Origin of the sequence: Nostoc sp. UHCC 0252, from assembly GCF_034931145.1 — a bacterium.
Taxonomy (GTDB): Bacteria; Cyanobacteriota; Cyanobacteriia; order Cyanobacteriales; family Nostocaceae; genus Nostoc.
Map to the genome: position 1 here is coordinate 19,075 of NZ_JAYGHE010000039.1, position 56,056 is coordinate 75,130.

The 56,056-nt window shown below is 41.0% G+C and carries 15 protein-coding genes and 2 pseudogenes; 14 read left to right on the plus strand and 3 right to left on the minus strand.

From position 1 onward, the window contains the following. The first annotated feature begins 271 nt into the window (after positions 1–271). Positions 272–5,692, plus strand: a complete 5,421-nt coding sequence (locus VB732_RS20740; protein ID WP_323232793.1) for an AAA family ATPase — start codon at positions 272–274, stop codon at positions 5,690–5,692. A 196-nt stretch (positions 5,693–5,888) separates the two neighbouring features. Here VB732_RS20740 and VB732_RS20745 read toward each other — a convergent pair whose 3' ends face one another. After that, a complete protein-coding gene (locus tag VB732_RS20745) occupies positions 5,889–6,344 on the minus strand; it encodes a DUF1392 domain-containing protein (protein WP_323232794.1) in 456 nt (151 codons plus the stop codon). A gap of 115 nt (positions 6,345–6,459) precedes the next feature. On the opposite strand from VB732_RS20745, the pseudogene VB732_RS36005 reads away from it, so the two are divergent. Beyond that, positions 6,460–6,720, plus strand: a pseudogene (locus tag VB732_RS36005) (phosphoketolase); the annotation flags it as partial. A gap of 347 nt (positions 6,721–7,067) precedes the next feature. Here the strand turns inward: VB732_RS36005 and VB732_RS20755 are convergent. After that, positions 7,068–8,483, minus strand: a complete 1,416-nt coding sequence (locus VB732_RS20755) for an AAA-like domain-containing protein (protein WP_323232796.1) — start codon at positions 8,481–8,483, stop codon at positions 7,068–7,070. Positions 8,484–8,809: 326 nt separating this feature from the next. Further along, positions 8,810–9,967, minus strand: coding sequence for an AAA-like domain-containing protein (locus VB732_RS20760; protein ID WP_323232797.1), 1,158 nt, complete (start codon positions 9,965–9,967; stop codon positions 8,810–8,812). A 1,539-nt stretch (positions 9,968–11,506) separates the two neighbouring features. On the opposite strand from VB732_RS20760, the gene VB732_RS20765 reads away from it, so the two are divergent. The 12 genes and pseudogenes from VB732_RS20765 to VB732_RS20820 form a co-directional block, all read left to right on the plus strand. Then, complete coding sequence (locus VB732_RS20765) at positions 11,507–24,535, plus strand: non-ribosomal peptide synthetase (RefSeq protein WP_323232798.1); 13,029 nt, start codon at positions 11,507–11,509, stop codon at positions 24,533–24,535. Continuing rightward, entirely contained in the window at positions 24,532–28,281 is a 3,750-nt protein-coding gene (locus VB732_RS20770; RefSeq protein ID WP_323232799.1) for a type I polyketide synthase, read from the plus strand. Before VB732_RS20765 ends, VB732_RS20770 begins: the two co-directional genes overlap by 4 nt. A 65-nt stretch (positions 28,282–28,346) precedes the next feature. After that, a complete protein-coding gene (locus tag VB732_RS20775; protein ID WP_416235761.1) occupies positions 28,347–39,590 on the plus strand; it encodes an amino acid adenylation domain-containing protein in 11,244 nt (3,747 codons plus the stop codon). Further along, positions 39,587–46,912, plus strand: a pseudogene (locus VB732_RS20780) (amino acid adenylation domain-containing protein); the annotation flags it as partial. The gene VB732_RS20775 and the pseudogene VB732_RS20780, both read left to right, overlap by 4 nt. Positions 46,913–47,117: 205 nt before the next feature. After that, complete coding sequence (locus tag VB732_RS20785; RefSeq protein WP_323232800.1) at positions 47,118–47,915, plus strand: hypothetical protein; 798 nt, start codon at positions 47,118–47,120, stop codon at positions 47,913–47,915. A gap of 48 nt (positions 47,916–47,963) precedes the next feature. Continuing rightward, a complete protein-coding gene (locus tag VB732_RS20790; RefSeq protein ID WP_323232801.1) occupies positions 47,964–49,070 on the plus strand; it encodes a zinc-binding dehydrogenase in 1,107 nt (368 codons plus the stop codon). A gap of 30 nt (positions 49,071–49,100) precedes the next feature. Then, entirely contained in the window at positions 49,101–49,922 is an 822-nt protein-coding gene (proC, locus tag VB732_RS20795; protein ID WP_323232802.1) for a pyrroline-5-carboxylate reductase, read from the plus strand. 102 nt (positions 49,923–50,024) lie between these two features. Next, entirely contained in the window at positions 50,025–52,016 is a 1,992-nt protein-coding gene (locus VB732_RS20800; protein WP_323232803.1) for an ABC transporter ATP-binding protein/permease, read from the plus strand. Positions 52,017–52,658: 642 nt separating this feature from the next. Next, on the plus strand, positions 52,659–52,802 hold the full coding sequence (locus VB732_RS20805) for a microviridin/marinostatin family tricyclic proteinase inhibitor (RefSeq protein ID WP_323232804.1): 144 nt from the start codon (positions 52,659–52,661) through the stop codon (positions 52,800–52,802). A 291-nt stretch (positions 52,803–53,093) separates the two neighbouring features. Then, positions 53,094–54,083, plus strand: a complete 990-nt coding sequence (locus tag VB732_RS20810; protein WP_323232805.1) for an MvdC family ATP-grasp ribosomal peptide maturase — start codon at positions 53,094–53,096, stop codon at positions 54,081–54,083. A 45-nt stretch (positions 54,084–54,128) separates the two neighbouring features. Next, positions 54,129–55,106: an MvdD family ATP-grasp ribosomal peptide maturase gene (locus VB732_RS20815; RefSeq protein ID WP_323232806.1), complete on the plus strand. Its 978-nt coding sequence runs from the start codon at positions 54,129–54,131 to the stop codon at positions 55,104–55,106. 132 nt (positions 55,107–55,238) lie between these two features. Further along, the coding region (locus tag VB732_RS20820) for a LamG domain-containing protein (RefSeq protein WP_323232807.1) at positions 55,239–56,056 on the plus strand (818 nt) is incomplete at its 3' end.

A 56,056-nucleotide genomic window follows, 5' to 3' on the forward strand; every position in this document is an offset into this window, starting at 1 on the left:
GTTAAGTTGACACGTATGGGCACTGCCGTGCCTCTACCCTCACAATATAATCTTCATCTGCATGGGAACCGCTATATATTCGTTATTGTGTAAGTTGTCTCTGTCTACATTGAATATATTGAAAATTTGTCTCCACTGCGGGACTTTATAAAAAACGAAAGTTTGGAATTATAAATCTAGAGTGAAGCCATAGTAATTTTTAGCAATTACTATTAAATTGTCGTTACTAATTTGGGAACAATAAACTTAGAAGTCAAGAGGATTTAACAATATGTTCACCACTAATGTAAATATTCCCAGATATCACCTCCTTGAAGAAATTTACAATGGTTCGAGAACTATAGTTTATCGAGGTTATCGAGAAAGTGACTTATTACCTGTAGCGATCAAACTACTGAAAAATCCATATCCCAACTTCAATGAACTAGTGCAGTTTCGCAATCAGTACACCATTGCTAAAAATCTCAACTCACCACTGACCGTCCAAACCTACAGCCTGGAAGCGTATCAAAATGGCTATGTGTTGGTGATGGAAGATTTTGGCGGCATATCTCTAAAAGATTATTTTGCTCGTAACCAGACGCGAGATATTGGGACTTTACAAGAGTTTTTACAAATTGCGATCGCACTGTGTAATTCCTTAGAGATCCTCTATAGTCAGCGCATCATTCATAAAGATATCAAACCGAGCAATATTTTAATTAACCCCCATTCCAAACAAGTTAAATTAATCGACTTCAGTATCGCCTCTTTATTACCAAGGGAAACGCAAACTCTCATCAGCCCCAATGTATTAGAAGGGACACTAGCTTATATTTCTCCAGAACAGACTGGGAGAATGAATCGGGGGATTGACTACCGAACTGATTTTTATTCACTCGGTGTAACCTTCTATGAGTTACTTACAGGTGAGTTACCTTTTCAATCAAATGACCCAATGGAGTTGGTACATTCCCACATTGCTAAAACAGCCCCTTCAATACATCAAATTAATTTCCGAATTCCGCCTGTAATTTCGGAGATAGTGAGCAAGCTAATGGCAAAAAATGCCGAAGACCGCTATCAGAGTATATTAGGCTTAAAGTATGATTTAGAAACAAGTTTTGCTCAACTTAAAACAACAGGTAAAATTGAAAGCTTCCCAATAGCACAAAGGGATATGTGCGATAGATTTATTATCCCTGATAAACTCTATGGGCGAGAATTAGAAGTACAAACCCTACTGAGAGCATTTGAAAATGTCAGCTTGGGTGCTACAGAAATAACACTAGTAACTGGATTGTCAGGGATTGGCAAAACTGCGCTTGTCAATGAAGTTCATAAACCTATTGTTCGTCAACGCGGTTATTTTATCAAAGGCAAGTTCGATCAATTTAATCGGAATATTCCTTTCTCAGCATTTGTCCAAGCCTTCCGTAACTTTATGGAGCAATTATTAGCAGAAAGTGTTATCCAAATACAAGAATGGAAAAATAAAATTGTTCAAGCATTAGGTGAAGATGGACAAGTAATTATTGAAGTTATTCCTGAATTAGAAAGAATTATTGGTAAACAGCCAGATGCACCAGAATTATCAGGTAACGCAGCCCAAAATCGATTTAATTTATTATTTAAAAGATTTCTCCAAGTTTTTACAACTAAAGATCATCCCTTAGTAATATTTTTAGATGACTTGCAGTGGGTAGATTCGGCTTCATTGAAACTCATGCAATTATTAATGAAGGAAACGAATCAGGGATATTTATTGTTAATCGGTGCGTACCGGGAAAATGAAGTATTTCCCGCACATCCCTTGATGGTGATGTTGGATGAAATTCATAAAGCAGGTGTAACCGTCAATAGCCTTACCCTGGAACCGCTCAAGCAATTACAATTGAATCAGCTTGTAGCTGATACGTTAAATTGTTCAGAAAATGTTGCATTATCACTTTCACAATTAGTTTATCGTAAATCTCAAGGTAATCCATTCTTTGCTACTCAGATTCTCAAATCATTATATCAAGACAAACTGATTGAATTTAATTTTGTAGAGGGATGCTGGCAATGTGACATTTCCCAAATAAATCAGCAAACACTAGCGGATGATATTATTGAGTTTATGGTCTTTCAATTACGAAGACTACCAAAATCAACTCAACAACAACTGAGGCTAGCTGCTTGTATTGGAAATCAGTTCGATTTAAAAACATTAGCAATTGTTTCCAAACAATCAGAAGTAGAAACCGCAGATTGTTTGTGGAAGGCTTTGCAAGAAGGATTGATTTTACCGCAAAGTGAGGTTTATAAATTTTTTGTTGATTCCGAAAATCAAGCAGCTACTCAAGAACATTCTGAGATGGTTGTATATAAATTTTTACACGATCGCGTCCAGCAAGCTGCTTATTCACTCATTCCAGAAGCACAAAAGCAGTCAACACACTTGCAAATTGGGCGATTGTTATTGCAGAATACACTTCCAGACCAGCAAGAGTCAAGAATTTTTGCGATCGCTAACCAATTCAATTACGGATTGGAGTTATTAGAGGAACCTACAGAACGAGAACATCTATCCCGATTAAATCTGATGGCTGGCTGTAAAGCCAAAAACTCTACTGCTTATGCGACAGCAGTCGAGTATTTAAAAGTTGCAATGCTTTTGTTACCGATAAATGCTTGGGAAAGCAGCTACGATTTGACCCTTGCTATTTATGAATCTGCGGCTGAAGCAGAATATCTCAATATAAACTTTGATTCATCAAAATCGTTAGTCGATATTATCCTCAAAAACGCTCAATCTCCATTAGAAAAAGTTCGTACTTATGAGATTCAAATCCAATCTTATACGGCGCAAAATAAATTTATTGAAGCAATAGCCACAGGTAGAGAAGCACTCCAATTGCTAGATTTAACCTTACCTGAAGATGGTAACACTCAACTGATTTTCGATGAACACCATCAGTTGCAACAAATGTTGGTTCATCAATCGATTGCAGCATTGGCAGATATGCCAGAAATAACCGATCCTAAAAGATTAGTTGCACTCCGCATTTTGTCGGGTTTGTTTGCCCCGGTTTATATAGCCAAACCCATGTTGTTGCCGCTCAAGATTTTTGCAATGATTAAAATTTGTATCCAATCTGGCAATTCACCACAGGCCGCTGTTGCTTACAGCCTCTATGGATTATTTTTGTGCAGTATTGGTGCAATTGAGGATGGGTATAGCTTTGGGAAACTGGCAGTCCAACTTTTAGACAAATTTCCAACTAAAGAACTTAAAAGTAGAGTTTATTTAACATTCAGCCTGTTTATTAAACACTGGAAAGATTCAATCAAATCCACCTTAAATTTATTTTTGGATGGATTGCAAAGTGGATTAGAAACTGGAAATTTGGAATATGTTGGCTATTGCGCCAATTGTTACTGTCAATTTCTATTTTGGAGCGGAGAAAACCTAGAAATTGCTGTAATGGAGGCAGATAAATATTGTGAACTAATGCAGCGAATTAAACAAGAGGTATCTCTAGTTTGGGGAAATATCTGGCGGCAGACGGTTCTAAATTTACAAGGTGAAGCGGCTAATCCCTGCTGTTTAATTGGTAAGCATTTTCATGAAGTAGAAATGTTACCAACTTTGATTGCAACTAATAATATCAACGGCATTTGTTATGTTTATTTGGCAAAAACACTACTAGCTTATCTTTTTGGTGAATATGAGTGTGCTTGGGAATATTCTCAAAAATTTGAGCAGTATGAGCAGGGAGCAGCAGGCTTATTAATTGTTCCTTTGCGGAATTTCTATCAATCTTTGAGTTTATTAGCTCTTTGTCATCAGGTAAGTGAAGCACAGCAACAGCTTTATCTCCAAAAAGTAGCTGAAAATCAAGCAAAGATGCAGGAATGGGCAACTCATGCGCCAGTCAATTATCAGCATAAGTACAATTTAATTTTGGCTGAACAAGCTAGGGTAATTGGCGATCGCGTACAAGCCGCAGATTATTATGAAATAGCGATTCAAGAAGCGATCGCCAATGACTATCTTCAGGAAACAGCGATCGCTAACGAACTTGCTGCCAAATTTTACCTCGAATGGGGTAAAGAAAAAGCCGCAGAAGGATATCTGCAACAGGCATACTATTGCTATGCTCGTTGGGGAGCAAAAGCCAAAACTGATGACTTGGAAAAATGCTATCCCAAATTACTCAAACCAATTTTGCTACAACAAGGATTCAACTTCAATTCCTTAGAAACTATAGGGAGCATTGTTCCTACATCTACTTGTACTAGCAGTAGTACTAATATTTCTGACACTCTGGATTTGACCTGCATTCTCAAAGCCGCTCAAACTATCTCCAGTTGTATCGAATTAGACGCACTTATCAGCAACCTCACCCGGATTATCTTAGAAAATTCTGGTGCGAAAACATCTATATTAATTCTTCCTCAAGAAGATACTTGGCAAGTGCGGGCAATTACTTATATCGATCGACAGTCAAATTCTCAGGCTGAGGTCAAAACCATTTTTGACTCACAACAAATAGATACTTGTCAAAAAATTCCCAAAAAATTGATTAATTACGTTAAGAATACTCAAGAAACCATCATCATAGATAATTGCAAAACAAATATTCCTGGTGTAATTGGGGAATATATGCTTTTACATCAACCTCAAAGTGTATTATGTACACCCATTATTAACCAAGGTCATTTGGTGGGGATTCTCTACCTTGAAAATAAACTGAGTCAAGGGGTATTTACTAGTGACCGTCTACAGGTGATTAGTTTATTATCCTCTCAAGCAGCAATTGCCTTAGAAAATGCCCAACTTTATCAGCAAGCTGGGCAAGCTTTACAAGATTTGCAACAAGCTCAACTACAAATTGTGCAGAGTGAAAAGATGTCTGCATTGGGTAACTTAGTTGCTGGAGTGGCTCATGAAATGAATAATCCTCTCGGTTTTATTGCTGCCAGCCTCAAGCAAGCTAAACCCACCTTTGCTGATATTTTTGAACATTTAAAACTGTATCAAGAAAAGTTTTCTGTCCCAAGTAATGAAATCATAGACCATGCTAAAGAAATTGACTTGGATTATAGCTTAGAAGACTTCCCCAAGATAATTGATTCGATGATTATGGCCTGTAACAGGCTAGAAAATATTAGCACGAGTCTCAGAACTTTTTCTCGTGCTGATAGAGATTACAAAGTTCCATTTAATATTCACGAAGGGATTGATAGTACAATTCTAATTTTAAAACATCGTCTCAAAGCTAATGAGAATCGCCCAGTAATTGAGGTAGTGAATAACTACGCCAAATTGCCGCAAATTGAATGCTTTCCAGGTCAATTAAATCAAGTTTTTATGAACATAATGGCGAATTCAATTGATGCTTTGGATGAATCAAATACAGGGCTAACTTTTGAGGAAATTCAAGCTAATCCTAACCAAATTACAATTACTACTGCCTTGAAATATCAAGAGATTGAGGTGAAAATTGCTGATAATGGGGTAGGGATGAGCGAGTCAGTCAAACAAAAAATATTTGACCACTTGTTTACTACTAAAGGTGTTGGTAAAGGGACGGGATTAGGATTAGCGATCGCTCAGTCTATTGTTGTAGAAAAACATGGTGGAACTCTGAATGTGAATTCTACCCCAGGAGAGGGAACAGAATTTGTGATTACCCTACCAATTATGGCTCATAAAAAAGCTAATTAAGCTATTTCATAGTGGTGACATTACAACATCATCCCGCGATCGCCAAATTGCTACAGTAACTCACAAGAGAGCATAAATACATATCGATGTAAATAAAAAACTTTTTATTTGCTTGGTATAAAACTAAACAACAAAGCGCTTTGAGCGATCGCTTGGGAGCAACTAACTTTGCTGCTGTTATGCTCCCATGACAATGCTATACCCACGCTTTTACTAAATCAATATCAGCAAGCCAGATGAGTCGGCTTTGATTCGATGCCCTTTCTCCCACAACCGGAGGACACCACTCCACACCGTAAAGCCAATTGTTTTTGAGGCTAAAAATCCCTTGAATAATCCGACGTGTCGGTTGTTCACTAAAATCAACTTCAACTATGTCCCCTAATTGAAAAGCCTGAGTAGGAGCAGTACTATTTTTGAATACATTTGTTCGATGAAATTCTTTAGAAGGTAAGTAAAGCATTTCACCAAGGCAAAGAATTGCATAAATCCACTCCTGCCCTTCCCAATGAACACCACAACAGTAGCCTGGTAAATCGGAGTTTGAGAGGAAAACTTTTTCTAGCATCTGAACTGCTAAAGGAGGCATGGCTTGACCCCACGGAGGAGAAATATGCCAGCAGGATTCCAAAAGTTTAATCTGGTTAATCATAATGCTTTACAGCTCTATTTTTAAATAATAGACTTGCTTACACTCGTGCAATCCGGAATTTAATTTAAATTCTTCTGTTCTTCTGTTTTTTTGCTTGCACCCAGTTTTAACTTTGGATAATCCTGATTTGATTGCTGCCTGCGTGGTGGGTGATGGCGAAGCGGAAACTGGCCTCGCAGCAACAGCTTGGCACTCTAACAAGTTTTTCAATCCAGTGCATGATGGTGGGGTTTTGCCAATTCTGCACTTGAATGGCTATAAAATTGCCAATCCTACCATATTGGCACGCATACCTCCTCACAAACTGGAGAGCTTATTCGTTGGTTACGGTTACAAGCCTTATTTTGTAGAGGGGGATGATCGTGAAACCATGCACTTAATATTTCCAATTACTTCATTATTGGATGATGATATGGCACGTCGAGGAATCAAAGATAAACGTATTTTTTGGGCTGTCGCTCTTGTACCGTTGTTTGGGCCATTAGTATATTTATGTTTGCGTCCATCATTGCCAAAAACTTCTGCACAGATTCTTCGAGCGCACTGGAATATACTCGACTCAGGCGATCGCTAATCTGCTGCATTTTCAACAATCCACATTAAATCAATGCAACCTACAATATCAATCCCCCAACACTGGGGCTACCCTCGCCTTGCTTTGGAACAGCGTACAAAAGACGGCATCATTCTGGAATTTTATTTTGCTTGTGTATGTTGTTTAACTCATCTTATTGTGGATAGCTGTTTTGCAAAATAAGACTGGTAGAGTCCGTAACGGGGTAAGACGCGATCGCCCTCAAAGCGAATTAATCCCAAACCTTCAAGCTTGTAAGTGTCAATAGAATTAAGAGAAATACCTTGCTTTGCTGCGATAATTTCAGCATAAGTCTTTGCCAGTCTAGGATTTTCTTGCAGTTTGATCAACTGTCGCCATAAATGATCGCGGTAGATGCCACCATTGGCGATCGCATCCTCTATTATTTCCTCCAGGGTCATTTCTTGAGACTTAAGATAATACAAACTAATCTGGATTAGTGCTGGATGCCCTCCTACTAGTGACATTAGTTGAGCAAAATCTTTAGCTTTAAATGAATCTAAACTATAACGCCTAGCTAAATTCTCTACTTGTGGTTGAGTAAAATCGTTCAGACGAATAGGTAGACCAATATTAAAAGGAGAGAGGTTAATATCCATAGAGATATAGTCTTCGGTTGAGTAAACCATTACTAACCTCAGCTTTTGCCAATTGGGATTGTGTCGTGCTTCCTCACACCACGACCGCAACAATGCGAAAAACTCTTGACAAATGTGAGGATATTCAAAAAAACGGTCAACTTCATTCAACACTAAAACCACTGGGCTTTGACATTGTTCGAGCAAATAGTTTTCTAAATAGAAGCCACTACTCAAGTTGTAACCAATTTCTTCATTCCACTTTTCTTTGAGTTTGGGGTCAATACCTAACCCTGTTGCAATTTTCCAGCAAAGACGACGCAACAGTTTATTTAAATCAGTTAAACACTCATTATCGAATTGGTAGCAATTCAGATTCACAGTCTGATATCCAAGTTTCTGTGCAAAGGCACAAAGCCGCAACACAAGGGAGCTTTTACCCATCTGTTTGGGAGACTTAATCCGAATCACGCAGCCACTAGTAGTTACTTCTCGATAAACCTTTCTCTCTAGTGGAGGACGTTCAATATAAAAGTGAGAATCTAAAGGTACGGGGCCATCCGGGTATGACCAAAGATTTTCTATCTGTTTAGTTTGTATGTGATGTTTTTCGACAAGTGAGATTAATTCAGAACGTTGAGATAAATCTTTTTCTATATTTGCAATAGACAATAACTCAGATGTTTCAGCCTCATTTACTTTGTTGACTATGGTATAGTCTTCGCTATGTAATTCTAGATTAAAAGCGCTAAAGCAGAGTTTTAGAGTTTTTTGATCTACACTTTCATTTAAAGACCATAATTTACTCAAAGTTCTACTAGAAACATGAATGCGCGAGCTTATATCTTCTAAACTCAAGTGCTTGCCTTTATTTTCTACTATCTCCACAGAAAGAATTGCTGATTGTAACCGTTTAATCCCTGTGGATGTTAGTACAACTCCTCGTGCGCGTTTAGTTTTATACATTTTTGTCCTAAGTAGCTGTTATGAATGAGTGTCACAAGCAACATTTCTTTTTACATACTGAAACTATAATTTAATGTGGCAATTTTTGATACACTCTTATTTCATTTTTTCTTAAAATCCATACGAACTCTAATCAACTAAGTTACATTATATTAGCTTGACAGTAAACACTGACATCAATTACCTATTTCTCCTACTTTTCCCACTTTTCCGACTTTTCCACTTGGTATTTTGATGGTTGCCTTGCAAAAACTCTCTGGCAAAATGAATAACTTGTATTTACCTGAATTTGTACAAAATAGATGTATTTTAATTACTAGATCCTATCAAGAAAAAGGAAGGTTTTCTAACTGTCTTGATATCCATTGAGGAGTGAAAACACTCTGGTAAATTGGATTTTTGACTCTCAGATAGCCGTTATAATTTTCCACCAAACCAGATAGGAACAGTTCTGTCTGTTCTCCACTATTATTAGCTGGTATCAAGTTATCTATCGGGTTCCTATTTCTTAGTTCCTCTACTTGTAACACCTGTTGATAAATGTTTAATAACTTTCCTGCTTTGTGTTGGTCAAAAAGTAAGCGATCCCTTATGGTACGTAGATGTTCCGGTTCATCTTGGAATTCCCAATGTTGAATAATGCGCGATCGCACCAATTGTTCTACCCAATATCCTTCAGTACCCTTCGGTATAGTCATCGTTGCCTTATAACTTTCTAACGCAACTTGCACAACTAACTGACAAAGCTTTTGGGTGAGAAACGGCTGTCCTTTTGTCCAATTAATAATATACGCTAATATTGCTTCTGGATGGCTGATTACTTCTTCTATACCTTCAAGTAGGGGCATAGCTTCATGTAATTGAAAGTCACATAACTTAATTGCTTGACCAATGTTAAAGGGGGTTCGATGTCGATCAGCAATTAATTTGGATGGACTGGCTACACCAAACAAAGCAAAACCCAAGCGTTGAAAATTTGGGTTGTGTGCATATTGCTCATAACAGTAACGAATCCAGATAAAAAAATCGTTGATCGGAAAATTTAAACTTAGTAAGTTATTAATGTTGTCGATAAAGATAAAAATGCGATTATTTTGAACTTCTCTCAGTAACACCTGTTCAACAAATTGATATAGTCGTTCTACAGGCTCAAGTTCTGATTGTTGCTCCCACCAACTTTCAAAGTTGATTCGTTCTCTCAGATTTAGCTTGTGAAACAAGCTGAAAATAATACCCTTATACCACTGTATAGGTGTAATTTGATTAGTACCTAATAGGAATGAATTCAAATAAACACATATATAATTTTCTTCTTCCAAGCGATGAATAGTCCGGTGTAGTAGAGATGATTTCCCTGTTTGGTGGGAGTTGAAGACGTAACAAAAATTTCCTGTTTTTAATCCAGTATAAAGTTGTTCGTCTGCTTGACGGACAATATATGTAGAGTCATCATACTTCAGGCTATCACCGACCTGATATCTCATAGTCAAGTCAATTACTATAAATAGCGATACTTGTAATTTTATAAATGCAAACAAGAATGCAACTCAACATAGTTCATAATTTTCCACAACAGACATGTAATGGAAAATGACAGCTAAATTATTTTATGAAAAAAGCAAATTTTTGGAGAAAAATTATATATTTTTAGATAAATAAAGATCAATCGCCCAAGAGATAGTGCCAAAGTTAATCACTATATCATTTGCAGACTTATCTTCTCTTAGCTAAAAATAAAAATCAAGGAAAGTTAAGACATTTAAGTAAATTCTTGAGATATAGGAATCCAGTTTGATTTATGAAAACATACGTAGGGTGTGTTAGCGACAGCGTAACGCGCCAAACCCTCTATAATGGGGCGTTACGAACTCCGTTCTAACACACCCTACAATACCTAATTTTTTTCAAAAATAAAATATGATTCCTATAGTTAAGACAGGAATACTGCTCAGTTAAGGAAAAAAGTAGGCTCAAACCCTTGAAATATCCTTATCTATAATGCCCAAAGAGCTTAAGCGAGCAGCATTAGTTAGGCCAGTTAATAAAAAAAACAAGCAAGTGTTTTTAAAAATAAAGTCCAAAGTGATTTTACTGCCAGTGCTGATTATGGGCGGTGGGGAGCATCCCACTTTTTTGTATGTCATTGCGAGCGAAACAAAGTGAAGCAAAGCAATCGCAAAATCTCCAACTAAGAACTAGTCCATGCGATTGCTTGTCTGCGACACGCTCTTGCGTTCGTCGTTCCTCCTCTCTAGGAGACGCACTCACGTTCGCAATGACATTTATTCTCTGAGTGCAAAAAAAAACTAGGATGTACCCTGGGTGGTGTGCTAGTCGAAAAATAAAGCGTTTAGGCATTGATGTCCTTACTTTTGAACAATATCCTGTGGCTTAATTCACATAAGGCGTATATTTTATATATCTATGTGCTTAACTTTCTTAAATTTCCTAAATTTCCTAAATTTCTTAACTGGTTTCTTAAATATTTTCTTAAATGTCTTAACTGGTCTTGCATCTTATTTAAAAAACTGGGATTATCTATATGAATATATCTACTGGATTATTAAAAATAAACAGGTAGCAAAACCAAATCTGCTCAAGTTATACTCAAATAAATTAAAAATTTACTTATTGCAAAGGAGCAAAAAATCAAATCGAAAAATGAACTTGTATCTATTTATCGAATAGAATTCAGGAGTCAGAATTCAGCAATGTTTTCTGTGCGAGTGGCGGATAGCTAAGGTTTAGCCTATTCTGACTTTTGAATTCTTCTTCAATAGTTAACCTCAACTCATTGTGAGAATAATTATAATATTTAGCTAATTTAAATCTTATAAGAACAAAAGGTATATTATATTATTACAAAAGCTAGATATTAGCCTATAAAAACAGTTCTAATACTTAGAATATAATGGTGACAAAAAGAGTAAGTTCATCTAAACAATTTTTTTAGTAGCAAACACTCTATTTGTGTATTATTCGTATTTTTATAACTAAGATTTTCATGATTTTAAGGAGTTTTAATGGATAAAACTATAAAAACAAGTTCTCCACTCTCTTCTGGCCAAGAAGCAATGTGGTTTATCTACCAAATTGCTCCAGAGAGCGTTGCTTATAATATATTTATTACTGTAAAAATTAATTCTTATTTAAATATCGTTGCTGTCAATCGTGCATGGGAAAAAATTATTGACCGCCATCCTATTCTCAGGACTACATATACCAGTTTTGAAGGCAAACCCGTTCAGCAAGTTAATCAAGAATATAAATGTAATGTTGAGGTAATAAATGCCAGCAATTGGAGTGAAGATTACTTAAAAGAAAAAATATTTGCTATAACCGACAGCCCTTTTAACTTAGAAAAAGATTCAGTTTTGAGAGTTAATTTATTTACTCGTTCAGCAGAAGAACATATTCTCCTGTTAACAATGCACCACATTGCAGGTGATATGTGGTCTTTTGATTTACTGCTGAGTGAATTTCAAACTTTGTATGCCAAGGAAATTGAGCAAGTTAGTCAAGAGCAGAACCAAACCGCTCCAGATTCTTTGACTGAAAATAAATCTTATCTAGACTTTGTTCGCTGGCAGTCAGAAATGCTATCTGGTTCTAGAGGAGAAAAACTGTGGCAATACTGGCAAGAAAAATTAGCTGGCGAATTGCCAATTTTGAATTTACTCGCAGATAAACCCCGTCCCCCGGTAAAGACTTCTCAAGGCGCAACACATATTTTAAAGCTAGATGAACAGTTAATTCAAAAACTCAACCATCTATCTTTAGTCTCTAGAACAAGCCTTTATCAGATTCTGCTAGCAGCATTTTACGTGCAACTTTACCGCTACACCAATCAAACAGACATTCTCATAGGAAGCCCGATGAGAGGTAGGTGGGGTAAAGAGTTTAAAGAGATTGTCGGCTACTTCGTTAACCTGAACGTTTTACGAGTTTCTGTTCAGGAAAATGCCACGTTCAAAGAATTTCTTGCTCAAGTCAGCAAGACAGTTAGAGAAGCCCAAAAGCATCAAGATTACCCTTTTTCTTTGTTAGCAGAACAACTCCAACCACAACGAGATCCCAGTCGTTCTCCTTTATGTCAGGTTAGTTTTACTTGGCAAGCACACCGTTGGTGTGAATCAACAGGAAATTATTTGCACAGTGGAGAACAACTGCTTGAGATAAAACCATACTTGCTGGGACATCAACGCGGTGCAGACTTCGATCTGAATTTAATGGTGATGGAAGCTCAGGGAGTATTGCAACTCTGCTGGCAATACAATACTGACTTGTTTGAGGCTAGTACAATCACGCGTATTGCAGGGCATTTTGTTACCTTGCTTGAAGGAATTGTAGCTAATCCTCAAGAGCAGATTTGGCAATTACCTCTGCTGACAGAAATTGAACAACAGCAGTTATTAGTTGAGTGGAATGATACAGGTGTAGATTATCTCCAAGATAAATGTATCCATCAGTTATTTGAGGAGCAAGTAGATAGCACACCCGATGCTATAGCAGTTGTGTTTGAAAATCAACAACTGACTTACCAGCAGTTGAATTGTCGCGCTAACCAATTAGCCCATTACTTGCAATCTCTGGGTGTGGGTGAAAATGTGCTGGTGGGTTTGTGTGTAGAACGTTCCTTAGAGATGGTGGTGGGATTATTGGGGATTCTCAAGGCGGGTGGGGCTTATGTGCCACTTGACCCTGAGTATCCTGCTGAACGCTTAAGCTTCATGCTCACAGACACTCAAGTAAAAGTGCTGTTGACTCAAGAGAAATTAGTAGAATCTTTTCCTCAACATCAAGCCCGTGTCGTTTGCTTAGATACCGACTGGCACACCATTAGCCAAGCGAATCAGGATAATCTCAACAGCACAGTCAGTGCAGAAAACCTCTCTTATGTGATTTACACATCCGGTTCTACAGGCACACCCAAGGGAGTCGCCGTTACTCATCAGGCTGTCAATCGACTGGTGTTAAACACCAACTATATACAGTTAACAGCTGATGAATGCGTTGCTCAAGCGGCAAATATTGCTTTTGATGCAGCCACCTTTGAGATTTGGGGAGCATTGCTGCACGGAGCCAAGCTAGTCATTATCACTAAATCTGTATTGCTGATCCCGGAAGAATTTGCTGTCCATATCCGCGAACATCAAATCAGTGTTTTATTTTTAACCACAGCTTTATTTAATCAGTTAGCCAGTGTTGTCCCGCAAGCATTTGGTTCTCTACGATATCTATTATTTGGTGGTGAAGCGGTTGATCCCAAATGGGTGCTTGAAGTACTAGATAAAGGCGCTCCCCAGCATTTGCTCCATGTCTATGGGCCAACAGAAAATACCACATTTTCTTCTTGGTATTTGGTAGAAGACTTAGCAGCGACAGCCACAACTATTCCCATTGGTCGGGCGATCGCTAATACGCAAATCTACATCCTTGACCAAAACTTACAGCCTGTACCAGTAAGTGTACCAGGAGAACTGTACCTTGGTGGAGCAGGATTAGCACAGGGCTACTTCAACCGCCCTGAATTGACAAAAGAGAAATTCATCCCCAATCCGTTTGATAATTCCAAATTATATAAAACAGGGGATTTGGCACGCTATTTAGCAGATGGCAACATAGAATACTTAGGGCGCATTGACAATCAAGTAAAAATACGTGGTTTCCGCATCGAGTTGAGCGAAATCGAAGTAGTCCTGAGCCAACATGGTGATGTGCAAGTATCTTGTGTCATTGTCCGGGAAGATACCCCTGGTGATAAACGTTTAGTCGCCTACGTGTTAGCACATCAGGACTGTAAACCCACAATCAGCGAACTGCGGCAATTCCTCAAAGCAAGACTCCCAGATTACATGGTGCCAAATATAGTTATTTTGGAGTCACTGCCGCTTACTCCCAACGGCAAAGTAGACCGCCGTGCCTTACCCATACCGGATTTACATAGTGAACAACAAGATAAATTTGTTGCACCTCGTAATCCAATGGAAGAAATGCTGGCACTCCTTTGGACACAAGTGCTGAGAGTAGAGCTTTTAGGCATTCATGACAACTTCTTTGAACTTGGTGGACACTCGCTACTCGCAACACAATTAGTTTCACGCATCCGCAACGTTTTTAAAGTGGAACTACCATTGCGTGAGTTATTTGCAAGAGCGACAGTAGCGGAATTAGCACAATCAATTAGGCAGTTGCAGCAACAAGACTTAGAACTATCTGAACGACCTATCTTACCAAAGGTGAGGGATGCAGAATTACCACTGTCTTATGCTCAACAGCGTCTGTGGTTTTTAGATCAGTTAGAGCCGAACAGCGCCTTTTACAACATTCCTATGGCTTTGCGTCTAGTGGGAAATTTGAATCAACCAGCTCTAGAACAAAGCTTACAAGAGATTATTCATCGCCACGAAGCCTTACGCACCAACTTTATTACAGTTGATGGAAAACCTTCTCAAATTATTCAAACACAAGAGAATTGGACAGTTTCAGTTGTTGACTTAAAGTATTTATCTACAACCGAGCAAGAAATTACTAGCCAAGAATTAGCACGACAACAAGCTATTGAGCCTTTTGACCTGGCAAACGGAGCATTAATCAGGACGACATTACTAGTGCTGTCGGAGACAGAACACATATTGCTGGTGTGTATGCATCATGTTGTCAGTGATGGCTGGTCAATGGGTGTATTTGTCCAAGAACTAGCAGCGCTGTACGATGCTTATTCTCAAGGTCAGCCGTCACCTTTAGCACCGCTGCCGATTCAGTATATAGATTTTGCTATCTGGCAAAGAGAGTGGTTGCAAGGAAATGTACTGCAAAACCAACTAACTTACTGGCAACAACAACTGGCAAACGCACCAGCCCTATTGTCGCTGCCCACAGACCGACCCAGACCTGCTGTGCAGACTTTTGCTGGTGCATATCAAAAGTTTGCCCTCTCTGCTGAACTCACTGGTAGGTTGATACAACTGAGTCAGCAACAAGGGGTGACTTTGTTCATGACACTGTTAGCAGCGTTTGATACCCTGCTTTACCGCTACACAGGTACAGAAGACATTTTGGTGGGATCTCCCATTGCTAATCGCGATCGCAGTGAGATAGAAGGGTTAATTGGCTTTTTTGTCAATACTTTAGTCATGCGTACTGACTTATCAGGCAACCCCAGTTTTAGCCAATTACTAACTCGTGTCCGCGAAATAGCAATGGAGGCATACTCGCATCAGCATTTGCCTTTTGAAATGCTAGTGGAAGCATTGCAGCCAGAACGGGATCTTAGCCATACACCGCTATTCCAAGTGATGTTTACACTTCAGAATGCGCCCGTATCAACCGTGGAGTTAAATCAGTTAAGTGTCAGTTCAACGTTGATAGAAGGTACAACTGCCAAGTTTGATCTTACCTTGTCAATGGAAAATACTGCTACTGGAGTAGTGGGTGTGTGGGAATATAGCACTGACTTGTTTGATGCCAGCACAATTGAGCGAATGACGGGTCATTTTGTGACATTGCTTGAAAGTATTATTGCTAACCCACAACAGTCCATTTCTCAATTGCCCCTGTTGACAGAAATTGAGCAACAACAGTTATTGGTTGAGTGGAACAATACTCAGGTGGATTATCCTCAAGATAAATTTATCCATCAGTTATTTGAGGAGCAAGTAGCGCGTACACCCGATGCTGTAGCGGTGGTGTTTGTAGACGAGCGCAGCGAGGCTTCTCGAAGAGTAAACCAACAACTGACTTACCAGCAGTTGAATAGTCGCGCAAATGAGTTAGCACATTACTTGCAGTCTTTGGGAGTGGGAGCAGATGTGCTGGTGGGTATTTGTCTGGAGCGATCGCTCTTGATGGTAGTAGGACTGCTAGGGATTCTTAAGGCAGGTGGAGCTTATGTACCACTTGACCCAGACTATCCCCAAGAGCGCCTGAGCTTTATGCTAGAAGATGCTCAAGTGAGAGTGCTGCTGACACAACAGCAACTCAAGGAAAAGTTACCTCAGCATCAAGGAAAAGTTGTATGTTTAGATGCTGACTGGCAATTTATTTCTCAGTCCAGTCAGGAAAATCCAATTACTACCATACAAGATAGTAACTTGGCTTATGTGATTTACACTTCTGGTTCCACTGGCAAGCCCAAAGGAGCAATGAACACTCACTTAGGAATTTGCAATCGCCTGCTATGGATGCAACAAGCTTATCAATTAACAGCACTAGATTGCATTTTACAGAAAACTCCTTTTAGCTTCGACGTTTCAGTTTGGGAGTTCTTCTGGCCATTAATCACTGGAGCGCGTTTAGTTGTGGCTAAACCAGGAGGACATAAAGATAGTGCTTACTTGGTCAACCTAATTTTAGAGCAGCAGGTTACTTATGTGCATTTTGTTCCTTCTATGCTCCAGGTTTTCTTAGAAGAACCAAGTCTCGAAAATTGCCGTAGCTTGAAACGAGTGATCTGTAGTGGTGAAGCTTTACCTGTAGAACTTCAGGAACGCTTTTTTGCTCGGTTGGAGTGTGAATTGCACAATCTTTATGGCCCAACAGAAGCGGCAATAGATGTCACCTACTGGCAATGCTTTCCAAATGGCAATCTTAGGACAGTACCGATTGGTCGTGCGATCGCCAACACACAAATTTACATTTTAGACGAGCATCTGCAACCAGTTCCCGTAGGTGTGGCCGGAGAATTGCATATTGCTGGTTTAGGGTTGGCACGAGGCTACTTGAACCGAAAAGAATTGACAACAGAAAAATTCATTTCCAACCCCTTTGACAATTCAAAATTATATAAAACTGGAGATTTAGCGCGTTATTTACCAGAAGGCACAATTGAATACATCGGAAGAATTGATAACCAAGTAAAAATACGTGGTTTTCGCATCGAATTGGGAGAAATTGAGGTATTACTGAATCAATATGAGGAGGTGCAGGCATCTTGTGTTATTGCCCGCGAAGATACGACGGGGGATAAACGCTTAGTCGCCTATATAGTGCCGCATCAGCACTCTAAACCCACAACCAATGAACTGCGGCAATTCCTGAAAGCAAAGCTACCAGACTACATGGTTCCAAGTGCTTTTGTAATATTGGAATCAATGCCACTCACTTCTAACGGCAAAGTAGACCGTCGCGCTTTACCCGCACCGGATTTATCCAGCGAAATCAAAGATAAATATGTAGCCCCACGTACTCCAATTGAAGAAATACTGGCGCAAACTTGGTCACAAGTACTGCAACTGCCACAGGTAGGCATACATGATAACTTCTTTGAACTTGGGGGACACTCACTATTAGCAACGCAATTAGTTTCACGCATCCGCAACATTTTCAAAGTGGAACTACCATTACGAGAGTTGTTTGCCGCCGCCACACTAGCCGAATTAGCACGAGAAATTGAACAATTACAGCAACAAGACTTACAACTGTCTGCACCACCTATCTTACCAAGGGCGGAGAATGCACAATTAGCACTGTCTTATGCTCAACAGCGTCTGTGGTTTTTAGACCAATTCGAGCCAAACAGTCCCTTCTACAATATGTCCATAGCCTTGCGTTTAGCAGGAACTGTGCAAGTTGCCGTATTAGAACAAAGCTTCCAAGAAATTATTCATCGCCACGAAGCGTTACGTACTAATTTCATTACGGTTGATGGACAGGCAACACAAATCATTCAAACAGAAACGAATTGGACAGTATCAGTTGTTGATTTGAAGCATTTATCTACAACTAAACAAGAAATAGCTTCACAGCAATTAGTGCAACAACAAGCTATTCAACCCTTTGAGTTGGCAACACAAGCATTAGTGAGAGCGACATTAGTAGTGCTATCCGAGACAGAACACATATTATTAATGTGTATACACCACATAGTCTCTGATGGCTGGTCAATCGGTCTATTTGTTCAGGAGTTAGCAGCACTGTACAATGCTTATTCTCAAGGTCAGCCGTCACCATTAGCACCACTGCCGATTCAATATGCGGATTTTGCACTGTGGCAAAGACAGTGGTTGCAAGGAGAAGTACTACAAAGCCAATTGAGTTATTGGCAACAAAAATTGGCTTCGGCTCCAACTTTATTGTCGCTATCCACAGACCGGCCCAGACCGGCTGTGCAAACTTACCAAGGGACACATCAAGAGTTTGCACTTTCTGAAGAACTAACTGGTAAGCTGGCAAAACTCAGCCAAGAGCAAGGGGTGACTCTGTTCATGACGCTGTTGGCAGCGTTTGATACGCTGCTTTACCGCTACACAGGTACAGAAGATATTTTGGTGGGTTCGCCAATTGCTAACCGCGATCGCAGTGAGATAGAAGGGTTAATTGGCTTTTTTGTCAATACTCTAGTCATGCGTACTGATTTATCAGGCAACCCCAGTTTTAGCGAATTACTGGGTCGTGTTCGAGAAATGGCAATGGAGGCGTACTCGCATCAGCATTTGCCTTTTGAAATGCTGGTAGAAGCATTACAGCCAGAACGGGGTCTTAGCCATACACCACTGTTTCAAGTAATGTTTGTCCTCCAGAATGCGCCCACATCTGGATTAGAACTGACTGGGTTAACTGTCAGTTCATTGCCAATAAAAGGTACAACTTCAAGGTTTGATTTAACCTTAATAATGCAAAACTCTCCTACTGGTTTGGTAGGGGTGTGGGAGTACAACACTGATTTGTTTGATGCATCCACCATTGAGCGAATGACTGGTCATTTTGTGACATTGCTTGAAGGTATTATTGCTAACCCAGAGGAGCGAATTTCCCAATTACCACTGCTGACACAACCGGAACAACAAAAGTTACTTGTCGAGTGGAACGATACTCAAGTAGATTATCCACAAGATTTGTGCATCCATCAGTTGTTTGAGGAGCAGGTGGATAGTACACCCGATGCTGTGGCAGTTGTATTTGAAGATCAACAACTGACTTACTATGAATTAAACTACCGCGCTAACCAGTTGGCGCACTACTTGCGGTCTTTGGGTGTAGGATCTGATGCCCTAGTTGGTCTGTGTGTAGAGCGTTCTTTAGAGATGGTCATAGGACTTCTGGGGATTCTCAAAGCGGGTGCTGCTTATGTGCCACTTGACCCAGAATATCCGCCTGAGCGCTTGAGCTTTATTTTAGAAGATGCTCAAGTTTCAGTATTGCTAACCCAGCAGTCACTTCTTGACAGATTGCCCCAGCATCAAGCACAGCTTGTTTGTTTGGATACTGACGCTAAACTGATTTCCCAATCGGGTCAGGACAATCTCATCTCCGACGTACAAGCAACTAACTTAGCTTATATAATTTATACTTCTGGTTCTACAGGTCAACCCAAAGGTATAGCCATGAATCAGCTTGCCCTTAGCAATCTGATCTTGTGGCATCGAGAAAATCTGAAAATTCCTCGTGGAGCAAAAACCCTACAATTTGCTTCGATTAGCTTTGATGTCTCCTTCCAAGAAATATTCACTACCTGGTGTTCTGGAGGCACATTGTTCTTAATTACGGAGGAATTACGCAGAGATACATCAGCTTTGTTAGGTTTTCTCCAACAAAAAGCAATTGAAAGAATGTTTCTCCCCTTTGTTGCCTTACAGCAACTAGCTGAAGTTGCTATTGGTGGTGAATTAGTTAATAGTCATTTGCGGGAAATAATTACTGCTGGGGAACAGTTGCAGATTACTCCCGCTATTTCCCAATGGTTAAGCAAACTAACTGATTGTACATTGCACAATCACTATGGGCCATCAGAGAGCCATTTAGCCACCAGTTTTACTCTGACTAATTCAGTGGAGACTTGGCCGCTACTTCCTCCCGTTGGTCGTCCCATTGCCAACGCGCAAATTTACATCCTGGATCAGTATCTACAGCCTGTACCCGTTGGTGTACCAGGAGAATTGTACATTGCTGGTGTCCTTTTATCGCAAGGCTACTTCAACCGACCAGAGTTAACACTTGAGAAATTCATTCCTAACCCCTTTAAAAGAAGCAGAGGAGCAGCACTTCGGCTACGCTCAGTGACCGATGAGCAGGGGAGCAGAGGGGAAACCTTTAATTCCGATCGCCTTTACAAAACAGGGGACTTAGCACGCTATTTAAGCGATGGCAATATTGAATACCTGGGGCGTATTGACAATCAGGTGAAAATTCGGGGTTTCCGCATCGAGTTGGGAGAAATTGAAGCAGTACTGAGCCAACTTGATGTGCAAGCATCTTGTGCGATCGCCCGCGAAGACATTCCTGGGAACAAACGCCTAGTCGCTTACATTGTGCCTCAAAAAGAGCAGACTTGTACTGAGCGGAGTCGTTGGCGCAGCCTCTCGCAGAGAAGTAAACTCACAGTCAGCTTTGTGCGTAACTTCCTGAAGTTAAAGTTACCAGAATATATGGTGCCAAGTGCGATCGTTATCTTAGAAGCTTTACCGCTTACCCCCAACGGTAAACTAGACCGCCGCGCATTGCCTGCACCTGATTTACATAGCCAATTATTGGACAAATATGTTGCCCCACGTAACCCAATCGAAGAAATTCTGTCGCTAATTTGGGCGCAAGTTCTGAAAGTAGAGCAAGTGGGTATACATGATAACTTTTTTGAACTTGGAGGACACTCATTACTAGCAACGCAACTCATCTCCCGCGTGCGTACTAGCTTGAAAGTAGAACTACCATTGCGTAGCTTATTTGCTGCCCCAACGGTTGCTGAATTGTCCCAAAACATTCAGCGATCGCAGCAACAAGATTTAGAACTAACAGCATCACCCATCGTACCAAGGGCGGAGGATGCAGAATTACCACTGTCTTATGCCCAAACACGGCTATGGTTTTTAGACAAGTTAAACCCAAACAGCGCCTTCTACAACTTCCCCATAGCTTTGCGTCTAGTCGGAACTCTCAATCGAACTGCCTTAGAACAAAGCTTACAAGAAATTGTTCATCGCCACGAAGCGTTACGCACTAACTTTGTCATCGTTGATGGAAAACCTTCTCAAATTATTCAAACACAAATAAATTGCACACTCTCAGTTGTTGACTTAAAACATTTATCTACAACCGAGCAAGAAACAGCTTCACAGCAATTAGCGCAACAACCCTTTGACTTAGCAAATGAAGCATTAGTTAGGGCAACATTAATAGTGCTGTCCCAGACAGAACACGCCTTATTAGTCTGTATGCATCACATAGTTAGCGATGGCTGGTCAATGGGTGTGTTTGTTCAAGAGCTAGCAGCCTTATACAATGCTTATTCTCAAGGTGAGCCGTCACCTTTAACACCACTGCCGATACAGTACGCAGATTTCGCAATTTGGCAGCGAAACTGGTTGCAAGGAGATGTCTTAGAAAGTCAATTGAGTTACTGGCAACAACAACTGGCAAACGCACCAGCTTTGTTGTCACTACCCACTGACCGACCTAGACCATCTATGCAGACTTTCGCAGGAGCATATCAACAGTTTGCGCTCTCACAGCAGCTCACTGACAAACTTACACAACTAAGCCAGCAACAAGGAGTTACCTTGTTTATGACGCTGTTGGCAGCGTTTGATACCTTACTTTACCGCTACACAGGTACAGAAGACATTTTGGTGGGTTCGCCAATTGCTAACCGCGATCGCAGTGAGATAGAAGGGTTAATTGGCTTTTTTCTCAACACTTTAGTCATGCGTACCAATTTGGCAGGCAATCCTAGCTTTAGCGAATTACTAGGTCGTGTTCGTGAAATGGCGATGGATGCATACTCTCATCAGAATTTGCCTTTTGAAATGCTAGTAGAAGCATTGCAGCCAGAACGGGATCTCAGTCACACACCACTGTTTCAGGTGATGTTTGTCCTCCAAAATGCTCCCATATCTCAACAATTGGAGTTGACTGGGTTAACTGTTAGTCCACTGGTGGTAAAAAGTACAACTACCAAGTTTGATCTGACTTTAGGAATGGAGAACACTGCCAATGGACTAGTTGGCGTGTGGGAATACAACACTGATTTATTTGATGCCTCCACCATTGAGCGAATGACGGGTCATTTTGTGACATTGGTGGAAGGTATTATTGCTAACCCAGAGGAACGAATTTCTCAACTGCCACTGCTAACAGAATTTGAGCAACATCAACTTTTAATAGAGTGGAATGATACTCAGGTAGATTATCCACTAGATAAATGTATCTATCAGTTGTTTGAAGAGCAGGTCGGACGTACACCTGATGCTGTGGCAGTTGTGTTTGAAGATCAACAACTGACTTACTACCAGTTGAATATTCGTGCTAACCAGTTGGCGCACTACCTCAAGTCTTTGGGAGTGTCCGCAGATGTGCTAGTAGGCATTTGTGTGGAACGCTCGATAGAAATGGTGGTGGGACTGTTGGGCATTCTTAAGGCGGGTGGGGCTTATGTACCACTTGACCCAAACTATCCTACTGAGCGTTTGCGCTTTATGCTCCAAGATGCTCAAGTTTCAGTATTGCTAACCCAGCAGCGACTCGTTGATAGATTGCCTGAGCATCAAGCAGAGCTTGTTTGTTTGGATACTGACTGGCAGCTTATTTCTCAGTCCATTCAGGATAATCTCATCACTGAGACGCAAGCAACTAATTTGGCTTACGTGATTTATACCTCCGGTTCTACGGGTCAACCCAAGGGAGTGCTGATTGCCCATCAAGGATTGCTAAATTTGGTGTTCTGGCATCAAAACACTTTTAACATCACGACCTTAGATAAAGCTACTCAGCTAGCAGGAACAGCATTTGACGCTGCGGTATGGGAATTATGGCCTTACCTGACCGCAGGAGCAAGTATCTACTTAGTCAAATCTGAGTTCCTTAGCTCGTTAGTGAAGCTACGAAACTGGTTGATTTCAAAGCAGATTACTATCAGTTTTCTGCCAACACCACTGGCACAGGAATTATTGTCTTTGGAATGGCCAACTGAAAGTTTGGCTTTGCGAACCATACTGACTGGAGGAGATAAGCTTCATCAGTATCCATCAGATTTAGTCCCCTTCCAACTAGTGAATAACTATGGCCCAACTGAGAATACTGTTGTTACAACTTCTGGACTGGTAGTTGCCAAGGAGCAAGATCAGATATCACCGAGTATTGGGCGAGCGATCGCTAACACTCAAATCTATATTCTAGATAGTAATCTGCAACCAGTTCCCATTGGTATCCCAGGAGAGTTACATATTGCTGGTGTTGGATTAGCAAAAGGCTACCTCAACCGCCCCGAACTGACAACTGAAAAATTCATCCTCAATCCGTTTAGCACTGAGCTGCATTCGCGCCTATACAAAACTGGGGATTTAGCACGTTATCTACCAGATGGCAACATTGAATACCTGGGACGCATTGACAATCAAGTAAAAATTCGGGGCTTCCGCATCGAGTTGGCAGAAATCGAAGCATTACTGGGACAACATGATGATGTGCAGATATGTTGTGTCATTGCTCGTGAAGAAACTTCAGGTAATACTTGTACTGAGCGGCTTGCCTTGAGCGAAGTCGAAAGGAGTCGAAGTAAGCGCTTAGTCGCCTACGTAGTGCCGCATTTACAGATGACACCCACAACGGACGAACTGCGTCGGTTTCTTGACGATAAACTGCCTGGGTATATGGTGCCAAGTGTTTTTGTGATGCTGGAGTCCTTACCCCTGACACCCAACGGCAAAGTAGACCGTCGCGCTTTGCCTGCTCCAGATTTACAACAGGAACTATCAAATTATGTAATGCCAAATACTGAAGTAGAAAGAATCATTGCTGGCATTTGGCAAAACACACTGGAAGTAGAAAAAGTGGGAATTTACAATAATTTCTTTGAATTAGGAGGTCATTCGTTACTACTGGTACGAATTAATCAGCAATTGCAAGAAAAATTTGGTTTAGAAGTGTCAATAGTTGATATGTTTAATTACCCAAATATACATAGATTAAGCCAATATGTAAGTACCAAACTTAACAAAGAAGATACATTAAAACAAAATAATTCTCGCCCTCAATCTCCAAGTGAAAGTAAAGCTTTCAGGAACCAACAATTACAGCTTAGACAGCAGTATCTTTCTCAAAGGAAGGGTAAAAAATTATGATAAATTCCGTTAATATTAATGACTTCAATAATTCTGAAATAGCAATAATTTCTCTTGCCGGTAGGTTCCCAGAAGCCAAAGATATTAACTCTTTTTGGCAGAATTTGCGTGATGGCGTAGAATCTATCTCCAGGTTGACGGATGAGGAATTAATAAATTCTGGCGTTTCTCTAGATTTACTGAATAATCCTAATTATGTAAAAGCTAATGCTGTTTTATCAGACATTGAATTGTTTGATGCAAACTTTTTCGCCTATAGCGCGAAAGAAGCTGAGTTAATAGATCCCCAACAACGCTTATTTTTAGAGTTGGCGTGGGAGGCAATAGAAAAGGCTGGTTACGATCCGCATACCTATAATGGGTTAATAGGGGTTTATGCTGGTGTGGGAATGAACAGGTATCTTGTCAACAATCTCTACCCTCATCATCAATTATTAGAGACAGTTGATCCACTGCAATTAATAATCTCCAACGATAAAGATTTCTTGCCAACACGAGTTGCATATAAACTCAACTTGACTGGGACAGCAGTGAATGTACAAACTGCCTGTTCTACTTCTTTGGTTGCTGTTCACTTAGCTTGCCAAAGTCTATTAAATTGTGAATGTGACATGGCTTTAGCTGGGGGAGTTACTCTCAGCATTCCCCAAAAAATAGGTTATTTGCATCAAGAGGGAATGATTCTTTCTCCTGATGGACACTGCCGTGCTTTTGATGCTAAGGCACAAGGAACAATTGCTAGTAGCGGTGCTGGGATTGTGCTATTGAAAAGATTAAAGGATGCGATCGCAGACCGCGACCACATCCATGCAATCATTAAAGGTTCGGCAATTAATAATGATGGTGCAATGAAAGTGGGCTTCACTGCTCCTAGTGTTAGCGGTCAAGCAGCAGTCATTAGCGAAGCTCAAGTTATAGCTGGTGTAGATGCCGAAACAATTTCCTACATCGAAACTCATGGGACAGCTACACCTTTAGGAGATCCCATTGAAATTGCTGCTTTAACTCAAGCTTTTAGTCAAAGTACTGATAAAAAAGGTTTTTGCGCTATTGGTTCGTTAAAAACCAACTTAGGACATTTAGATACAGCAGCAGGTGTCGCAGGTTTGATTAAAACTGTATTAGCACTGCAAAATAAAATGCTGCCTCCTAGTTTGCACTTTGAGACACCTAATCCCAAAATTGACTTTGCCAACAGTCCTTTTTACGTCAATACAACCCTGACTGAATGGAAAACAAATAACACCCCTCGCCGTGCTGGAGTTAGTTCTTTTGGTATCGGGGGTACTAATGCTCATGTAATTTTAGAAGAAGCACCTTTAGAAATTAAAAATTTAAAATTAAAAATTAAAAATTCTAAAGATGCTATTGAACGTCCTTTACACTTGTTGGTACTTTCAGCTAAAACTGCGAGTGCGCTGGAGAAGGCAACAGCTAATTTAATCACACATTTAAAAGAGCATCCAGAACTTAACTTAGGTGATGTAGCTTATACCCTTAATAGTGGTCGGCGGGGTTTTAATTACCGACGGATGTTAATTTGTCAAGACTTAGAAGATGCTGTCAAAACTCTCAGTAATTTAGCACCCCAACAAGTTTCTACCAATTATACAGAGATTACAGAACGGTCTGTTGTCTTTATGTTTCCCGGTCAGGGTTCACAGTACGTCAACATGGCGCGGGAAATTTATGAAGCTGAGACAGTATTTAAAGAACAAGTTGATTATTGCTCAGAAGTTCTTAAACCCTTACTAGGGCTAGATTTACGTCATCTTCTTTACCCCAGTGAAGAAAAGATTGATGAGGCATCAAAGCAACTTCAACAAACAGCGATCGCTCAACCTGCTATTTTTGTAATTGAATACGCCCTAGCTAAATTATGGCAGTCTTATGGAGTGGAACCACAAGCTGCGATCGGTCACAGTATTGGCGAGTATGTAGCAGCAACTCTAGCAGAAGTTTTTTCCCTAGAAGATGCCTTATCTCTGGTAGCAGCACGCGGACAGATGATGCAGCAACTGCCCACTGGAGCAATGCTTTCAATTCCACTACCCGCAGACAAGATAAAATCCCTACTAGGACAAGAACTTTCTGTTGCAGCGATTAATCAACCCTCCCAGTGTGTAGTTTCCGGTTCCACAGCAGCAGTAGATACACTACAAAATCAGCTTGCTGCTCAAGGGATTGAATGTCGCCAACTGCATACTTCCCATGCCTTCCATTCTCAAATGATGGAACCAATCTTAAAGGCATTTGCAGAACGAGTCAAAAAAGTTACTTTAAATCCGCCAAAACTTCCTTATATTTCCAACCTTACTGGTAATTGGATTACAGTTACCCAAGCCACAAATCCCGACTACTACGCTCAACATCTGCGTTCCACTGTGCTGTTTGCCCAAGGTGTCGAGAAATTATTGGCAACACCTGAGCAAGTCTTACTAGAAGTAGGGCCAGGACACACGTTGACTACATTAGTTAAAAGACATCCAGATAAAGCAGCCGCACAAACAGTTTTGACTTCGGTACGCCATCCTCAAGAAAATCAATCGGATAATCATGTTTTATTCACTACATTAGGTCAACTCTGGTTGGCTGGAGTCAAGGTAGATTGGTTTGGATTCTATAGTCACCAAGAGCATTACCGCCTTCCCTTACCGACTTATCCCTTTGAGCGCCAACGTTATTGGATTGACCCCCCACAAAAAGCGGCTTGGGGACAGTTAGAAACCTTACCCACAACATCACAATTATGGACATTACTTACACAAGCAGGGCAAAAACAAGCAAATACTAGAAATGCAGAACTCAACGAGTTAACATATCAGGAAAACATACAGTGTTTGAATCGTTTATGTACAGCCTACATAAACTCTGCATTCAGGCAATTAGGGGCTTTTAGCAATGCCGAAGAAAAGTATTCTTTGGAGAATTTGTTGGCGCAATGCCATATTTCTCCTCGCTATCAGCAATTGTTTTCTAGATGGTTAAAAATATTAGTTGAGCAAGGACAACTACAGGAACAGGAGGGGTTATTTACTGGGTTGCTGCCATGTTCACAAGATTATATTAATGAACATTTAGAAGAAGTTAGAGCGAGGTTTGCTACTTCATCTTTAGTAGATTTAGATTTAGTGCAACGCTGTGGTGAAAATTTAGCTGCTATTGTTGTTGAACAAGAACCCTTAGAGATTTTCAATGAACTGGTTTACCAAAAAGGAAACAACGGTTCACATTCCGAATCTCCCTTAAATACTTACTACAACTCTATTTTGGACTCAAGTTTGGAACAGGTGGTCAAATTATTGCCATTGCCTCAAGCTTCTGCATCAGCTGCATTTAGCATAAAATCTAGGCTAGAACAGAATAACCAGAAATCAGAGATTTCATTACAAAGAAAGCCGGATATTTTTCAGCCAGAAAAATTATCTGCACTCCACTTAAGACCTGATTTGCCTAATTCTTATCTAGCTCCCCGTAATGAGATTGAGCAAAAAATTGCCAATATATGGGAAGAATTATTGGGAATTAAACAGGTGGGAATCCATGACAATTTTTTTAAATTAGGAGGAGATTCTTTAATAGCCGTTCAAGTTTTATCCCGAATACGAAATATTTTTTCTATCCGATTATCTGTAGCAAATTTATTTGAGTCACCCACAATAGCTGAAATAGCACCAAAGCTAGAAAAACAAATAGATCCAGATACAAGCTTTGGCTCAAGTGAGAGAGAAGAAATAACAATTTGAGTAACAAATAATTTTAAATTACGAATTACGAATTACGAATTAGCTGATGTAGAGGTAAGGTTTCTGTGAATATCGAACAATTGGTAGTTGATCTTAGTAAACAGGGTGTAAAGTTGTGGGTTGAAGGTGAGCAGTTACGTGTTAATGCTCCAAAAGGGGTATTGACACTAGAAACTCGTGACTTATTAGCTAAAAATAAAGCAGAACTTATCTTCTTGCTGCACGAGAAAAATGCGGACACCGATACAGATTTCCCCCCGATCAAAGCCGAGCGTCCTCAGAACTTACCTCTGTCTTTTGCCCAAGAACGACTCTGGTTATTAAACCAGTTGGAACCAGATAACTCTTCCTATAACGAACAAGCAGCTCTAAAACTTCACGGTAAATTAAACGCTGTGGCGCTAGAGCAAAGTCTCAACAAAATTATCGATCGCCACGAAGCCTTACGTACTAACTTCAGCACTATCAATGAGCAGCCAGTCCAGGTAATTACTGACAGCTTAAACTTAAATGTGCCGATAGTAGACCTATCAGAATTACCTGAAAGTGAAAGAGAAATCGCTTGCCAACAATTAGCCACAACTGAAGCTAATCAACCCTTTGACCTTGCTAGTTCTCCTTTAATCCGAGCTTCTGTGGTTAAACTCACAGAAGTAGAACACGCTTTGGTACTAACAATACACCACATTGTAGTGGATGGTTGGTCAATAGGCGTATTGATGCGCGAGTTAGCAACCATTTACTCAGCCATCTGCAATAACTTGTCCCTAGAGCTACCTGAGCTACCAATTCAGTATGCCGACTTTGCGATTTGGCAACGGCAATGGTTGCAATCAGAAGTACTCCAAAGGCAGCTTGATTACTGGAAGCAACTACTCAACAACGCTCCTACCTTACTAGAATTACCCACAGACAGACCAAGACCAGCGATTCAAACTTTTCGGGGCGAAATTCAATATGGAGAATTTTCAGTTGAACTGAGTGAAGCGATCGCTAATTTCACTAGGCAAGAGGGAGCCACCCTATTCATGACGCTGTTTGCGGCATTTGTCACCTTGCTTTATCGCTATACAGACTCCGATGACATTGTAGTAGGTACGCCCATTGCTAACCGCGATCGCTTGGAACTTGAAGGGTTAATTGGCTTTTTTGTCAACACTTTAGTATTACGTACCGATTTATCTGGCAACCCCACTTTTCAGCAATTGCTAAGTCGAGTGCGGCAACTGACACTGCAAGCTTACGCTCATCCAGACCTGCCCTTTGAGGAGTTGGTAAAAGCATTACAGCCACAACGCGACCTCAGCCATACGCCACTGTTTCAGGTGATGTTTGTCCTCCAGAATGCGCCCATATCTGAAGTAGAGCTTGCTGGCTTAACTATCAGTTCTTTACCAGCCCAAAGCACAACTGCCAAGTTTGATTTAACTTTATCAATGCAGAACACTGCAACTGGGTTGGTGAGCGTGTGGCAGTACAATGCTGACTTGTTTGATGCCAGCACAATCGAGCGGATGAGGGGGCATTTCCAAACATTGCTCGAAGGAATTGTTGCTAACCCTCAAGAGCAGATTTCACAATTGCCTCTGCTAACAGAAATTGAACAACAGCAGTTATTACTAAAGTGGAATGATACAGGGGTAGATTATCCCCAAGATAAATGTATTCATCAGTTATTTGAGGAGCAGGTTGAACGTACTCCCGATGCTGTAGCAGTGGTGTATGAAAATCAACATCTTACATACCACGAATTAAACTGTTGCGCTAACCAGTTGGCGCACTATCTCAAGTCTTTGGGTGTAAAAGCCGATGTGCTAGTGGGTATTTGTGTAGAGCGTTCCTTAGAAATGGTGGTGGGACTGCTAGGGATTCTGAAGGCGGGTGGCGCTTATTTGCCACTTGCTTCAGACTATCCTACCGAGCGTTTGCGCCTGATGTTAGAAGATGCTCAAGTTTCAATATTGCTGACTCAGCAGAAACTCCTCGACAGATTGCCTGAGCATACTGCACAGCGTGTTTGTTTAGATGCTGACTGGCAGCTTATTTCTGAGTTAAGTCAGGATAATTTAATACCTGAGACACAAGCAGCTAACTTGGCTTATGTGATTTATACCTCCGGTTCTACAGGTCAACCCAAGGGAGTGCTGATTGCCCATCAAGGATTGCTAAATTTGGTGTTCTGGCATCAACGCACTTTTAAAATCACGACCTTAGACAAAGCTACTCAGCTAGCAGGAACAGCATTTGATGCTGCTGTATGGGAGTTTTGGCCTTACCTGACCGCAGGAGCAAGTATATATTTAGTCAAACCTGAAATTCTTCTATCCCCAGTAGATTTGCAAGATTGGTTGGAATCGAAAAAGATCACTATCAGTTTTCTACCAACGCCAATGGCAGAGCAATTATTGTCTCTGGAATGGCCAGAAAGTACAACTTTGCGAACTATGCTAACTGGGGGGGATAAGCTTCATCGATATCCATCAGCTTTACTCCCTTTCCAGGTAGTGAATAATTATGGCCCAACTGAAAATACTGTTGTCACAACTTCAGGACTAGTAGTTTCTAATGGGCAGGATAATAATATTTCACCACCCATCGGTCGCCCTATAGCCAATGTTGAAATCTATATATTGGACTCTTATTTACAGCCAGTACCTGTAGGTGTACCAGGAGAATTGCATATTGGTGGTGCAGGATTAGCAAAAGGCTACCTTAACCGTCCAGAGTTAACACAAGAAAAATTCATCCCCAATCCTTTTAGTGATGAATCACATTCCCGCCTCTACAAAACTGGGGATAAAGCACGCTATTTAAATAATGGCAACATAGAATACATAGAACGTATTGACGACCAAGTAAAAATACGTGGTTTCCGCATTGAGTTGAGCGAAATTGAAGCAGTATTGAGCCAACATAGTGATGTGCAAGTATCTTGTGTCATCGCCCGTGAGGATACCACTGGTGATAAACGTTTAGTCGCTTACTTGGTAGCACATCAGGACTGTAAACCCGCAATCAGCGAACTACGACAATTCCTCAAAACAAAGCTTCCAGAGTACATGGTGCCAAGTGCTTTTGTAATCTTGGAATCCTTACCCGTGACTCCTAACGGCAAAGTTGACCGCCGCGCCTTACCAAAACCAGACTTAGACACCACACTGCTAGAAAAATATGTCGCCCCGCGCACACCCATTGAGGAAATGCTGGCACTCCTTTGGGCACAAGTGCTGAACCTAGAGCTTGTAGGCATATATGATAACTTCTTTGAACTTGGGGGACACTCACTACTAGCAACACAACTGGTTTCACGTATCCGCAACATTTTCAAAGTGGAACTACCATTGCGTGAATTGTTTGCCAGATCAACAGTTGCAGAATTGGCGCAATCGATTGGGCAATTGCAGCAAAAAAATTTAGAACTTTCTACACCATTCATCACACAAAGGGCAGAGAATGCTCAATTACTACTGTCTTATGCTCAACAGCGTCTCTGGTTTTTAGACCAGTTCGAGCCGAACAGTGCCTTATACAACATTCCTATGGCTTTGCGTCTAGTCGGAACTCTGAATCAAGTTGCCCTAGAACAAAGCTTGCATGAAATTATTGCTCGCCACGAAGCATTACGTACCAATTTCGTCACTGTTAATGGACAAGCAACTCAAATTATTCAAAAACAAGCGAATTGGACATTTTCAGTTGTTAGCTTGAAGCATTTATCAACAACCGAACAAGAAATTACTACACAGCAATTAGCGCAACAACAAGCTATTGAGCCTTTTGACCTGGCAAATCAAGCATTAGTTAGGGCGACATTACTAGTGCTGTCCGAGACAGAACACATTTTATTAGTGTGTATGCACCATATTGTCTCTGATGGCTGGTCAATGGGTGTGTTTCTTCAAGAACTAGCAGCACTGTACAACGCTTATTCTCAAGCTCAACCGTCGCCTTTAGCACCACTGCCGATTCAGTATGCAGATTTTGCACTGTGGCAAAGACAATGGTTGCAAGGAGGCGTACTGCAAAGCCAACTGAGTTACTGGCAACAGCAACTCAAAGATGCACCAGCCTTGTTGTCCCTACCCACAGACCGACCAAGACCTGCTGTGCAGACTTTCGCTGGCGCACATCAAGAGTTTGCACTCTCACAAAAGCTTACTCAAGGATTGATCCAACTAAGTCAAAAGCAAGGAGTAACCTTGTTTATGACGCTGTTGGCAGCTTATGATACCCTGCTTTACCGCTACACAGGTACAGAAGACATTTTGGTGGGATCTCCCATTGCTAACCGCGATCGCAGTGAGATAGAAGGGTTAATTGGCTTTTTTGTCAACACCTTAGTGATGCGTACCAATTTAGCAGGTAATCCGAGCTTTAGTGAATTACTGGGTCGTGTTCGAGAAATGGCAATGTCGGCATACACTTATCAGAATTTGCCTTTTGAAATGCTGGTGGAAGCATTGCAACCACAAAGAGACCTCAGTCATACACCATTGTTCCAGGTGATGTTTGCACTTCAGAATATGCCTTTGTCTGGAGTAGAGTTGGCTGGGTTAAGTATCACTCCATTGATGCCAGAAAGCACAACTGCCAAGTTTGATATTACCTTACTAATGCAGAACACTGCTGATGGACTAGTGGGTGTATGGGAATATAACACTGACTTATTTGATGCGGGCACAATTGAGCGGATGACTGGTCATTTTGTGACATTGCTTGAAGGTATTATTGCTAACCCAGAACAGCAAATCTCACAATTGCCCCTACTGACAGAAGTCGAACAGCATCAGTTATTAGTGGAGTGGAATGATACTCAGGTAGATTATCCACAAGATTTGTGCATCTATCAGTTGTTTGAGGAGCAAGTAGCGCGTACACCCGATGCTGTAGCGGTGGTGTTTGAAAACCAACAACTGACTTACCAGCAGTTGAATTGTCGCGCAAATGAGTTGGCACATTACTTGCAGTCTTTTGGAGTGGAAGCAGATGTCCTGGTCGGCATTTGTGTAGAGCGCTCCGTAGAAATGGTTGTAGGGTTACTGGGCATCCTCAAGGCAGGTGGAGCTTATGTACCACTTGACCCAGACTATCCACAAGATCGCTTGAGCTTCATGGTAGAAGATGCTCAAGTGAGAGTGCTGCTGACACAACAGCAACTCAAGGAAAAGTTACCTCAGCATCAAGGGCAGGTTGTATGTTTAGATACTGATGCTGGTTTGATATCTCTGTCCAGTCAGGATAATCCAATTACTACAGTGCAAACTAGTAACTTGGCTTATGTAATTTACACATCCGGTTCCACTGGCAAGCCCAAAGGAGCAATGAACACCCACTTGGGGATTTGCAATCGCCTACTGTGGATGCAACAAGCTTATCAATTAACAGCACTAGATTGCATTTTACAGAAAACTCCTTTTAGCTTCGACGTTTCAGTTTGGGAGTTCTTCTGGCCATTAATCACTGGAGCGCGTTTAGTTGTAGCTAAACCAGGTGGACATAAAGATAGTGCTTACTTGGTCAACCTAATTTTAGAGCAGCAGGTTACAACACTGCATTTTGTTCCTTCTATGCTCCAGGTTTTCTTAGAAGAACCAAGTCTCGAAAACTGCCGTAGCTTGAAACGAGTTATATGTAGTGGTGAAGCTTTACCTGTAGAACTTCAGGAACGCTTTTTTGCTCGGTTAGAGTGTGAATTGCACAATCTTTATGGGCCAACAGAAGCGGCAATAGATGTCACCTACTGGCAATGCTTTCCAGATACCAATCTTAGGACAGTACCGATTGGTCGTGCGATCGCCAACACGCAAATCTATATTTTAGACGAGCATCTGCAACCTGTTCCTGTAGGTGTAGCCGGAGAATTGCATATTGGTGGTGCAGGATTGGCAAGAGGCTATCTCAACCGTCCAGAGTTGACAAAAGAAAAATTTATTTCCAACCCCTTTGACAATTCAAAATTATATAAAACTGGAGATTTAGCGCGTTATTTACCGGATGGCACAATTGAATACATCGGACGAATTGATAACCAAGTAAAAATACGTGGTTTCCGCATCGAATTGGGAGAAATTGAGGCATTACTGAACCAACATGACGATGTGCAGGCATCTGTAGTCACCGTCCGCGAAGGCAATCCAGGTGATAAACGCTTAGTCGCCTACATAGTAGGACATCAAAAGCATCCACCTACAATCAGCCAGTTGCGTCAATTCTTCTCTAGTCAACTGCCACAGTACATGATACCTCATGCTTTTGTGATGCTAGAGTCCCTGCCTCTTACTCCCAACGGCAAGGTAGACCGCCGCGCATTAAAAGTACCAGACTCTCGTGGAGAACTGGAAGTCAGTTTTGTAGCCCCACGCAATCAAATCGAAGAAATATTAGCGCAGATTTGGGCAGAAGTTCTGAGAGTTGAGCAAGTAGGCATACATGATAACTTCTTTGAACTTGGCGGAGATTCTATTCTCAGTATTCAAATCATCAGCAGAGCAAAGCTTGCAGAATTGCAACTGACTCTCAAGCAATTATTTGCACATCAAACAATTGCAGAATTGGCCATAGTGGCAAATGTAGCGAGTGTTATCCAAATAGAACAAGGTTTGGTGACAGGGACATTACCTCTAACGCCAATTCAACTCTGGTTTTTTGAGCAAAATTTACAACAGCCGTATCACTTTAATCAATCATTCCTGCTTTCAGTACCATCTGACCTCAAACCAAAGCTATTAAAGCAAGTATTGCAGCAATTGCTAGTACATCATGATGCTCTGCGCCTACGTTTTACACAATCTGACTCTACTTGGCAGCAAATTCACTCTGCTGTGACTGATAGCGTTGCTTTCTCTGACGTAGACTTATCGGCACTTCCACAGAATGAGCAAAAAACTGCCATTGAAGCTAGTGCAACTTGCTTACAGGCGAGTTTGAATCTGTCAGAAAATCTAGTGCAAGTTGCCTTTTTCCATCTGGGTATTGACAAAAGGGCACGATTACTAATCGTTATCCACCACTTGGTAGTTGACGGCGTTTCTTGGCGACTTTTGTTAGAGGATTTGCAAACAGCTTACCAGCAACTTGCTCAAGGTAAAGTAATTGCACTGCCTGCTAAAACAACTTCTTTCAAAGATTGGTCTAACAAACTAACCAAATATGCACAGTCAGAAACTCTCAAATCCGAGGTGGCTTATTGGTTGAATGAATCTCGCGCCGCAGTTCCTTCTATCCCAGTGGACTATAAAGGGGCAAACACTGTTGAAGTAGCTAGTACAGTAACAGTGTCGTTAAATGAGACACAAACTCGTGCCTTACTGCAAGATGTGCCAAAAGCTTACAACACTCAGATTAACGATGTGCTACTAACTGCTTTGGCGCTGGTTTTGAGCAGATGGACTAACTCTAAGAGTGTGCTGTTCAGCTTAGAAGGTCATGGGCGGGAAGATATTATTGATGATGTAGATTTGTCACGCACTATCGGTTGGTTTACAACCATTTTCTCTGTACTTTTGGAACTGGGAGCAACAGAAAATCCAGCCGATGCCTTAAAATCTGTCAAAGAACAACTGCGGGCTATTCCTAATAAAGGAATTGGCTATGGCTTATTGCGTTATCTGAGTCAGGATGCAGAAATTGCTGCTCAACTACAGGCATTACCGCAAGCAGAAATCAGTTTTAATTATTTGGGTCAATTTGACCAACTGCTCAATACATCTTCTTGGATGCAGCTAGCTAGTGAGTCTACGGGACACAGCCACGGTTTGCAGAACAACCGCGCTCATCTACTAGATATTAATAGCGTTATTGCTGGAGAACGGTTACAAATAGATTGGACTTACAGCCCAAATATCCACCAGCACGCCACAATCGAAAGTCTGGCACAAGAATTTGTCAAGACATTGCTTGGACTAATTGCTCATTGTTCATCACCAGAGAGTGGAGGTTATACACCTTCAGATTTCTCGTTAGTCAAGCTCAATCAGCCAGAAATAGACCAACTGTTGGCAAGTTTAGTATTCAAAAATCAATCAGGCAAAACTAACTCCAGAAATATTGAAGATATTTACCCGCTCTCGCCAACCCAACAGGGTATGCTGTTTGAGAGTTTGTACGCTCCAGACTCAGGAGTATATTTTCAGCAGTTAAGTTTAACTTTGAGTGGAAAGTTGAATGTGAAAGCATTTGAGCAAGCTTGGCAGCAAGTTATAGCACAGCATTCAATCTTGCGGACTGCTTTTGTTTGGGAGCAATTAGCACAGCCACTTCAAGTAGTGTATCGGCAGGTGGATGTTAACCTCAACAGCCATGATTGGCAACAGCTATCTGCACAAGATCAACAACAGCAATTAGAGCTTTTGTTGCACTCACAGCGAAAACAAGGTTTCCAACTGTCTCAACCACCACTGATACACCTGAGCCTCATCCAATTGAGTGCAGATACTTATCAATTTATTTGGAGTTCTCATCACTTATTGCTTGATGGCTGGTCGATGCCTTTGGTTCTCAAAGACTTATTGTACTTTTATCAAGCGATTTCTCAGGGTGAAAATTTAGTTGTTCAACCAACTCAAAGCTACCGCAACTATATTGCTTGGCTACAGAAACAAGACTTAGCGCAAGCTGAACAATTTTGGAAAGAAAAACTCCAAGGTTTTACCGCACCCACTCCTTTGAGTGTTGATAAAAAACAATCATCAAACCGCAAAAAGTTAGATTCTAGCTACAGCGAACAACAAATCCAACTGACAGTGCAAGCGACAGCCATAATCCAAAGTTTTGCACGGAAGCATCAACTGACGATAAATAATTTGGTGCAAGCAACTTGGGCATTACTGCTGTGTCGCTACAGCCAAGAAACCGATGTAGTTTTTGGTGCAACTGTATCTGGTCGTCCGCCATCTCTTGTTGGTATCGAGTCGATGGTGGGACTATTTATCAACACCTTGCCAGTGCGAGTTCAAGTTTCAGATGATACCCAAGTGTTGGCTTTGTTGAAGGATTTACAGGCGCAACAAGTTGAATCTGAGCAATATTCATATAGCTCATTGGTGGAGATTCAAGGTAAGAGTGAAATCAACAGAGGAACGCCTTTGTTTGAGAGCATTGTTGTCTTTGAGAATTATCCAGTTGATGAGGCAGTGCATAGCCAGCCGCCGAAGGCATCGCACAATTACAGTTTCTCTATAGACAAGATTCACGCTATTGAACAAACTAATTATCCTCTGACTTTAGTTGCTGCTGTTGGTAAGCAATTGTTGGTGAAGATTAGCTATGATATTAGCCGCTTTGATGATGCAACAATTACTCGCTTGTTAGGACATTTCCAAATATTGCTTGAGGGAATTGTTGCTAACCCAGAACAGCAAATCTCACAATTGCCCCTGCTGACAGAAGCCGAACAGCATCAATTATTAGTGGAATGGAACGATACTCAGGCAGATTATCCCCTTGATAAGTGCATCCATCAGTTGTTTGAGGAGCAGGTTGATAGCACGCCCGATGCAGTAGCAGTTGTGTTTGAAAATCAACAACTCACTTACCAGCAGTTGAATAGTCGCGCTAACCAGTTGGCGCACTACCTGAAGTCTTTGGGAGTGTCCGCAGATGTGCTGGTGGGTATCTGTGTGGAACGCTCAATAGAAATGGTGGTGGGATTGTTGGGTATTCTCAAGGCGGGTGGGGCTTATGTGCCAATTGACCCGAACTACCCACAAGAGCGGATTCGTTTCATGCTCGAAGACTGTGGGGCAAAGGTTTTGCTCACCCATAGTCAACTCAAATTGGGGGCTGGGGATTGGGGATTAGGGACTGGGAATAAAGAAACTTTTCCGCAATCCCGCTCGATACTGTGTTTAGATTGCAATAACTTTGCCAACCAACCTACAGAAAACCCCAGTCGGCAAAGTCAACCCGATGATTTAGCTTATGTAATTTACACATCAGGCTCTACAGGACAACCCAAAGGGGTACAACTACTGCATCGAGGTTTAAGTAATTATTTACATTGGGCTAAAGACTACTATGCAGTAGCACAAGGACGAGGTACACCTGTGCAGTCTTCTCTTAGCTTTGATGCAACCATTACATCACTGTACCTGCCGCTAATTTGTGGGCGTACCACCATCTTGGTAAGAGAAAAACAAGAGTTGGAGCTTCTAGCAAACATTGTTAAACAAAACAATCATCTATCCCTGGTCAAAATCACACCTTCGCATCTAGAAATACTCAATCAGCAAATTGAGCCTGATACAATGCCGAATCGGGTCAATGCCTTTGTTTTAGGCGGTGAGGCATTACACGCTAACCAAATAATCCCGTGGCTGACTCATGCCCCCAATACCCGCCTGATTAACGAATATGGGCCGACAGAAGCGGTTGTCGGGTGTTGTGTCTACGAAGCAACTAGAAAAAGGGATCTGGCAGGTGATTTATTAATCGGACAGCCAATTGCCAATGTACGTATTTACATTTTAGACAACCAAAACAAACTCCTGCCTGTCGGCATTCCTGGGGAACTTTGTATTGCCGGGGTTGGTTTAGCCCGTGGCTATCTCAACCGTCCCGAACTCACATCTGAAAAATTCATCGAACTCGACTTATTTGGTAAAAAAGAACGAATATACAAAACTGGCGATTTAGCCAGATGGTTGCCTGATGGTAATCTTGAATACCTGGGACGTATTGATAATCAAATAAAAATTCGCGGTTTCCGCATCGAGTTGGGAGAAATTGAGGCATTACTGAACCAACATGACGATGTGCAGGCATCTGTAGTCACTGCCCATGAAGATACCCCAGGTGATACTTGTACTGAGCGAAGTCGAAGTAAACGCTTAGTTGCCTACGTCGTGCCGCATCAGCATACACCCACAATCAATGAACTGCGGCAATTCCTGAAAGCAAAGCTACCAGACTACATGGTGCCAAACGCTTTTGTGATGTTGGAATCAATGCCACTCACTCCCAACGGCAAAGTAGACCGTCGCGCCCTACCTGCACCAGATTTACACAGTGAACGCACAGAAAAATATGTAGCCCCACGCACCCCTATAGAAGAGACGCTGGCACAAATTTGGTCACAAGTGCTGAAAGTAGAGCAAGTAGGCATACACGATAACTTCTTTGAACTTGGGGGACACTCGCTACTAGCAACACAAGTACTTTCACGCATCCGCGATCGCTTTAAAGTCAAACTCCCTTTACACGAATTGTTCAATACCTCGACCATAGCTGAATTAGCACCATCAATCGAGAAGTTACAACAACAAAACTCAGACCTAACTGTTCCACGCATTCTACCAAGGAGCAAGAGATGATGACTGAAGAATTACCCCTATCTTATGCTCAACAGCGTTTGTGGTTTTTAGACCAGTTAGAGCCGAACGGTGCTATATACAACATCCCTTTAGCTTTGCGTCTAGTGGGAAATCTCAATCGGGCTGCCTTAGAACAAAGCTTTCAAGAAATTATCGATCGCCATGAAGCGTTACGCACTAATTTCATTACGGTTGATGGAAAACCTTCTCAAATTATTCAAACACAAATTAATTGGACAGTTTCAGTTGTTGAGTGCGAACATCTGCCACCAAGCCAACAAGAAATCGCTACACAGCAATTGGCGCAACAACAAGAGATTCAGCCTTTTGACTTGGCAGAGGGAGCATTAGTCAGAGCGACATTAATTGTGCTGTCTAAGACAGAACACATATTGTTACTGTGTATGCACCATATTGTCTCTGATGCCTGGTCATTGGGTGTGTTTATCCAAGAGCTAGCAGCACTGTACAATGCTTATTCCCAAGGTGAGCCGTCACCTTTAACACCACTGGCAATTCAGTACGCAGATTTTGGCATTTGGCAAAGAGAGTGGTTACAAGGGGAGGTACTGCAAAATCAAATCTCGTACTGGCAACAACAACTAAAAGATGCACCAGCCTTGTTGTCACTACCCACAGACCGACCAAGACCTGCTGTGCAGACTTTCGCTGGCGCAATTCAAGAGTTTGCCCTCTCAGTTGAGTTAACTAATCAGCTGACACAACTGAGCCAGAAACAAGGGGTGACTTTGTTCATGACACTTTTGGCAGCCTTTGATACCCTACTTTACCGCTATACAGGACAGTTAGACATTTTAGTAGGGTCTGCGATCGCAAACCGCGAACACAGTGAAATTGAAGGGTTAATTGGCTTTTTTGTCAATACTTTAGTCTTGCGTACTGATTTATCAGGCAACCCCAGTTTTAGCGAATTACTTTCTCGCGTTCGGCAAATAGCTCTAGGAGCATACTCTCATCAAGAGTTGCCATTTGAAATGCTAGTTGAGGCATTACAACCAGAACGGGATCTCAGCCATCCACCACTATTCCAGGTGATGTTTGTCCTCCAGAATACGCCCATGTCTGGAGTAGAACTTGCTGGCTTAACTATCAGTTCTTTGCCACCCCAAAGCACAATTGCTAAGTTTGATTTAACTTTATCAATGCACAACTCAAGTGCTGGACTAGTGGGGATATGGGAATATAACACTGACTTATTTGATGCCAGCACAATTGAGCGGATGGCAGGGCATTTTGTGACATTGCTCTCTGGAATTGTTGCTAATCCAGAGGAGCGGATTTCGCAATTGCCTTTGCTGTCACAGACAGAGCAACAGCAGTTATTAGTTGAATGGAACAATACTCAAGCAGATTATCCTGTTGATAAGTGTATTCATCAGTTGTTTGAGGAGCAATCTTTGAGTACCCCGGATGCTATAGCTGTAGTATTTGTAGACGAGCGCAGCGAGGCTTCTCGAAGAGTAAATCAACAACTGACTTACCAGCAATTGAATTGTTGCGCTAATCATTTAGCTCATTACTTACAGTCTTTGGGTATAAAACCAGATACGCTGGTGGGTATTTGTGTGGAACGCTCAATAGAAATGGTGGTGGGACTGTTGGGGATTCTCAAGGCAGGTGGAGCATACCTACCACTTGACCCAGAGTATCCTACTGAGCGTTTGGCTTTCATGTTAGAAGATGCTCAAGTTTCCATACTGTTGACTCAACAGCGACTTATTGACAGACTTCCTGAGCATCAAGCAAAACTTATCTGTTTAGATGAAGCTTGGGAACAAATTGCCCAACATAATCAAGATAACCCAACCAGTGAAGTCAAAGCTTTTCATCTAGCCAATCTGATTTACACTTCTGGTTCAACAGGTAAACCTAAAGGTGTGATGGTTGAGCATAAGGGATTATGCAACTTAGCTCAAGCTCAGATTCAAACTTTTGGCTTGACTTCGGATAGCCGCGTTCTTCAGTTTGCCTCTTTCAGTTTTGATGCTTCCATCTCAGAAATTTTGATGGCTCTGGGGTCAGGTGCAACGCTGTATCTGGGAACAAAAGACTCTCTACTGCCTGGGAAGCCATTAATTGAGCAATTAAGCGATCGCAGCATTACCCATATCACCCTACCACCATCGGCGTTAGCAGTTATGCCTGGGTCGGAACTTCCGGCACTGCAAACAATAATTGTAGCGGGAGAAGCAAGTTCATCTGAATTAATCAGACAATGGTCTACTGGCAGAAACTTCTTCAATGCCTACGGGCCAACAGAAGCTAGTGTCTGTGCTGCGATCGCAAAATGCACTGAAGATGATAATAAAATATCTATTGGTAAGGCGATCGCTAACGTCCAGATTTATATTTTAGATGAATATCTGCAACCAGTACCGATTGGTGTACCAGGTGAATTGCATATTGGTGGTTTGGGGTTGGCACGAGGCTACCTTAATCGTCCAGAGTTGACAAAAGAAAAATTTATTCCCAACCCGTTTAAGGGAGCAGGAGAGAGTAAATTATATAAAACCGGAGACCTAGCACGCTATTTACCCGATGGCAATATTGAATACCTGGGACGCATCGACAATCAGGTAAAAATTCGGGGCTTCCGTATCGAGTTGGGAGAAATTGAAGAATTACTGAACCAACATAGCGATGTGCAGACAGCTTGTGTTATTGCCCGTGAAGATCATCCAGGTGATACTTGTACTGAGCGAAGTCGAAGTAAACGCTTAGTTGCCTACGTGGTAGGACATAAACAGCATCCACCTACAATCAGCCAGTTAAGATCCTTCCTCTCTAGCCAACTGCCACAATACATGATACCTAATGCTTTTGTGATACTAGAGTCTTTACCTCTGACTCCCAACGGCAAGGTAGACCGTCGCGCATTGAGAGCGCCAGACTCTCGTGAGGGACTGGAAATAAGTTTTGTCGCCCCGCGCAGCCCAATTGAAGAAATCCTGACGCAAATTTGGACACAAGCGCTGAAAGTAGACCAAGTAGGCATATATGATAACTTCTTTGAACTTGGGGGACACTCACTGCTAGCAACGCAACTAGTTTCACGTATCCGCAACATTTTCAAAGTGGAACTACCATTGCGTGAGTTCTTTGCCAAAACAACAGTTGCCGAATTGGCGCGTTCGATTGAGCAATTGCAGCAACAAGACTTAGAATTGGTTTCTCCACCCATCTTACCAAGGGCAGAGAATGCAGAATTACTACTGTCTTATGCTCAACAGCGTTTATGGTTTTTAGACCAGTTCGAGCCGAACAGTGCCATATACAACATTCCTATGGCTTTGCGTCTAGTCGGAAAACTTAATCAAGTTGCCTTAGAACAAAGCTTCTATGAAATCATTAATCGCCACGAAGCCTTAGGCACTAACTTTGTGATAGTTGATGGCAAACCTTCTCAACTTATTCAAACACAAACAAATTGGACAGTTTCAGTTGTTGGCTTGAAGCATTTATCAACAATTGAACAAGAAATTGCTACACAGCAATTAGCGCAACAACAAGCTAATCAACCGTTTGACTTAGCAAACCAAGCATTAGTTAGGGCAACATTAATTGTGCTGTCCGAGACAGAACACGTTTTGAGTGTATGTATGCACCATATTGTCTCTGATGCCTGGTCAATGGGTGTGTTTATCCAAGAACTAGCAGCACTGTACAACGCTTACTCTCAAGGTGAGCCGTCACCTTTAACACCATTGCCGATTCAGTACGCAGATTTTGCGTTATGGCAAAGAAATTGGTTGCAAGGGGAGGTACTGCAAACTCAAATCTCGTACTGGCAACAACAACTAAAAGCTGCACCAGCCTTGTTGTCCTTACCCACAGACCGACCAAGACCTGCTACACAGACTTTCGCTGGTGGACATCAAGAGTTTGCACTCTCAGTTGAGTTAAGCAATAAGCTGACAAAACTGAGCCAGGAGCAAGGGGTTACTTTGTTCATGACGTTGTTGGCAGCGTTTGATACGCTACTTTACCGCTACACAGGTACGGAAGATATTTTGGTGGGTTCGCCAATTGCAAACCGTAATCGTAATGAAATTGAGGGGTTAATTGGCTTTTTTGTCAATACTTTAGTGTTACGTACTGACTTATCAGGCGATCGCAGCTTTAACGAATTACTTGGTCGCGTTCGATTGATGGCAATAGATGCTTATGCTCATCAGGACTTACCTTTTGAAATGCTAGTAGAAGTATTGCAGCCAGAACGGGATCTCAGTCATACACCACTTTTCCAAGTGATGTTTGCCCTCCAGAATGTGCCTATGTCTGAGATAGAGCTTGCTGACTTAACTATCAGTTCTTTGCCAGTAGAAAGCGCAACTGCCAAGTTTGATTTGTTTTTATCAATACAGAACATAAGTAATGGACTGGTGGGTGTATGGGAATATAACACTGACTTATTTGATGCCAGCACAATTGAACGGATGACTGGACATTTTGTGGCATTGCTCTCTGGAATTGTTGCTAACCCAGAGGAGCGGATTTCGCAATTGCCTTTGCTGGCACAGACAGAGCAACAGCAGTTATTAGTTGAATGGAACAATACTCTGACGGATTATCCCTGTGATAAATCTATCCATCAGTTGTTTGAGGAACAAGTAGAGCGTACACCCAATGCAGTGGCGGTGGAGTTTGAAAATCAACAACTTACTTACCAGCAGTTAAACTGCCGTGCTAACCAGTTGGCGCACTACCTGAAGTCTTTGGGAGTATCCGCAGATGTGCTGGTAGGCATTTGTGTAGAGCGATCGCTAGAGATGGTAGTAGGACTACTTGGCATTCTCAAAGCTGGTGGAGCTTATGTGCCACTTGATCCAAACTACCCTCAAGAGCGTTTGGCTTTCATGTTAAAAGATGCTCAAGTCTCAGTGTTGCTAACCCAACATTCACTCCTCGACAGACTGCCTCAGCATCAAGCTCACCTTGTCTTTTTGGATACTGACTGGCAGATGATTTCTCAGTCGAGTCAGGATAATCTCATTTCTGATGTGCAAGCAACTAATTTGGCTTATGTAATTTATACCTCTGGTTCTACAGGTAAGCCTAAAGGTGTAGCCTTGAATCAGCTTGCTCTTTGCAATCTGATTCTGTGGCAACTGCAAAATAATACAATTTCCACTGGAGCAAAAACGCTGCAATTTGCTCCTATTAGCTTTGATGTCTCCTTCCAAGAGATGTTTTCTACCTGGTTTTCAGGAGGCACATTGTTCTTAATTACGGAGGAATTGCGCCGAGATACCTCAGCTTTGTTAGGTTTTCTCCAAGAAAAAGCAATTGAGAGACTGTTTGTTCCCTTTGTAGCCTTACAGCAACTAGCTGAAGTCGCTGTTGGTAGTGAATTAGTTAATAGTCATCTGCGGGAAATCATTACTGCTGGGGAACAGTTGCAGATTACTCCCGCGATTTCTCAATGGTTAAGCAAACTAACTGATTGTACTTTGCACAATCATTACGGGCCATCGGAAAGCCATGTAATTATCACTTTTAGTCTGAATAACTCAGTAGAGACTTGGCCGCTACTGCCTCCGATTGGTCGTCCCATTGCTAACACGCAAATTTACATCCTGGATCAGTACCAACAGCCTGTACCCGTCGGTGTAGCAGGAGAATTGCACATTGGTGGTGTCTCTTTGGCGCGAGGCTATCTCAATCGGCCAAAGTTAACACAACAGAGATTTATCCCCAATCCCTTTAGCACTGACCGGCATTCACGCCTCTACAAAACAGGGGATTTAGCCCGCTATTTACCAGATGGCAACATCGAATACCTGGGACGTATTGACAATCAGGTTAAGGTGCGAGGCTTCCGCATTGAATTGGGAGAAGTTGAAGCAGTACTGAGCCAGCATGGAGATGTGGAGGGATGTTGTATCATCGCGCGCGAAGATACTCCGGGTGATAAAAGGCTAGTTGCTTACGTGGTAGCACATCAGGACTCTACACCCACAATCAGCGAACTGCGGCAATTCCTGAAAGCAAAGCTACCAGACTACATGGTGCCAAGCGCTTTTGTAATGTTGGAGTCAATGCCACTAACTCCTAGCGGCAAAGTAGACCGCCGGGCATTGCCTGCACCGGATCTACACAGCAGTAATTCAGACAAATATGTAGCTCCACGCAACCAAGTAGAACTGGAACTAACGCAAATCTGGTCAAGAATTTTGAAAGTTGACAAGGTGGGAGTAAAAGATAACTTCTTTGACCTTGGTGGTCACTCTCTTTTAACTCCTTACTTAATGGCTCAAATTAAACAGCAGTTTGGTAAAAATATTGCGATCGCTAGCCTTTACCAAAATCCAACTATTGAACAATTGGCGACTATTCTACCATTCGATTCAGATTCTAAGAGTGGATCTCCCTTGGTAATACTTCAGCCGCACGGTTCTAAGCCACCTTTGTTTTGTCTTCCTGGGGCTGCGGGCTATCCCTTTTACTTGTATGATTTAGCCCGTTGTCTGGGTTCAGACCAACCATTTTACAGTTTCCAAGCAATTGCTCCTGGTGAAGGAGGAGAATTAATTACCCAAGTTGAAGATGTAGCCACCCGTTATATTCAAGAACTCTTTGTTGTCCAACCACAGGGGCCGTATTTTTTAGCAGGGCATTCTTTTGGCGGTAAATTAGCCTTTGAAATGGCGCAGCAGTTACTTCGTAAAGGTCATAAGGTTGCTTTAGTTGCCATTCTTGATACTACAGCACCATTTCATCAGAACAATCCATCAGCTTTTGATTTGGATAACACTAAATGGTTGGCTGAATTAGCAGACACAATCGAAGTTGTTTACGGGAAAAAGATGGATTGTTCTGTTGATACTCTTCAATCTATGGTTTGGGAAGATCAACTGAAATATGTTCTAGAAAGGTTAAAGAATGCTGATATCTTACCTCCTGACGATGAAATTACGCAGCTTAATAATATGGTGCAACTGCTCAAAGCTAACGCTGTAGTGAATTATGTACCACAAGAGATTTATCCAACCAAAATTACTCTCTTCCGCGCCAAGGAGAATGTCGTCAAGGTTGATGAATCTAATAGTGAAGTACTTTCTGATATTTTGCAGGATTTTCACTGGGGCTGGAGCAAATTTTCTGCCGAACCAGTGGATATTCATTTTGTCCCAGGTAATCATGTGACGATGATGAATCTTCCCCACGTTCAGGTCTTAGCGGAAAAGTTGAAAGCTTGCATTGAGAAAGCACAAGAAGTTAGAGGCGATGGATATGAATCTGAGAGGATATCTGAAAAGTTTTTTTTGTATACAACACCTAACCCTTGGAGATCCCCCTAAATCCCCCTTAAAAAGGGGGACTTTAAGAGTCTTATTCCCCCCTTTTTTAAGGGGGGTTAGGGGGGATCAAGAAATATTTGATACTTCTCAGACATCCTCTGAATTTGATAATCAGATTCGCCATCTCAAGTTCTTATGTAACCAAAATTTCTTAAATATTAAGTGAGTTGATTTGAGTTGAAATTTAAATGTAAGGAACTGTATTATGACTGCTACCTCTAACCAGACTAAATCCAAGATTTGGGACAAAAAGCAAGAGTATCCTTTAACTAAAGAGTCTTTAAGAATGCTTTTTGAAAACCGAATTCCTTTAATTCGGATAAAAGAATTTGCTACACCCCAAGAGTGTGAGATGTTAGTTGCTCAAGCTGAATTGTGCAACTTTGACTGCTATCAAAATGTGAATCCCAAGATTGAGCGAATTGGTATCACAGTCTTTGAATATAATCGCATTAGTAAAGCAGCTTATTTTCAAGCAGTAGAACGCACAACTAAATTAAGAGACTGCATTATGGCAGCCTCTTTTAATCCATTAGAACGCTTAATGGTGAAAATTCGAGAGTGTAGAGGCGCAACTGTACGAATTGCTTCAGAACCACTCTATGGTAGTTATTATGCAGGACTGATTAGAAAAATAGAGCAGGGTACTCAACTTCATATTGATTATGCTCCGTTAGAACAATCAAAATGGGAAATTGGTACAGTTATTTATCAACTTTCTTGGAATTTGTACTTGAAATTTTCTCCAAACAATCATGGTCAAACACGCATTTACGATCGCCAGTGGCAACCAGGAGATGAGCAATATAAGCTCGATTCCTACGGCTATGGTGATACAGTAATTGCAGATGCAGACATGATCAGCTTCCAACCTTATGTGGGAGATGTGTTCATTTTCAATACACGCAACTATCACACTGTTGAACCGATGGATGGACAACGTGTGACTTTCACTTCTGCAATGGGATTACTACCTAACGGTGAAATCATTTTGTGGTCTTGAAGGTGAGCAGCAGGAAGCAATTTGGTAAATGTAGTGAGGAAATAATTCATGCCCTTAGCAGCTGTGATGACTGCACCTAATCAACCAGTTGAAGTCCAACAATTACCAGACCCAATTCTGGAAAAGGGTGGAATCATTCTTGAAACCTTATATTCTGAGGTTTGTGGAACTGACGTACATTTACTACATGGGCGTTTAGAGGGAGTACCATATCCCATCATCCCTGGACACTTCTCAGTTGGTCGTGTGGTGGAAACAGGTGGAGCAGTTAGTGATGTTAATGGTAAATTAATTCAGCCTGGAGCGATCGCTACTTTTCTAGATGTCCACGAAACCTGTTACAACTGCTGGTATTGTCTAGTAGCCAAAGCATCCACTCGCTGTCCAAAACGCAAAGTTTATGGTGTCACCTACTCAGCAAATGATGGGTTGCTGGGTGGTTGGTCTGAATTAATTTACCTCAAACCAGGGGTTAAAGTCCTAACTCTACCCGAAGAAGTCTCACCGAAGCAATTCATTGCTGGAGGGTGTGCTTTACCAACTGCGCTACATGCTATCGATCGAGCGCAGATTCAAATTGGTGATGTCGTTGTGGTTCAGGGTTGCGGGCCTGTGGGTTTGAGTGTGGCAATTCTAGCTTTGCTTTCAGGTGCAGGCAAAGTGATTGTAATTGATAAATTTGAGAGCCGATTAGTAGTTGCCAAATCCTTCGGTGTCGATGAAACCCTTGCAATTAGGGCTGACGATCCACGACAACATATTGAGCGAGTTTTGGAATTGACAAATGGACACGGTGCTGATGTCATTATTGAAGCTACAGGCATTCCCATTGCTGTCAAAGAGGGCTTGAATATGACCAGAAATGGAGGTCGCTATGTTATTGTCGGGCATTACACAAATACGGGTGAGATTCTCATCAATCCCCACCTGGAAATTAATCTAAAACATATTGATATTCGCGGGACTTGGGGAATTGATTTCAGCCATTTTTATAGAATGATTGAATTACTAAAACGTCATAGCGATCCCAGTAAAAATATTGATTGGTCAAGCATAATTAGTCGTTCATACACACTACAAGAAATTAATCAAGCGCTGGCAGATGTAGAGCAAGGCTCTGTATTAAAAGCTGTGATTCAACCTAATCTATCTTGATGCCAATATATCAAATAATAAGAAAACGATATGCTCGAAGATTTAAAAATTGCCTTTATCGGCGGTGGCACGATGGGCGAAATGATAATTAGTAGATTGTTATCAACGAAAATTGTTCCAAAAGCCGATCTAATTATTGTCAGCGATCCAGTTTCTGCGCGATGCCTTCATTTAGAAAGGGAATATGGAGTACGTACTACAACCTCCAATATAGAAGCGGTTCTTGGCGCATCTATTGTGATATTGGCGGTGAAGCCGCAGGTTTTAGCAGAGGTTCTGGGTATGCTTAAGGATAAAATTCCACCTAATGCTTTAGTAATTAGTATTGTGAGTGGAGCGAGTATTTCATCTCTGTGCCAAGGGTTGAATCATCCTGCTGTTGTCCGTACAATGCCGAATATTGCAGTACAAGTTGGTCATGGGACTACAGTGTGGAGTGCATCATCAAGTGTGACAGAGATACAGCGATCGCATACCCAAGTCATTTTACAAGCATTAGGTAAGGAATTTACTACCCAAAATGAACATTACCTTGATATGGCAACGGCGTTGAGTAGCGCGGGGACTGGATTTGTGTTTCTTTACATCGAAGCGATGATTGATGCTGGCGTTCAGATGGGTTTAACTCGGACACAAGCCCAAGAACTAACATTGCATACGATTGCTGGTAGTGTAGAACTGATGTTTCAGACTCATGAACATCCAGCAGTTTTACGAAACAAAGTAACGAGTCCTGGGGGAGTGACTGCTGCTGGTCTTTACGAGTTAGAAAAAGGTGGTATGCGAACTGTTATTTCTAATGCAGTGCTTGCCGCTTTGAGCCGCACTCAACAATTAGGTGATATCAGTTAAAAAATTAGCGCTGATTGGGGTTACTCATTCGGTAATTATTACTGATTATTCAACACTAAAAAGTATTAAAGCTCATAAAAGATTTTAATTTATTTCTCAAATATGCCAACCCAAGTTGTTCAAGCTCAACCCTCAAAGAATGCTTTTTCAGATTTTATCCAATTCTGGGAAAATGCCAAAGCGATCGCTGGGCCTTACTGGTATCCAACAAAGCCAGGACAAAGAGCATTCTCAGACGTAATTCGTGCATGGGGAATGCTTATTCTCCTAATATTACTAATAATTGCATTTGTAGGTGTAACTGCTTTTAATAGTTTTATTAATCGCTACATAGTTGATATCATACTTCAGGAAAAAGATTATTCTAAATTTATTAATATTATATCTTTTTATGCTGCTGGTCTTGTCTTGGTAACGCTTTTATTAGGATTTTCTAAATTTGTTAGAAAACAAATTGCTCTTGATTGGTACAAATGGCTTAATAATCAGATTTTAGATAAATATTTAAGCAATCGTGCTTATTATAAAATTAATTTTAAAGCTGATATTGATAACCCAGATCAACGTTTATCCCAAGAGATTGAACCAATTACCAGTAATGTCCTCTATTTTTCAGCTACTTTTCTAGAAAAAGTACTGGAAATGATAACTTTTACAGCAATTATCTGGTCAATTTCCCAACAGATTGCTGTTGCTCTGGTTATTTACACGATTATGGGCAATTTGATTGCTGTCTACTTAAATCAAGAATTAAATAGTATTAATCAAGCAGAAATTGAATCTAAAGCTGACTATAATTACTGCCTAACTCATGTTCGTACTCACGCTGAATCAATAGCCTTTTTTCGGGGAGAAAAACAAGAATTAAAGATAATTGAACGCCGATTTACTAAGTTGACAACAAACATTAAACGCAAGATTGATTGGGAGAGAAATAGAGACATTTTTAACAGAGCATATCAAGTTGCTATAGAACTTTTTATGTTATTCATACTTGCGCCTCTGTATATTAAAGGTGAAATTGATTTCGGACAAGTTGGACAAGCTAGTGTAGCTAGCTTTATGTTTGCAACTGCTTTGGGAGAACTAATAACTGCATTTGGCAGTTCTGGAAATTTTTCGAGTTACGTTGAGCGTTTAGCTGAGTTTTCGAGTGCGTTAGAAGATGTTACCAAACAACCGGAGAATGTAAGCACTATTAAAATAATAGAAGAAAACCATCTTGCTTTTGAGAATGTTACCTTACAAACGCCTAACTATGAACAGGTAATCATCGAAGACTTGTCCTTGTCTGTTCAACCGGGAGAAGGTTTATTGATTGTTGGGCCAAGTGGTCGAGGTAAAAGTTCTTTATTGCGAGCGATCGCTGGTTTGTGGAATGCAGGAACTGGTCGTTTAGTGCGACCTCCATTAGAAGAAGTTTTATTTTTACCCCAACGTCCTTACATAATTTTGGGAACTTTGCGCGAACAATTGCTCTATCCTAATACCAGTCGTCAAATGACTGATGCAGAACTCAAAGAAGTTTTGCAACAAGTCAACCTACAAAACTTATTGAGTCGAGTCGATGGCTTTGATACAGAAGTTCCTTGGGAGAATATATTATCGATAGGAGAACAACAACGTTTGGCTTTTGCACGACTATTAATTACTCATCCTAGCTTTACTATATTAGATGAAGCAACGAGTGCTTTAGATTTGCAGAATGAAGGAAGTTTATATCAAAAGTTACAATCGACGAAAACAACATTTATCAGTGTTGGGCATCGGGAAAGCCTATTTGATTATCATCAATGGGTTTTGGAACTTTCACAAGATTCCAGTTGGCAACTTGTGACTGTGCAGGATTATCGAAATCAAAAAGCAATAAATATTCAAAGCGCGTCTAATAATGAGTTGCAAAATCAATCTCAAATATTGACAGAAACAATCACAAGTGAAAAGCTCACTCATAAGGAAATAAGTGAATTAACTAACTATTCCATTAGCACTATTAGAAGTAAGGCAAGCAAAGGAGATTCTATTACTACTAGGGATGGCTTGACGTACCGCTATAACAAGAACTCAAGTGTGTTGAAATGGCTGAGAGTTTAGCGGTTAGACAATCTGTTCAGTCTGTTGAATTATCGCCTATAAAAGAATATAGCGCTTCTCGCTTGAGTCCAATACAGACCTAACCCCCAGCCCCTTCCCGAAGCGGGAAGGGGAGCAAGATTCAAAGCCTCTCTCCTTTTAGGAGAGAGGTTTGGAGAGAGGTAAAAGTTTATTGCTTCCATTCGAGAACTGCTATATTTTTCTATTTTGATTTGTAAAAATCGTCCTTGCTCAGAACCCCGAATTTTTTAAAAAATTGGGGTTTTTGTTGTTCATTAATGACTTATGACTGGTGTATATAGGAATCTGGTTTATTATTAAACATAATTATGTATTAAAGAAGTTAACAGCAAAGAAAACAGGCAAGAGTAGAGGCGGGTTTAAAAATGTTATTAATTACTAATGATGATCTCGACGAGCCCACCTCTACTTGTTCAATAATTAAATAAAATTACTATAGTTTGATCTTGATTACTTAACTTGATAATTATTAAATAATTTTTTCTTAACTTTCTTAACTTTCTTAATTTTCCTAACTATTTTATAACAGTTACTTCTTAACTGTCTTAACTGACCTTGAGAATATATTTAATTAATGATATATTTTTACTTGAAAAAGCAATTTACTTTAAGGAAAACTCTATGCCTACAAACACAGTCAAAACAGCGAATGTCGTAGCAATACCATTTTTTGCGCGTTTCTTGTCAGAACAAGCTACTGAAGCTACTGAAGGAACAGAGGTTCCTTGGACTTACAAGTATCCTTCAGATTTGGAAGATAGATAATTTATTTACTCTTCTAATCTGAAAGTACCTTCCCGATCGAAAAGATACCTTGTAATTGGCTGAATCATAATTTCATAGAGTAGCAGTTATCAAATAAGTCAAAACTACTCGTAGAAATGTGATGGCGTAAAACGCCCGCCGTAGGCGATCGCTTTCATATTAATTTTTCCAAACATGGAGGTGATTGCTTTTTCTAGTCCCTTAAATTCTTTAAAGATTTTTTGGTATCAAAAGCAATTTGTTTGCTATTTATTAATAGCTACCTTCTAAAATTATTCTGAAATAATATTTATGCACCTGTCTCGTGATATTGTTTTATTAATCACCCACAGTGGTGATTTCTTCACAATAGATAGAGTGGCAGAAGCCTTATCAAAAAAAGGAGTGCAACCATTTCGTCTAGATACTGATAAGTTTCCTCTAGAAGTACAATTAACAGCACATTTTGATAAGTCTAAAAGCTACCACACTATAGAATGTAACAATGGCTCTATCAGCACAGAGCAGGTGCAAGCTGTCTGGATGCGCCGGATTTGGGAACCACAACTGAGTCAAGAATTAGCGCCAAAGTTCCGAGAAGCTTGCGTTAGAGAATCACTTGCAACTTTAGATGGTTTTTGGGACAGTCTCAAGGGAGCTACGTGGGTAGATAATTTAGAGCGGATAGATTATGCGAATAACAAGCTGCGTCAACTGCGGATTGCGTCTGAAGTAGGTTTTATTATTCCCCAGACTCTTGTTACCAACAAAGCCCAAGCAGCACGAGAGTTTTTTCAGCAAGTCAACGGCAAAATGGTTAGTAAGCTTTTAACTGCTCTTTCCCGCAGTATGGAAGCTAACTCTTCGTTTTTTCTGTACACCAGCATCGTCAAGTCAGAAGACTTACAAGATGCCGAGTCACTGCGCTATTGCCCAATGGTTTTTCAAGAGCAAATTCCTAAGCAACAGGAATTACGGGTGGTGTATGTGAATGGTAATGTATTTGTGGGGGCGCTAAATGCAGATATGTATGCAGCAGCCATTGATTGGCGTAAACCTGGTGTTGAAGTTGGTGCATGGCAACATCACCACCTTCCTGATGAAGTAATTAGCCGTCTCAAAACCTTTATGGGGAAATTTGGGCTGTTGTTTGGAGCCTTAGATTTCATCGTCACACCGTCAGGGGAATACGTCTTTTTGGAAATCAACCCTCTAGGGGAGTGGGGAATGCTGGAAAAGGATTTAGACTTACCCATTGCAAGTGCGATCGCGGATGCTCTTGTACCGATTCGTAATTCGTAATTAAGAAAGTCAATTACTGTAGGGTATCTTAGGCGCAACTCAATTATGACCGTATTAATAGTTACGTTTAGTAAAGATAACGAAAGCATTCCTTTAGTCATCAAAGAAATTGAAGCTAGAGGAGAAAAAGCATTTCGGTTTGACACAGACAGATATCCCACCGAAGTCAAGCTAGATATTTACTCTGGCGATACTGAACGGGTAATTATTACTGATGGCGAACAGAAGCTAAATTTGAGTGAAGTCTCCTCAGTTTGGTATCGGCGGATGCGCTACGGAGAAAAAATCCCCGACTCAATGGACAAGCAATATAGAGATGCGTCAATTAACGAATGTCGCGCTACAGTCAGAGGTATGATTGCCAGTCTTCAAGGATTCCACTTCGATCGAATGTCCAATGTGGATCGGGCTAATAATAAACAACTACAATTGCAAGTTGCACGAGAAGTTGGTCTTGTAACTCCACGTACTCTGACTTCAAACAATCCAGAAGCAGTTAAGCAATTTGCTCAAGAGTGTAGCCAAGGTATAGTTACCAAAATGCTTTCTTCCTTTGCTATTTACGATCAGCAGGGGCGAGAAAACGTTGTGTTTACCACTCCAGTTACAAATGATGATCTGGAGAATATGGAAGGACTGCGTTTTTGTCCGATGACGTTTCAAGAAAATGTACCCAAGGCGCTGGAGTTGCGGACAACTATTGTCGGACACCGCGTATTCACTGCCGCAGTAGATTCCCAAAGCTTAGAAGGATCTACTTACGACTGGCGCAAAGAGGGGAGAGCTTTAGTTAAAAATTGGCAACCCTACGACTTGCCAGAAGATACTGAGAAAAAACTGCTCAAACTGATGGCTTATTTTGGCTTAAACTATGGAGCAATTGATATTATTGTCACGCCCGATGGTCGCCATGTATTCCTCGAAGTTAACCCAGTCGGGGAATTTTTTTGGCTGGAGATATATTCACCACACTACCCCATTTCGCAGGCGATCGCAGAAGTATTACTGACTAATAAGAATTAGGGTATTGAGCCTTGTATATTTTTATTGTCTTCTATTTTGAAAGGTGTTAGTGAGATTTCACTATTAAGTTTATTAATATTAAATTCTTTATTTAAAGTTATGAAATTATTTATATTTGGAGATTAAATTATTGTGATAAACCTAGTAAATACACAAACAGTTTTAACATTTGATGGGGAAAAGGATTATATAGATTTTGGCAGAAACGATATTGGCGGCGTTTTCGCTCAAGGGAGTTCAGCTTTTACGGTTTCAGGATGGGTAAATCCATACGAACTAACAAATAAAGCCACTAGTTACGGAACGCGGAATGTATTTTTTGCCCGTTCTTCAGAGAGATACAGCGATAACTTTGAATTCGGCATCAGTGAAACAGGAAGCTTAGATGTCTACATTGATGAAAGTGTTAGCAAAAGTATCAAAACCTTCGGGGAAGGAGAATTAACTATAGGACAATGGCACTTTTTTGCTATTGTTTTTAATAGCGGTCAGCTAGCCGTATATCTTAACGATCGTGAATACAGCGATTCTCTTAGAGGTTCATCTTTAAACAAAGCCACAAGTTCTGTAACTCTGGGAGCAACGTTACACAAACAGGTCTATTTCAAAGGACAATTAGCAAACATTAGCGTTTGGAATTATCCCTGTACTCAAGCAGAAATTCAGACTCATCGTTGTGGGCTAATAGTTGGGGATGAAGAAGGATTAGTAGCTTACTGGAGATTAGACGATGGGCAAGGTACAACTGTCAAAAACCAAAAGGGAAAGTCTTATCAAGGAAATTTTCGTGGTAATCCTATTTGGACTTTAGCAGAAATCCCATTCGCAACACAACCATCAAATCCAGTTATATTTGCAGAAGAATTATCCAATCAAGAAGATACAGAAGAAGAGATCCAAACTGAGACAGCAGTTATTCCTGAAGAAAATATTTCACCACTAACCACAAG

Bases quoted from the DNA above. Each gene is read 5' to 3' on its own strand.
- VB732_RS20755 (WP_323232796.1), bottom strand. From the start codon at position 8,483: ATGTATAAAACTAAACGCGCACGAGGAGTTGTACTAACATCCACAGGG.
- VB732_RS20740 (WP_323232793.1), top strand. From the start codon at position 272: ATGTTCACCACTAATGTAAATATTCCCAGATATCACCTCCTTGAAGAA.
- VB732_RS20745 (WP_323232794.1), bottom strand. From the start codon at position 6,344: ATGATTAACCAGATTAAACTTTTGGAATCCTGCTGGCATATTTCTCCT.
- VB732_RS20790 (WP_323232801.1), top strand. From the start codon at position 47,964: ATGCCCTTAGCAGCTGTGATGACTGCACCTAATCAACCAGTTGAAGTC.
- VB732_RS20785 (WP_323232800.1), top strand. From the start codon at position 47,118: ATGACTGCTACCTCTAACCAGACTAAATCCAAGATTTGGGACAAAAAG.
- VB732_RS20765 (WP_323232798.1), top strand. From the start codon at position 11,507: ATGGATAAAACTATAAAAACAAGTTCTCCACTCTCTTCTGGCCAAGAA.
- proC (WP_323232802.1), top strand. From the start codon at position 49,101: ATGCTCGAAGATTTAAAAATTGCCTTTATCGGCGGTGGCACGATGGGC.
- VB732_RS20800 (WP_323232803.1), top strand. From the start codon at position 50,025: ATGCCAACCCAAGTTGTTCAAGCTCAACCCTCAAAGAATGCTTTTTCA.
- VB732_RS20815 (WP_323232806.1), top strand. From the start codon at position 54,129: ATGACCGTATTAATAGTTACGTTTAGTAAAGATAACGAAAGCATTCCT.
- VB732_RS20760 (WP_323232797.1), bottom strand. From the start codon at position 9,967: ATGAGATATCAGGTCGGTGATAGCCTGAAGTATGATGACTCTACATAT.
- VB732_RS20810 (WP_323232805.1), top strand. From the start codon at position 53,094: ATGCACCTGTCTCGTGATATTGTTTTATTAATCACCCACAGTGGTGAT.
- VB732_RS20770 (WP_323232799.1), top strand. From the start codon at position 24,532: ATGATAAATTCCGTTAATATTAATGACTTCAATAATTCTGAAATAGCA.
- VB732_RS20805 (WP_323232804.1), top strand. From the start codon at position 52,659: ATGCCTACAAACACAGTCAAAACAGCGAATGTCGTAGCAATACCATTT.